This is a genomic window from Nonomuraea sp. NPDC049421, assembly GCF_040677005.1.
In the GTDB taxonomy this organism is placed as follows: domain Bacteria; phylum Actinomycetota; class Actinomycetes; order Streptosporangiales; family Streptosporangiaceae; genus Nonomuraea; species Nonomuraea salmonea.
Genome location: NZ_JBFAQA010000001.1, coordinates 1 through 57,671 on the forward strand (window position 1 = coordinate 1; position 57,671 = coordinate 57,671).

Genomic DNA, 57,671 nt, shown 5'->3' on the forward strand with positions numbered 1-57,671 from the left:
CCGGCCTCGGCCGGCGCGGGGCGCGGGTCAGGAGGGGCGCGGGGCGCGGAGGTCCACTGCGGTGGCCATGGCGCGGTGGCCGGCTGTGCTGGGGTGGAGGTGGTCGCCGCTGTCATAGGCCGGCAGGAGGCGAGTCGGGCAGGCGGGGTCGCGGAGCACGGCGTCGAAGTCGGCCAACCGGTCGAACGGAGCACCCCGGCGCCCAAACGCGTCGCTCTGGCACCGCCCAGCAGAGTGCGACGTCTCGGGCGTGTCGCCCTGGCATCGCTCAGCAGAGTGCGACGTCTCGGACATGTCGCCCTGGCACCGTCCAGCATAGGGCGGCGTCTCGGACGCGTCGCGCTGGCGGTGAAGCATGGCGCCCTGGCGATGAAAGGCGGTTGCCTCCTCGCGGTCGATTGTGACGTCTTGGCGGGCGGGCGTGGTGCTCCGATGCTCGGAGGTGGCCCCCTGGGGGCCGGGCGTAGTGCACCGGAGGTCGGGTGCGGCGTCCCGGTGGTGGGGGGTGGCGCTTCGGCGGAGGAAGGAGTTCACCTTTTGGCGGGTGCGCTCTCTCTCCGTCGTCCAGTACTCCGCGCCCTCGAACGGAGTCAGTGTGCCGACGATCAGGCGCACGCCGGCGGCGTGGGCTTTTACCGCCATTCGCTCATACGCGGCGATCAGGTCTTCTGCCTGCGCGCCCGCGCCTACGTCGTTGATGCCGGCCTGGACGATCACCGTGGTGATGCCTGGCTTGGAGAGCACTTCCGTGGTCAGGCGGGTTTCGGCGGAGTGCCCTGGTCCTGCGGTCAGGAGCTTTCCGCCTGAGATGCCGTCGTTCGCGACAGGGAGCCGCAGGAAGTCGGGCCAGCCCTGGCCCGATTCCGAGCCGACGCCTGTCGTGATCGAGTCGCCCAGCACCGCCACCACCTGCACCGGCGCCGGAGGGACGACGGTCAGAGAGTCCAGCCAGTGCCAGACTGTCGCCTCCTCGACGAACGGGGCGCCGCTTTCGTCCGCGGCGTGGTCGCCGGGCAGGGACCGGTAGGCGGGCATCCCGGGACGTTCGGAAGGCAGGGACGGGGAGGTGGCGCGGTTGCGGCCGGTCAAAGTGCCGCTTGGGCCGCGTAGGTACAGGGTGATGGCGAGTCGTCGGCCGGCCGCCACCAAGCCCGGTAGCGGGTCGCTGAGTGCCGTCGTGCCCGGGGCCAGGGTGATCTCGGGATCGTCGGCGAAGGTCAGCAGGCGGTTCGAGCCCGCTTCCAGGGCTGGTCCGCTGCTTGGCACGCCGACGTAGACGTGGCCGACGTGCAGCGGGCGGTCGCCGTAAGCGTTGGTGAGGCGGACCCGCAGGTCCGTCCCGCCGACGGCGGGGCGGATGATGTTGCGGACCGTCACGTCGCACAGGCTCCCGCCCAGGACCTCGGCGGCGGCCGACCACGCAGTCACGGGCCCGCTCACGTGCCCGCTCACGTGCCCGGTCGCTGGCCCGGTCGCTGGCCCGGTCACCGCCCCCGTCAGCGGCCCGGTCGCCGGCCCAGTCACCAGGTCCACTCCGTGGTGGGTCGGTTCAGGTCGTACGTACGGCGTGGGGTGGTCGGGTGGACCTTGCGGGCGCTGTACATCGGGCGGGCCGTGCCCTCCGGGCTGATGCCGGTCACGTCGTCGCCCCGCCACCGCACCTGGTACTCGCGCCCCGCCGCCACCTCCGTGCTGGTCCGCTCGGGGACGGGGAACGTGACGGTGACGCGTTCGCCCCGGCGCGGGGCGGGGATCGACAGGTAGCCGTCGGGGGCCCAGGCCCCGGTGCGGATGCCGTCGAAGCCGCCGGAGGGGCGCGTGACGCGGACCTTGGCGTAGCCGGCCCAGCCGGGGATGCGGACGCGCAGCTCGCGCAGGTCCTCGTGCACGTCCAGGTCCACCCGGCCCTCGTGGGGGAGGTGGCTGAGCACGGTGACCTGGCGGGTGGCCCGGTTGAGCAGCAGGTTGACGCGGGTGACCCGGTCTTCGGCGGCGACGACGTTGTTCCAGCCCCAGAACAGGCCGCGCACACCGGAGCCCACGCAGCACGCCTGTACGTCGGCGGTGTGCCCGCGGCCCAGCTCGACGTCGCAGACGAAGTCGTTGGGCGCGCCGTACCCGGCGAAGGCGCCGAGGACGCGCTCGCCCACCCGTACGTGCGTCGTCCAGCCGGGCTCGTCACCCGAGGTGTCGGGCGCGGACTCGACCCAGCTCAGATCCAGCAGCTGCGACTCCACCAGGTGGTTGCGCAGGAACCGCTCGACGACGCCCCAATAAGAGGTGTGCCCGGCGCGGGCCAGCGTGGCGCCGAGGCCGATGAGGTCGACCAGGGAGCAGCTCTCGTGCTCGTAGCGCTGGTCGGCCAGGTCGCCGGGCGTCCAGCCGAACGCGGTGGCCTGCCCGAGCGCCCAGTCGTACGAGCGGCGCACGAACGCGGTCAGCTCGTGGTCGGAGGTGTGCAGGGCGTACCGGGCGAGTCCTTCGAGGGTGCCGAGCCGGGTGTGGAAGTGCCCGCTGCGGTAGGCGCGGGCCGGGTTGAAGCTGCCGTCCTCGTGGTAGACGCCGCTCTTCTCGACGATCAGCCGGGCGAACCACCCGCACAGCTCAAGGGCGTCCTCGTTGCCGGTGGCCTGGTGGTAGCGCAGCAGCGGCATGATGAGCCGGCCGCTGAACGAGGCGGGGTCGGGCGCGAGGTGCAGCGCGATCGCGTTGGGCGAGGGCCAGCCGTCCGGCGTGTACTCCGAGGCCGGGTAGAACCAGACGTCGCGCTCCTTGACGGCGATGCGCTTGAGCGCGGCCACGTGCCCGTCGGCCAGCCTCCTGACCTCGGGGTCGCCGTCGGACAGGTAGGACGTGGTCAGTGAGAGCAGCACGGCCCGCTGGTCGATGAGGTTGGCGTGGGCGGGCCAGCCGGCCTCGGGGCGGGCCCGGCGGTAGCTGAGCCCGTCGGGGCCGAAGAAGCCGGCCAGCCGCCGCCGGTAGCCGTCCTCGACCTCCCGCCACGTGTCCTTGCCCGTCATGTGCCTGGCCAGCACGCACGCGTCGAGCAGCCGCCCGTGGCTGGAGCCCCAGTCCCAGTCGCCGTGCCGCAGCACCGCGGGGCGGGCCAGCAGATCGGCGCTGAAGTACGGGATGCCGTCCATGCCGGCGTCGGGCAGCCCGGCCACGGCGTTCATCGCCAGCTCGGCCCGCTCTTCGAGCACGACCGTGTCGGGTATCTCAGCCATCGTTCCCCTTATAAATATTCACTATCGCATAAAACCTGCCCTCCAGCCTCCGCCGCCTCTCCTGTGGCGTCAAGGTGAGCATAGATATTCGTATCTTGTTGGATATATAAACTGTGAGGCAGGATGTCCGCATGAGCGATGATTCGGTGGTACGACCCCGCCCGGAAGCCGCCGTGACCCTGCGACCCGCGCCCGGCATGCGGATCGAAGGCGGCTTCTGGGCAGCACGGCAGCGGGTCAACCGCGAGGTCACCATTCCCCTGGGCGGCGTGCGCATCCGCGAATCCGGCGCCTTCGCCAACCTCGAACAGGCCGCACGCGGCGGCGGGCGGCATCACGGCAAGGTCTTCGCCGACTCCGACGTCTACAAGTGGCTCGAAGCCCTCGCCTGGGAGCGCGGCAGGGCCGAGTCGGCCGAGCTGGCGGGCGCGTACGAGGAGGCGTCCGCGCTCGTCGCCGCCGCCCAGGCCCCCGACGGCTACCTGCACACCCACACCCAGCTCACCGGCCGCCCGCGCTACAGCGACATGGCCTCCAGCCACGAGCTCTACTGCGCGGGCCACCTCATGCAGGCCGCCGTCGCCGGCCGCCGCGCCATCGGCGACGAGCGTCTGCTCGGGGTCGCGGGCCGGTTCGCCGACCACCTCGTCAAGGACCTGCCGCCCGACGCGCTCGACGGGCATCCGCAGATCGAGACCGCGCTGGCCGAGCTCTACCGCGAGACCGGCGTGCGCGCGTACCTCGACCTGGCCGCCCGCATGATCGACGGCAGGGGGCACGAGACGCTGCCGCTCAAGGGGCACCACGGGCCCGGCATCCGGCAGGACCGCGTCCCGCTGCGCGCCGCCACCACCGTCGAGGGGCACGCCGTCCGGGCGATGTACCTCGCCGCGGGCGCCGCCGACGTCGCGGCCGAGACCGGCGACCGCGAGCTGCTCGCCGCGCTCGCGACGCAGTGGCGCGACATGGTGGCGACCAAGACGTACCTGACCGGCGGGCTCGGCTCCGTCTGGTACGGCGAGCAGTTCGGCGGCCCCCACGAGCTGGCCCCGGAGACCGCGTACTGCGAGACGTGCGCCGCCGTCGGCAGCGTCCAGTGGGCGTACCGGATGCTCCTCGCGACCGGCGAGTCCGCCTACGCCGACCTCATGGAACGCACCCTCTACAACGCCGTGCTCCCCGGCGTCTCGCTCTCCGGCGACCGCTTCTTCTACGTCAACGCGCTGCGCGTGCGCGCGGGGGCGAACCCCGACGACCGCCGCGCCGCCGCCCGCGGCCGCCAGGACTGGTACGGCACCGCCTGCTGCCCGCCCAACGTCATGCGCCTGCTGTCCTCGCTCGACCGCTACCTCGCCACCCGCGACGACGGCGGCGTCCAAATCCACTTGTACGCCCCGGGCACGCTCAGAGTCGGTGACGTGGTGCTGCGGATCGAGACCGGCTACCCGTGGGACGGCCGGGTGGAGATCACCGTGGCCGAGGCCCCGGACACCCCGTGGACGCTCGCCGCCCGCATCCCGTCGTGGGCCGACGGCGCCAGCGTGGACGGCCTGTCGGGCACCGGACTCCCCGCGCGGCCCGGCTCGTACTACCGCGCCCGCCGCGTCTGGCGGCCGGGCGACCGCATCGTGCTCGACTTCGCCATCAGCCCCCGCCTGACCGCCGCCGTGCCCCGGCTCGACGTGGCCCGCGGCCAGGTCGCCGTGGAACGCGGGCCGCTCGTCTACTGCCTGGAGCAGGCCGACCACCCGGGCGCCGGCGTGGACGACCTGTGCCTGGAGGGCGGGCCGGCCGACGGGGGCCCGATCGCCGGCCTGCCCGCCGAGGTGGTGCCGGTCCACGCGCGCGGCCGGGCCCACGTGCACAGGAAGGAGGACGGCGGCTACCCCTACCGCACCGCCGCCGCGCCTCTTGAGCCCGAGCACGTGGGCCCGGTCGACCTGACGTTCATCCCGTACTACGCCTGGGCCAGCCGCACCCCGGGCGCCATGACGGTCTGGACGCCGATGCACTGACCACCGGGCGAGACCCTCTAGGGGGTCTCGCCCACGGTCACTCCGGTCACCGACAGCCCCTCGACGTCGCTCACCACGTCCGCCCGCAACACCCGCGCGAACGAGCTGTCCCTGATCGTGATGTCGCGCAGCGGCTGCTCGGGATAGCCGCGCAGCAGGTACGCGCTGCGCGTCCTGTCGCTGCGCAGCCCCGACACCCGCACGTTGCGGATCGGGGGCGGGTCGTCGCCGTTGTGGCCGTCGCCGTGGTAGAGGTCGATGGAGACGGCCTCCTTGGTCAGCTCGCTGATCGTGACGTCCTTGACGAAGACGTTCTGCACGAAGCCGCCGCGCACCGAGTTCGTCTTGACGTACAGGCCGAAGTACAGCCCGGGGCCGCCCCAGCGGCAGCGGCGCACGAACACGTTGCGGATCCCGCCGGTCGTGTCGGTGCCGATGGCGACCGAGCCGTACCGGTAGCGCATGTCGCAGTCCTCGATCAGCACGTTCTCGCACGGCACCCCGACCCGGCGCCCGTCCGGGCCTCGGCCCGCCTTGATGGCGACGCAGTCGTCGCCGACGTCGAACACGCAGCCCGAGATGACGACGTCGCGGCACGACTCGGGGTCGCAGCCGTCGTTGTTGGGGCCGCGCGAATGGACCGTCACGTTCCTGACCAGCACGTTCTCGCAGCGCACCGGGTGGATCTCCCACATGGGGGAGCGCACAATGCGCACGCCCTCGACGAGCACGTTGCGGCACAGGTACGGCTGGATCATGTTCGGCCGCAAGTGGTGCCCGGCTCCGAAGACCCGCTCCTCGACCGGCACGCCCTCGGCCGCCATGCGCTGCAGCGCCGTCCAGTCCGCGCTCTCCTCCGGCGTGCCGGGCCGCCAGCCGAACTCCGGCGTGCCCACCCACGGCCACCAGTGCTCGGGCCCCGCCGAGCCGTCGAGCGTGCCGCGGCCGGTGATCGCGATGTTCTCCTGGCCGTAGGCGTAGACGAAGGGGGAGTAGTTGTAGCACTCGATGGCCGAGAAGCGGGTGTACACGGCCGGCAGGTAGTCGGCGGGATCGGTGGAGAAAAGGATCACCGCCCCCTCCTCGACATGCAGGTCCACGTTGCTGAGCAGGTGGATGGCGCCCGTCGGGTACGTCCCGGGCGGCACCCGCACGTGGCCGCCGCCCGCCTCGTGGCAGGCGCGGATCGCCGCGCGGAACGCCTCCGTCCAGGTCTCACCGCTCCGGTACGCGGTCACGTCGAACCACCGGTCGGGGAACTCCGGCGGGCGCACCCGCTCGCGCAGCTCGTCGGCGTACCGCCAGGCGTCCGCCTCGCTCAGGAACTCGCTCATGCCACCTTCCTCATGCGCAGCGCGTGATAGAGCGGCAGCGCGATCACCCAGGACGGGTTCCACGTGTTCGCCTCGCCCGTACGCTGCCAGTTGGTCTGGAAGAACCCCTCACCCTGCTCGCCCGGCGTCGCGAACCCCCAGTCGCCCGGCTCCCTGCAGACGCCCTGGCCCATGGCGTGCAGGATCCGCACCGCCCGCTCGGCGTAGCGCGGCCGGCCGGTCGTCCTGCCGAACTCCAGCAGCTCCGACGTCGGGAAGAACACGTCGAGGTGGTGGTTCTGCACGCTCACCGCGGGCCAGCCGGCCGCCTTGAAGGCGCGCCTGGCGAACGTGCTGTCCGCGGCGAACTCGGGCGACCACGCGTAGACGAACGTCAGCAGCCAGTCGGCCGCCGCCTCCGCCCACTCCGCGAAGCGCTCGTCGCCGGTGAGCCGGTGCAGCTCGTACGCGGCCAGGAAGAAGTACATCCCGGCCTCCTTGTCCTCACCGGAGGCGTCGAGGGTGGCGTGCGCGAACGGCCGCTCGTACGTCGCCGCGTGCACCCGGTGGTAGCAGGCCAGCACCTCCTCGGCGCGCAGCAGCCACACCCGTTCCCCGCTCAGCCGGTACGCCCCCAGCATCGCCGGCACGCACGCCACCCCCGCCGCGCTGACCAGGCCGGAGACCGGGGTGCCGAGCGGGCTCCAGCCGACCGGGACGACCCCTTCGGACAGCCTGGTGTGCCAGAACACCGCGGCGGCGTCCGTCACCGTCTCCACCCACGACCGCGGCACCTCCAGTCCGGCCTCCTCGAACAGCAGCGCCAGCGCGGCCAGGTCGGTGATCGTCTCGCCGTGGGCCCGGCTGGAGACGAACTCGCCCCAGCCGTCCCTGGCGAACATCTCCCACCGGCCCTCGTCCACCAGGTAGCGGGCGGCGTGCAGGCCGCGTACCGGCGTCCTGCTGCCGTCCACGTAGAAGCCGGCGGCGCGGCGGGCCCGCTCGACGCGCTCGGGCTCGCCGTCCTCGATGCCGAGCATGGCGTCGCACAGGGCCAGCTTCATGCACTGGCCGGTCCAGCCGTACAGGTAGGAGCGCGGGCGGCCGTGGCGCACGCCCTCGTAGGCGAGGTAGCCGTCGCCGTTCCAGCGGGCGTCCATCGCGTTCGCCTTGAGCCGGACGATGTCGGACGCGGTCAGCGGGGCGGCGCCCTCGTCCCGGTAGAGGGGGGTGTGCACGAGCGTCCTGAAGCCGAAGCCGCGCGGCTCGACCTCGCCCCAGCCGAGGCTGTGCCGGGTGGTGATCGCCGCACCGGGGGCGAGGTCGCGGTAGCCGAGCGGGCGCTCCTCCGTCGTGGCCTTGCTGACGTAGCAGACGTCAGGACGGCCGTTGAACGCGATCACGCCCGTCAGCGCCGTCACCGCCGGGCCCGGCGCGCGGACCACGCCGAGCGAGCCGTACGCGACCGTGCCGTCCCTTTCGTCCCTGACCGGGTCGGGGTGGGCGAACAGGCTGACGTAGCGGCCGTCCCATGCGGCGTTGACGGCCGGGATGGGCAGGCGGTGCTCCTCGCACACGAAGCCGACGTGCGGGACCTCGCGGCTCGGGTCCGACGACGGGTTGTCGTTGTAGAGCACGCCCGGCATGGTCAGGTGGACGTCCTCGGCCGGCAGCGGGAGCAGCAGGCCGGCCGCCACGTCGGTGAGCCGGCGGCCGGTCTCGTTGTGCCATGCGGTGCGCAGCTCCAGCAGGCCCTCGCGGCCGAAGCCCAGCTCGAGCCGGACGCTCAGCTCCCCGGCCCGCGCCGTCACCACGATCCCGCCCCCGGGCTCGGGTGGCCGGACCCGAACGGAGGCCGGGTCGGCGGCCTGGAACCGCCAGGGCCGCCCGACCGAGGCGGTGAACAGGACGTGCAGCGGCACCTGGAGATGCGGCTCCATGACGCCATGCCGTCCGAACCGCACCTCGGCCCCATCCACCTCCACCGCCTTTCCTCCAGGTCCGGTGAGGGCGGCGGTCATGGGACGTGGCGCAGGCGGATGGCCTGGCCGACCGTGCCGGGCAGCGGCACCGTGACCACCGGCCCCTTCATGATGCCGAGCGGCGTCACCGTCATCTCCCACGTGTCGATCACCTCGGCCTCGTACCGCCCGTCCGGCACGTCGAACGACCGCTCGGGGAACCGGTGCTCGCCGCAGAACTCCAGGTAGAACTCCCCGGTCAGCTCCAGCATCGGCGCGTCCCTGTCGTGGTAGGCGGCCTCGTCGGGGACGGCGGCGAGCACCTGGCGCAGCAGCGCGAGCCTGGGCACCGCGGCCCCGGCCAGCGTCCCGCCGTCCTGCGACCAGGTCAGCCCGTCGTCCCCGGCGTACGCCTCGCCGTGCGTGACGGGCCGCCGCCGTACGACGCCGTCCCACGCCTGGGCCACCACCTCCTCGGGGGTGAGGCTGAGCCACGGGTCGCCGGCGTCGCCCTCGTACCCGCACATGTCCATCCGCACCGGCTTGTGGTGGTGGCGGGTGGCCACCCAGGCGTCGCGCGGGCTGCGCGCCCGTACGCTGCCGTGCGTCCAGATCCGCCGCCACAGCAGCGGCGAGCCGGCCTCGGCCGTGATGGACAGCGGATGGTGCAGCGGGTCCTGCTCGGCGACGAGGTTGCCCAGCGCCACCCAGTCGTGCTCGTCGAAGGCGGGGAACGCGGCCGGGTCGTCGGTGAGTGACCACCACACGTTCCGGTGCGCGGCCAGCCGGGGCACCACCTCGCTCAGGTAGCGGGCGGCGGCCTCCGCGTCCTCCACCCCCTCGCCCGGCCGCAGCAGCACCAGCTCGGCCGTCACGCCGATCGCGGCCAGCTCCTCCACCCGCTCCTCCAGCGCGTCGAGCGAGCAGCGGGAGGCCAGGGCCGCCATCCGCACCCGGTCGAACGGCGACGACCGCAGCGCCGCCAGCGTCCGCGCGCGCCGCCGCTCGTCGTGCAGGTGCCAGCCGAGCGCGGTCGTCGCCAACCCCTTGTCGATCATGAACTCACCCTCGTCATCCGCAGCGCCAGGTACGGCCGGCCCGGCAGCGCGACCCGCGCCCGCCCCTTGTGCTCCCCGTCCACCGGGGTGATCGTCATGGCCCAGGTGTCGATCAGCTCCACCCGGTACGCGCAGTCGTCCGGCAGCTCGACCGTCACGTGCGCCTGCTGCCGCCGCCCCAGGTAGCGCAGGAACGACCCGGCGGCGCCGTCCTCCACGACGCGCCGCAGGAACGCGATCCGCTCCGGGCTCTCGCCGAACAGGCCGCCGCCGTTGCTGATCCACGCGCGCGGCTGGTGGCCCATCAGCGACTCGCCGTGCCCGACGTACCCGCCCCGCGCCACGCCCTCCCAGAAGCGGTCCATCAGCTCCTGCGCGGTCACGTTGCCCCAGCGCTTGCCCAGGTCGCCCTCGTAGGAGATCTCGTCGATCACCACCGGCTTGGGGCAGGCGCGCAGCCAGGCGTCCGTGGGGGTGGCGTCCCAGTGCTGGATGCTCTGGTGCGTCACCCACGGCTTGGTGAAGTCGTAGAGGGAGGCGACCTCGTACATGCGGGTGCCGTTGTGGATCGAGCGCAGATGCTCGTACGGGTCGAGCCGTGCGATGGTGCGCAGGATGTCGTCCCAGTCCTCGACGGTCTTGGCCTTGTTGAAGTCGTACTCGTTGGCCGCCGACCACCACACGTTGCGGAAGGCCGCCAGGCGGGCGATGACGTAGCGCAGGTAGGCGTGGTCGGCCTCGCGGCCCATGTCCTCGATGCCGCGCACGCCCCCGTCGTACGGGTGGAACAGGATGACGTCGGCCTCGACGCCGAGGTCCCGCAGGTCCCGTACGCGGGACTCCAGGTGGCGGAAGAAGGCGGGGTCGTAGCGCGTGAAGTCGAGCCCGTCCGGGTCGGTGCCGGCGAACGGCACCAGCGGCGGCCGCATCGGCCCGGTCGGCAGCACGCACATGCGCAGCTTGTTGAACGGCGAGCCGGCCAGCGTCCGCAGCGTGCGCTGCTCGCGCTCCTCATCCAGGTCGTGCGTCCAGTGGTAGGCGGTGGTGCCGAACGGCAGGTACGGCGTGCCGTCGGCGTACACGAAGCCGGTGCCGGCGGCCCGCACCGGGCCATGGTTGCCCTCGGACGCGGGCGACACCTCGAAGGCGCCCCCATGGCCGTCCAGCTCGGTCACGTTACTGACGGTGGTGTAGCTCCACGAGCCCGCCGCGTCCGGCATGAACCGGACGCGGTAGACGCCGTCACCGTCGTAGAAGCCGTCGGCTTCGACGACGCGGTGACGGAAGCTGAACCGGGCCGACAGGCGAACCTCCGTGAAGGGGTTGCCGCCGGACGGCCCGGACAGCTCGATCTCGTGGACGCCCCAGCGTTCCACGGTGGGGGACAGTGTTACCAGTCCTTCCCTGCTTCGCTCTGCGCCTTGATGTAGGTGGGGATGTCCTGCTGCTGGGTCAGGGCCAGCGCCTGGTCGGGCGTGCCGCCGTCACGCAGGATGTGCTGGCGGTAGACCGACCACAGCGGCAGGTCCCAGAACTCGGTGTTCTGGTAGTTCGAGATCGTCGCGTTCTCGCCCCAGTAGACGGCCGAGGTGTCGATCTTCGCCAGCTCGGGGATCGCCGTGCCGAAGCTCCGCACGACCTTGTCGGTCTCCAGGACCGCCTTGAGTCCGTGGCTGGACAGCTCGGTCTGGCCCTCCTCGGAGACCAGCCACTTCACGATCCGCAGCGCCTGGTCCTTCTTCTGCGAGGACGGCGGGATGAACGCGGCCCGCGTGTTCGGCTGGTAGGTCGTCCTGTCGCCCTTCTTCAGCACCGGGATCGCGCTGACGCCGATGTCGACGTTCTTGCCCTGCTCGGCGAAGGACTCCTCGTCCCCGTCCTCGATGAACAGCTCGCTGCCCGCGTACATGGTGAGCCGGGACAGCGTGTCGACCGCCATGGCCAGGTGGCCCGGCTGGCTCATGTCGCCCTTGAAGAAGTCGGTGACGGTGGTGAACTCGTTGCGCGGGATCTCCAGGAAGCGGTACAGGTTGTCGACGTACTGCTTCCAGGCGTCGCTGCTGACGTCGACCTTGACGTCCTCGGGCGCGGGCTCCTCGCCCGACGTCGGCAGGAACGGGTAGAGACCGGCCTGGTTGAAGTCCAGATACTGGTCGGGGTGCTGCATGTAGCCCTTGTAGTGATCAAGGCCGTCGTCCTTGGTCAGCTGCTTGGCCTTCTTGTACGCCTCGTCGTACGTCATGCCGGGCTTGGGATGCTTCACCCGGAACTTGTCGAAGATCTTCTTGTTGTAGAGCAGCACGTGCTCGTCGATGAACAGCGGCACCCCGTAGACGCCGCCGTCGGAGCGCGACCTGGTCAGCTCCACCGTGGCCGGGTTCAGCGTGCTCAGGTCGATGCCGGCCTGCTCGAGGTCGGCGGTGAGGTCGCCGACCCAGCCCATGGGCTCGAGGTCGCGGTCGATGCGGTTCTTCGGGTCCTCGATGATGATGTCGGGTGTGACCCCGGCGTTCTTGAGGTCCTCGTAGCGGATGGGCAGGTCCCACGTCGCGTACTTGATCTTGACGTCGGGGAACGCGGCCCGCAGCCTGTCACCGATGATCTCGTCGAAGACGCGGGTGCCCTGCCGCGACTCGTCCACGGTCGACTCGAACGGCTTGTAGTTGGCCGCGAAGATGAACAGCTCGTCGTCGCAGACCTGGAACGGCTGGTCGTACTTGTTCGGCACGTCCTTGCAGGCGGCGGCCGACACGGACGCCTGGGCGGGGACGGCGGTGACGCTCAGCGCGAGCGCGAGCAGGGCGATGCCACGGACCTGGTTCCTCATGAGTTCCCCTTCGCGGGCGCGTAACCACATTGGCGCACGACGTTCCGCCGGACACCGTTCCTGAATTCGGTGATGGTGTGCTCGGGCCAGTTCGACAGCAGGCCCACGGCGTCACGCAGGTATTCCTCGTTGAAGACGACGTGCCGGATGTTGTTGCGGTTGTAGGAGTAGACGAGGTGGATGAAGCCGTCGGCGCTCTGCGTCAGCACCGGGTAGGTGAACTGCGGGCCCGACTGCGCCTCGACGTCCACCGTGTGCTCCCACGTACGGCCCTTGTCGGGTGAGAGCGACAGCCGCATGGGGGAGCGGTGCTCGACCCACGGGTTGTAGGCCAGCACCAGCTTGGCGTTCGCCAGCTTGAGCGCGGCCACCCGCGAGTTCGGGTTGCCGATCGGCTCGGCCACCGGCGCGCTCCACGTGCGGGCGAAGTCGGTGGACTGGCTGGTGTAGATCGTGCCGTCGCCGGTCCGCAGGTACGCCACCAGCCGTCCCGGCTCCACCTCGACCACGGTCGGCTGGATCGAGCCCTCAGGCGTGCGGATCCAGCTCCCGGTGTCCTCCGGGTACGCCTTCCACGTGCTCATGTCCTCGCTGAACACGTAGAACCCGGACGTGGAGTCCGACTCGTCGTAGAGGGGCAGCAGCACCTCGCCGTTCGACATGCGGATCGGGTTGGTGCCGACCATCCACCCCCACTCCTCGCGGATGGTGACCGGCTCGCTCCAGGTGTGACCGCCGTCGTCGGAGGTGATCAGCCGGATCGGCGCCTGCTCCCAGCCGTGCCCCTCGATCGTGACGAAGAACAGGTAGAGGCGCTTGCCGTCCGACCACAGCACCGGGTTGCCGTCGGCCTTGCCCGGCTCGTCGAACACCACCTCGGGCTTGGACCAGGTGTGCTTGCCGGCCGCCAGCCGCGACAGGTAGAGGGCCTGGTCCGGCGCTCCTTCCGTGGTGCCGCCGTAGTAGACGGTGAGGATGTCGCCCTGCGGGGCCTGCGCCACGGCCGCCGCGTGCACCTTGGGCACGTCGGGGTCGGGCGGCGCCACGTCCTGGCGGCAGGCGTACGCGCCGGTCGGCTGGACCCGTACGGTGTCGTCGCCTCCGCCGCGATCGCCCGCCGCGTACGACGGCACCGCGACCGCCACCGCCAGAGCGCCGTATAAAAGGCTCTGCCGAACTTTCATCACACGCCAATCTCTAGATACTTGATGGTCTTGCGCAGGTAGGAGAAGGCGACGTGCACCCGCCCGCCGCCGCCGTCGATCACGCTCGGATACGAGTAGCCGAGCTCGTTCTGCCAGTACTCGGAGTCGGATTCCTGCAGGACCTGCCGATCGGGCCAGGTCAGGCCGCCGTCTTCGGACAGGGCGAGCACGAGCGGGGTGCGCAGCGCCTTCTTGCGCCGCCGCCCGTTCTTGGTCACCCACCTGAACTGGTCGCGCTCCAGGCTCGCGTCGTTGTGGACGAGCGCGAGCCGGCCGTCGCCGAGCCTCGTGAGCTGGACGGAGGAGTCGTTGTTCGGCAGCTCGGTCCGCTCGGGTGCGGACCAGGTGCGGCCGTCGGCCGAGACCGAGGCGTGGATGCGCCCGGCCCGCCGGTCACGGAACAACGCCAGCAGCCCGCCGGGCCGCGGCGCGATCGTCATCTGCACCACGCCCGCGCTGTCCGGCACGTCGTGCGCGGTCCAGGTGCCGCCGCCGTCGGTGCTGACGTGCACGACGCTGCGGTCGCCCGCGGCGGCGCAGTGGTAGGCGGGCAGCAGCCACGTGCCGTCGTCCAGGACGATCGGCGGGTGCCTGACCCAGCTTCCCGGCTCGGGGAGCAGGACGCGCGGCGCGCTCCACGTACGGCCGCCGTCGCCCGAGGTGCGGGCCACCACGTGCGCGGTGGTCTGGTCGTGCGGCTCGCCCGAGGTGTTCAGCAGCCACACCTGGCCGCCCGCCTCGAACAGCACCGGGTTCTGCTCGGTGCGCTCCGGGTCGGCGGCCACCAGCGCGGGCCGCTCCCAGCGCCCGCCGGCCAGCCGCGACACCACCACGTTCGTGCCCGGATCGCCCTCCCGCGGGCCGCTGAACCAGGTGCACAGCAGCTCGCCCGATGAGGTGAGCAGCAGGTTGGCGGCGTGGTTGTCGACGCCGTGCGGGGCGGGCAACAGAGACTCGCGCGCGCCCTCCAGCGTCGCGGACGGCCGTACGACGCCGTCGAAGCGGGGGTCGCTCATGCCGTCACCTCCCGCACGCCGGGGTCCGACACGCCGCGCAGCTCCAGCTCGCCGGCGAAGTGGCAGGCCACCCGCCGCCCGCCGACCTCGCGCAGCGGCGGTCTGTCCACCCGGCACTCCTCCTTGGCGTACACGCAGCGGGGATGGAACGGGCAGCCGGGCGGCACGTTCGCCGGGTCCGCGATGTCTCCGAGCAGCTTGATCCGCTCCCGCTGCCGCCTGGCCGCCGGGTCGGGGTCGGGCACCGCCGACAGCAGCGCCTCGGTGTAGGGGTGCAGCGGCCGCCGGTACAGCTCCTCCGTCGGCGCCTCCTCGACCACCCGGCCGAGGTACATCACCGCCACCACGTCCGCGACGTGCTCGATGATGCCGAGGTCGTGGCTGACGAACAGGAAGCCCAGCTCCGACTCCTCCTGCAGGTCCATCAGCAGGTTGAGGATCTGCGCGCGGACCGACACGTCCAGCGCGCTGACCGCCTCGTCGGCCACCACCAGCCGGGGCGAGAGCGCCAGGGCTCGCGCGATGCCGACCCGCTGCCGCTGGCCGCCGCTGAAGGCGTGGGGGTAGCGGTCGGCGTACTCGCGGCGCAGGCCCACCCGTTCCAGCAGCTCGCCGACGCGCTCGGCGATCTCGTCGGACGAGCCGTACCCGTGCACCCGCATCGGCTCGCCGATGATCTCGCGCAGCGTCTTGCGCGGGTTGAGCGACGAGTGCGGGTCCTGGAAGATCATCCGCACCTCCGCCCGGTACGGCTTGAGCTCCTTCTCCTTCAGCCCCGCCACGTCGATCACCGAGCCGTCGGCCCGCCGGTAGAGCATGCGCCCGCCCGTCGGGTCGTGCGCCCGCACGATGCACCGGCCGAGCGTCGTCTTGCCGCAGCCCGACTCGCCGACCAGGCCGAGCGTGCTGCCCGGCGCGATGCTCAGATCGACCTCGTCCACCGCGCGCACCGCGCCCACCTGCCGGCCCAGCAGGCCGCTGCGGACGGGGAAGTGTTTGCTCAGCCCCTCGATTTCGAGCAGCGGCTCCGTGCTCACGCCGTCTCCCTCTCGTCCTGGTCCGGGCCGTCCTGGTCCGGTTCGTCCTGGTAGAGCAGGCAGGCCACTTCCCGATCACCGATGTCCGCCAGCGGCGGTGACACCACGTCGCACCGGCCCGCCATCACGTGGTCGCAGCGCGGGTGGAAGAAGCAGCCGTCAGGACGCGCGTACGGCGGCGGCACCGTGCCCCTGATCGCCGTCAGCCGCCGCTGCCTGGCCTGCCCCAGCCGGGGCATCGAGCGCAGCAACGCCTGCGCGTACGGGTGGCGCGGCTGCGACAGCACCTGCTCGGCGGAGCCGTACTCGACGACCCGGCCCAGGTACATCACCGCCATGCGCTCGGCCACCTGCGCCGCCACGCCCAGGTCGTGGGTGATCAGCATGATCGCCATGCCCAGCTCGTCCTGGAGGTCGCGCAGCAGCTCCAGGATCTGCGCCTGCGTGGTCACGTCGAGCGCGGTGGTCGGCTCGTCGGCGATGAGCAGGCTCGGCCGGCACGACAGCGCCATCGCGATCATCGCCCGCTGCCGCATGCCGCCGCTCAGCTCGAATGGGTAGGAGTCCACCCGCCGCTGCGGCATCGGGATGCCGACCCGGTCGAGCAGGTCGATCGCGCGCCTGCGGGCCTCGGCCTTGCCGACGTTCTCGTGCAGCCGCACCGCCTCGACGATCTGCGCGCCGATCGTGTGCACCAGGCTCAGCGAGGCCATCGGCTCCTGGAACACCATCGCGATGTCGTTCCACCTGACCTGCCGCAGCAGCCGCCGGCCGGCGCCGACCAGCTCGACGGGCCCGCCGGGGCGGTGCAGGGTGACCTTGCCGCCCTCGATGCGGCCGGGCGGATCCACCAGGTGCAGGATCGAGCGGGCCATGACGCTCTTGCCGCAGCCGGACTCGCCGACGATGGCCAGCGTCTCGCCCTTGCGCACCCGCAGGTCCACGCCGTCCACGGCGCTCACGACGCCGTCGTCCAGGTGGAAGTGCGTACGCAGGTCCTCGATCTCAAGCAGCACGTCGCCTGCGGCCACGCCTGCCCACCCCCTTGTTGTTGCGTGTCGAATGGTCGCGCTCACTGTCGCCCTACGCGGTTACGCCTGAACGGCTTTCTTCTCCGGGCTCCGCTCGCCGCTCCGTACGGATCGGCGGCGTCGCGTAGCCCGTCGCCGAAGAAGTTCATGGCGACCACCACGACCACCACCGCGACGCCCGGCGCCAGCAGCCACGGGGCGTCGGCGACGACGCGCACGTTCTGGGCGCCCTCCAGCAGCACCCCCCAGCTCACGGCCGGCGCCTGCAGGCCCAGGCCGAGGAAGCTCAGGCTGGTCTCGCCGAGGATCATCCCGGGGATGGCCAGCGACAACGAGGCGATGATGTGGCTGGCGAACGACGGGATCATGTGCCGGAAGATGATCGACAGGCGGCCCACGCCGTCCAGCCGGGCCGCGGTGACGAAGTCCTCCTCGCGCAGCGACAGGAACCGGCCGCGCACGTCCCTGGCCAGCCCGGTCCACCCGATCAGCGACAGCAGCACCGTGATGGCGAAATATCGGGTCAGCGGCCCCCAGTCCGTGGGCAGCGCCGCCGACAGCGCCATCCACAGCGGCAGCGTCGGGATCGCCATGAGGAACTCGATGGCCCGCTGCACGACGTTGTCCACCGCGCCGCCGAAATAGCCTGAGACGCCGCCGATGAGCATGCCGAGCAGGAAGCTCGCCAGCACGCCCACCAGCCCGATCGACAACGACACCCGCGCGCCGTGGATGAGCCGCGACAGCAGGTCACGGCCGTTCTGGTCGGAGCCGAGCAGGAAGAACGGATCTCCCTTGTGCACGGGCCCGATCAGGTGGATGTCGGACGGGATCACCCCGAGCAGCTTGTACGGATCCCCGTGCACGAACAGCCCGACCTCGGTCACCCGGGACGGATCCTCGGTGTAGGTCTGCGCGAACGTGTCGGGGTCGCGCTCGCTGGTGTACCCGTACACGTGCAGCCCGTGCTCGCCGGAGACGCGCAGCACCTGCGGAGGCGCGTACGTCATCGTCGTGTCCGCCGTCGAGCTGGACATCGGCGCGAAGAACTCCGCGAAGATCGCCACGAAGTAGATCGGGATGAGGATCGCCGCGCCCGCCATCGCGAGCCGGTGCCGGCGGAACTGCCGCCACATCAGCCGCCACTGCGGCAGCGTCCCTGCTTCCCTCGCCGTCGGTCGCCTGAGGAACATCTGGCGCTACTCTCTCTTGTACCTTTTGCGGATTCGCGGGTCCCACCACGCCAGTGCCAGGTCGCTGATCACGGTGCCGATCACGGTCAGCGTGCTGAGGATCAGCACGAAGCTGCCGACGAGATACATGTCCTGGTTCATCACGCCGCTGAGCAGCAGCGGGCCGCCGGTCGGCAGGCTCATGACCACCGAGACGATCGTCTCGCCGCCGATCAGGCCGGGCAGCAGCCAGCCCACGGTGCTGAAGAACGGGCTGAGCGACATCCGCACCGGATACCGCAGCAGCAGCTTCCACTCCGGCAGGCCCTTGGCCCTGGCGGTGACGACGTACGGGCGGTAGAGCTCGTCCAGCAGGTTCGCCCTGGTCACCCGGATCATGCCGGCGGTGCCCGACACCCCGATGACGACGATCGGCACCCACAGGTGGCTCGCCAGGTCGAGCACCTTGCCGAGGTTCCATGCCGCGTCCTGGAACTCCGGCGAGAACAGGCCGCCCACGCTCTGCCCGAAGAAGCGGAACCCGATGTACATCAGGACCAGCGCGAGCATGAACTCCGGCACCGCCATCCCGATGAAGCCGAGGAAGGAGAAGCCGTAGTCGCCCCAGGAGTACTGGCGGACCGCGCTGTAGATGCCGATGGGGAACGCGATCGCCCAGACCATGAGCAGCGAGCTGAGCGACAGGATCGCCGACAGCGCGATGCGCTCGCCGATGAGCGTGGACACCGGCTGGTTCCAGGCAAACGATTGACCGAAGTCACCGTGCAGGACGATGGCGGAGATCCACCGCCAGTACTGCACGAGCAGGGGGTCGTCGAGGCCGTACCGCTGCCGCAGGTTGGCGATCTCCGCCGGAGTGATGCCCTCGCCGCCCGCCTGCGCGTTGGCCACGAGGGTCGAGACGTAGTCGCCCGGCGGCAGGTTGATGATGACGAACGTGACGATCGAGATCGCCCACAGCGTCACCACCACGTAGACCAGGCGGCGCCCGAAGTAACCCAGCACGCCGGCCCCTCAGAGGGAGTACTGCTCGGGCTGGGTCGGCCCGGGATTCACGGCCGTGTTCGCCATCGCGTCGGGCACGTTCTTGAACGCGGTGCCGACGATGCCGTACTCGTTCGGGTACGAGCTGACGCCGATCGCGTAGAACTGTTCCTTGGCCACCCGCACCACCTCCTTGGCGTGCTCCAGCGCCTTGGTGAAGTCGGGCTCCGTGCGCATCTCGGTGAACTTCTCCAGCTGCGCGCGCACCTCGGCCGGCGGCTCGTCGCCGCTCTTGCCCTTGCTGCCGTACCACTGCGCCCAGCGGATGGCGTAACGCGCGCTGCCGGAGTTGCTCGGCACGTAGTAGTGGTCGCCGCCGGTGCCGGTGATCACGTCGAAGTCGCTGCACGTGTACGTCGAGCACTGCGGCTGGTTGCCCATCGAGCGCTCGGAGAAGAGCGTGGCCGCGACCGGATCGACGCGCAGCCCGACGCCGACCGCCTCCCAGCCCTTCTTGACGAACTCCAGCGCCTCGACGTGGTGCGGGAACTCCGTGGAGGCCATGACGGTGACGATCAGCGGCTTGCCGCCGGGGCCGAGCCTGCGGCCGTCGGCGTCCTTCTCGGTCAGGCCGGCCTTGTCCAGGTGCTCGTTGGCCTTGGCGACGTCGTACTCGGTGTACTGCTTGGCGAAGCCGGCGTCATAGAGCGCGTTGTTCTTCGACGGCGCGCCCTGCCACGGCTCGCCCTGGCCGGCGTACACGCCGTCGATGATCTCCTGCCGGTTGATCGCGTAAGAGAGCCCGATCCTGAAGTCCTTCTTCCTGAACAGCTCGCGCAGGCCGTCGTCCTTGATCGTCTGGTTGAACTGCAGGATCATCGTGTTGCTCAGCCGGCTCGGCACGTCGAACAGCCGGTACTTCCCCTTGGCCGCGTTCTGGGCGACCAGCGGCTTGTTCTCCGGCGTGTTGAAGTTGTACAGCTGCAGGCCGAGCTCACCGTTCATGATCTTCAGCAGCTCGACCTCGACGTCGCCGAGCACCTCCGCCCTGAACCGGTCGATGTACGGGAGCTGCCGCCCCTGCTCGTCGACCTTCCAGTAGTACGGGTTCCGCTCCGCCACGACCGCCGTGCCGCGCCCCACCGGGTTCGTGATCTTCCACGGGTGCAGGGTCGGCATGTCGGCGTTGTGCGCGACGTCGTTCTTGTTCATGAACAGCTGGGTCCAGTCCTCCAGCTGCTCCTCCTCGGCCAGCTGGTCGGCGTCCGGGTTGTACTTCTTGTGGAACCGCTTCAGGTAGTGCTTGGGCAGCAGGAACCCGGCCGCGCCACCGCGCTCGAACGTCGAGACCGCGATCTGGAACAGCAGGCCCGCCTTCGGCTCCTTGTAGGTGTAGGTGACCGTCCGCTCGTCCACCTTCTCCACCTTGACCAGCTCGTCCGTGGTGCCGTTCTCCAGGTAGAGGTCGTAGACGCCGGTCGTGTGCAGGTCCTTGTAGACGGCCACGTCCTCGAAGGCGAACAGCAGGTCGTCGGCCGTGCACGGCTCGCCGTCCGACCACTTCAGGCCCTCGCGCAGCGTGAAGACGTACACCCGGCCGTCGTCCTTCACCTCGAACTCGGCCACGTTCGGGATGATGTCGTCCGGGCCCTTCTGGCCGTTGGTGCCGGCCTTGAGCCTGACCAGGGGCTCGTAGCCGAGCGAGTAGTACAGCCAGTCGAAGTCGTCCTCGCCGACGATCGCCGAGGTCCAGGTGCCGCCGTACGCGCCGGCCTCCTTCAGCGGGGTGACCACCATCGGGTTCTTCGGCAGGCGCTGCTCCAGCGGGGGCAGCTTGCCGGCCTTGACCAGCTCGGCCAGCGCCGGCGCCTCCTTGGCCGCCGGGTCGGCGGCCGCCACGGGTCCCGCGCCGCCCGTGTCGGGGCTGGTGTCGAAGAAGCCGCAGCCACCGGCCGTGGCCAGCAGCAGCAGCCCGCCGCCGCCGCGGAGCAGGCTCCTCCGCGTGAACACGTGCTCTGTCATCGGTGCTCCGTTCCGGGGGTCTAACGATTGACCTTGACCTGGCTGAAGGTCGCGGTGATGTAGGGGTGGACGCCGTTGGCCTCCTGGTTGCCGTCCACGGCGAGGCCGACGTAGAAGCGGCTGGTGCGCATCACGATGCGCTCGTAGCCGATGCGGTCCCAGTTGAGCGAGTTGTCCGACAGGAACGCCTCGAACTCCAGGTCGGAGCCCGTCGGCAGGCTCCGGCAGACCAGGCGCAGCCAGTACGGCTTCTCGCTCAGTGAGTCGGTCCACAGGCCGACGCTCGGCTGACGGCCGTGCGAGGCGACCCTGATCGCCTTGGCGCGCCGCCCAGAGCCGTCCTCGCCGCTGGCCGAGTAGCCGATGCCGGCCATCATGAACGGCGAGTTCGGCTCCAGGTCCTGCCTGACCATGATCCCGGCCACCGCGTCCACGTGGTTCTTGCTGACGCCGTCGACGCGGGCGGTGATCTCCAGCACCTCGCCGCGCCTGCTGAAGCCGACCGCCTTGTAGGCGAAGTGGAAGGAGTCGTTCCAGCCGGCGATCCTGCCGGAGCCCTTCATCGTGAACACGCCGTCCTTGAGCGCCGTGTTGCCGGGGATGGGCACCTGGCCGACGTCCCTGACCTGCCAGCCGGTGTGCGTCCTGGTGCGGTTGACGTGGATCGGCACCAGTGAGGAGGTGGTCGCCGTGCCGGTGCTGTCGGTGGCCCTGGCGGTCAGGCAGTAGCTGCCGTCCTTCACGCCGTCCCACGTCACCCGGTACGGCGCGGCCGTGGCCTCGCCGATCTTCGTGGCGCCGTGGAAGAACTCGACCTTCGCGACGGAGGCCCCGTCGAGTGCCGTGGCGTCGGCGGTGATCGTGACGCTCTGCTCGTCCTTGGCCGCGGCGAACACCTCGTCGATCGCGGGAGAGGTGATGGCCACCTCGGGGTTGCGGGCGCCGGCCCGCTCGATGGAGTTGAGGTAGCGCTCCAGGTTCGTGTACCCGTCGGGGCCGATCGCCTGCGCGTCGGCGGGGTCGGCCGGGTCGAGGCCGTGCGCGCTCTCCCACGCGTCCGGGATGCCGTCGTGGTCGCCGTCGGCCGGCGCGGGCACCTCGCTCGGTAAGGGGAGGAAGCCGCCGACGTCCTTCTGCGAGTTGATGTGCCGTCCCGTGCCGGTGCGCGCCTCATCGACCAGCCGGGCGTCGATGGCGTCCCGGCGCGGCAGGGTGGCGCCGGCCTGCTCCAGGACGCTCGCGAACGCCTGCTGCGCGCTCTGCTCGGTGATCCCCTCGGCGAACTCCACCGGCCTCGGCAGCAGCGTGACGCCGCCGATCGGGAACGTGACGCCCTTGGCGTTGTCGGCCGTGACGTCGGCGTGCCCCTCGATCACATTGCCGCTGACGTGCCACTGGCCGAACCGCCCGGGGGCGACGATCTCCCTGGCGATCGCGGGCAGCGTGTTGGGGCCCGGCTTGTAGTAGTTGCCCACCAGGTTGATGCCGTTGGACCACTCGCCGCCGTAGCAGGACGTGATACCGGGGTTGTAGATCACGTTGTTGCGGTGGTCCACCAGCAGCGCCATGCCCTCTTCGAAGCTGAAGCGCGGGTTGCGGGCGTTCTGGTGGATGAGCAGGTTGTGGTGGTACGTGATCGTGTCGCCGCCCCACAGGCCGCCCATGCCGTGCCGGCCCTTGTCGTGCACCGAGTTCGTCAGGCCCTCGGAGATGATGCACCACTGCACGGTCACGTTGGTGTTGCCGTAGACGGAGCAGCACTCGTCCACGCCCCAGCTGAACGAGCAGTGGTCGATGATGAGGTCGCGCACGCCCCTGGCGCCGAACGTGTCGATCGGGGTGCCCAGCTCGTCGCCGCCGCGGAAGCGCAGGTGGCGCAGGATGATGTTGTCGCCCTTGATCTGCGTCTCGTTGCCGGTGACGGTGACGCCGTGGCCCGGTGCGGTCTGGCCGGCGATCGTCAGGTTCGATCCGGTGACGTCGAGGCCGCCCTTGAGCTTGATGGTGCCGGCCACCCGGAACACGATCGTGCCGTCCGACTTGGCGACCGCCTCGCGCAGCGAGCCGGGCCCGTCGTCGTCCAGGGTGGTCACCTCGTACACCGCGCCGCCCCGGCCGCCGGTCACGTACCTGCCCGCGCCCTCCGCCCCCGGGAAGGCGGGCACCTTCTTCGCGAGCGCGTCATCGGCGGAGGCCGTCGCCGGCGGGCTGGGCGTCGGCGTCGGGGTGGGGGCCGCCGCGGCCTGTTCCGCTGTCGTCCCCCACGCCACGGCGGGCGTGGCGAGGGCCGCCGAGCGCATGAATGCGCGGCGGCCGAATCCTGATCTCAGGGGATCGAAGCCAAGGGCCTCGGTCATCGAAACGCTCTCTTTCCGCCCTGGGAAATAGGCAGGGCCGTGCCGCTGAATCGGCACACTCCGGACCACGCTGCAGTGCGTGAGAATTTTTATTCAGCCATGAATGGAGTGGATTCATCACATCGTGAACGACGCCGATGTGACTGTCAAGAGTCGTTTCCCTACTGGTCAACTTTCGCGTTCGCCCCGGGGAAGGCGACAAAGGCCGCCGCGCATGGCGCGACGGCCCGTCGAGGGGAAAGGGGCACAGGGCCTGAGCGGATCGCGGCCGCCGCCAGCGGCGGCGCCAGGCTCCGGCGGCCCGGTCCTCGTGCGGGGCGGGGGTCAGCCGTCGAGGAGCTCCTCGGCGACGCCGACGTCCGTGATGAGGGTGTTGACCCAGCCGCCCTTCAGCGCGGCCCTGATCGCGGCCGTCTTGCGCCGGCCGCCCGCGATCGCTATGCGGCGCGGCACCCGGCGCAGGTCGGCGGCCGGGATGCCGAGGATGCGCTCCTCCAGCGGCGAGTCGATCAGCCGGCCCTCCGCGTCGAAGAAGCGCAGGCACACGTCGCCCACCGCGCCGAGCCCGCGCAGCGCCTCCAGCTCGTCCTCGGAGATCGCGTTGCCGCTCTCCTGCAGCAGCGGCGACGGGTTGAGGCTGCCGATGCCCACCAGCACCGTGGTCAGCCGCGACCACGCCTCGACCACCTGGCGCACCACGTCGTCGTCCGACAGCGCCTGCCGCGCCACCGGCGAGCCCACCAGCCCTGGAGCGGGCAGGAAGACCGGCTCGGCGCCCGTCAGGTCGGCGAGGTGGGCGGCCAGCCGGGTCGCCTGCACCTGCGCGGAGCCCTTGCCGACGCCGCCGATGAGCTGCACGACCTCCTCGGCCACCCGCACGGGACGGCGCTGCATCGCCTCGACCGTGGCCAGCAGGCTCGCACTCCAGGAGGAGATGCCGAGGTGCTCGCCGCCGATCAGCGTGGCGTCGAGGTAGGTCGCCCCCGCCGAGCCCAGCGCGGCCACCACGTCGTGGTTCTCGCCCGCCGCGTCGACGACGATGATCTGCTCCACGCCGTATTTGCGCTCGAGATCCTCCTCCAGCAGCGCGTGCACCCCGGACGGCACCACGACCACCGTGCGCACGATGCCGATCTCCGCCGCCTCCTTGAGCAGCCGCGACACCCGGGGCTGCGAGATGCGCAGCTGGGCGGCGATCTGCGGCTGGCGTACCCCGTGCTCGTGGTACAGGCGGGCGACGCGGACGAGCAGCCGCATGCGCTCGGACTCCGCGCCGAGCCGCCGGCCGCCGAACCTCACCTCGCCCGCGCGGCCCTTGTCGAACCCACTGTCAGCTCCCACGATCGCTGGCCTCCGCTTCGGCTCCGCCGCTCCTGCTGGTCCGGTGGCGAGCCCGGGCCACTGCCGAGTGCCATTGTGCTAGCCCGCGGCGCCGTCCGCACACCGTCAGCACGGGCGCGTGCCGCCGGTGCTCATCGGGTCTCCGCGAAGGCGCGGATCTTGGCGAAGAAGTCCTCGTGGATGAACCGGGCGTCGATGCTGTCGTACGTGCGGATCGGCCGGTTGGCGGCCGAGAAGTCGTGGCCGCCGTCGTAGCGGAAGGCCGGCGCCGGCCGCTCGACCCAGGTGCCGCAGTCGGGGTGCAGCATCAGGCCGACCGCGGGGGAGTCGCCGAGCACCCGGAACTCGATGGAGCCGCCGTGCTCGCGCTCGTTCCACTCGACGAGCTGGCGTACGAGGTAGTCGCCGATCTCCCCGTACGGCGCGACCTTGGCGTCCAGCTCGGCGTAGCTCACGGCGGTCATCCGGTACGTCGGCGCGGGCACCTGCCAGACCCGCAGCGCCGAGGAGAACACCACGTTGGCCGCCGCGATGTCGTTGGACAGGTTGAACTCGGGCCGTCCGTCCTGGGGGCCGCGCCCGTCGTAACCGCCGCCGCCGATCCAGACGACGGTGAGGTCCCGCTCGGCGATGCGCGGCTCCATGAGCAGGGCGGACGCCATGTCGGTGAGCGGGCCGAGGAAGGCGACGTAGAGGGGCTCCGCCACGTCGCGCATGGCCTCCTCGACGATCAGCTCGGCCCCTGGCGAGGGCACGGGGGTGCGGGCGTCGGGCAGCGCGTACGGCGCCCCGTCCGCCACCCGCACCTGCCCGTCGAGCTTCATCAGCCGCAGCAGCAGCTCGATCTCCGCGCGGCTCTCCTCCAGGCTGTGCCGGGTGCGCCGGTTGCCGAAATGCGCGGGAATCAGGCCCCTGACGTCGAAGCTCGGGGAGAGCAGGGCGTGCACGATGGCGAATTGGTCGTCCGCCTCGTTCTTCGCATCGGTGTCGATGATGACGCGGCGCCGGTGGGAAAAAGTCCTGCCCGCCATGCGGCCCTCCAGAATGGCCGTGGTGAATATCAATTCAAATGTGTATCTATATTCCGATATTAGGTTGTGACCTTTGCCCTGTCAAGATCCCAGAGGATGACGGAAAGCGCGTACGGCGAGATCGTGTGATCGCCGTGGCTGCCGTCCTCCAGCAGATCCCAGCGGCCCCGATCCGGCCTGCCGCCCGCCAGCAGCCGCACCCGGTCGCGCACCGGCGCCTGGTAGACCCGGTGGCTGACCCCGTTGAAGCAGCAGTCGTCGAACCTGTTGAGAATCTGCAGCTGGCCCCGGTCCTCGCCGACGGACGCCAGCACGTACATCTGCAGATAGTCGTCCGCCGTGCCCGCCGTGATCGAGGAGTAGAAGCCGGGGAACGACGCCTTCGTCTGCTCCCAGTCGCCCACCGTCGGGCTGGGCTTGGGAGAGGCGGGGCGCAGGAAGAACGGCAGCGAGCCGGCCACCGGGTAACTGTGCTTCACGCGGGGGTCGAGCGCGGCGTACACGGTGGTCGTCCAGCCGCCGCCCGACAGGCCCAGCATCTCGACCGAGGCGGGCCGGTAGGTCGCCGCCGCGTGGTTGAGCGTGACGACCAGCGGCTCCAGGAAGAACGTCAGCGTCGAGAACGCCTCGCTCTCCCACGGCACCAGCTCCCGGTGCGACGGCGGCGGCAGCATCGTGCCCGGGTTCGCCGGGTCCTCGATCTGCTGGCCGCCGTTCCAGTGGTGGAAGGGCATCGCGTACGCCATCACCCGGTAGCCCCGGTCCAGCAGGGCCTGCACGGTGCGGAGCATCGTGTCGAGCGGCTCGCCGTGGCCGTTGTGGTAGAGCGCCAGGCGGCGGTTCCAGGGCTTGCGGGGCTGCAGGTCGTACACCTTGGCGTTGATGCCGTAGCGCAGCGGGACGGTCAGCAGGTCGATCCTGCGGACGCCGGTGAGCGGGGCGAAGTCGGGGGCGCTCACGCCCTTCTCCACCTCCGGCCGCCCCTGCGGCAGGCCGGCGCCCTTCCAGATGAAGTCGATCATCTGCCGGCGCCTGGCCTCGATGTCCTCCTGCCCTGTGATGCCGATGAGCGGCTCGATGTCCACGCCCGCCGCGGCGGTGGGCAGCGTCTTGTACTCGGGGCCGAACCGGGCGGCCACCTCCTCGTTCACCGGCGCCACGGGCCGCGCCTCGGCAGGCCGCGCCGGCGCGGCCTGACCCGCCGCCGCTGGTCCAGCCGCGGCCGCCGGGCCGGCTCCCGCGCCGCCTCCCGCGCGGGCCGCCGCCGCGGCCGGGCCCGCCGCGGCCAGCGCCAGGCCGATCCCGCCGAGCGCGCCGCCCAGGAGCCCGCGCCGGGTCGCGCGGCCATCAGATCGCGCGTCGTGCCTTTCGCTCGTCATCGGGTCGCTCCCTTCGCCTGGGGGTCCCAGCCGTCCAGGACGAACGCCGGGTCGCGCCACTGCTCCGCCTCCTCGGGCGTGAGCTGCCGGGAGCAGGCCAGCCGCTGCGAGGTGGCGATGGGGTTGCCGGCCAGGTCGGTGCTGCCGTACTCCCACATGCTGGCCGTCTGGGCCTGCGCGCAGTCGTCCGGGTCGATCTGCCAGCCGACCGGCGCCACGTGGGCGTCCATCTTCGTGTCGATGAACACGGCCTGGCTGTGCGTGAAGCGCCACACGGCGGTGCGGCCGAGCACCACCGACGCGTCCGGCACGCCGGGCGCCCTGGTCAGCTTCGTCCGCACGAAGACGTAGCCGGGCCGCGTCTCGTCGCTGCGGCTCTGCGAGATGTAGCCGCGGTCGGTCGACTCCAGCACCGAGTCCTGGATGAACACCGTGCCCGTGCCCCACACGAAGTCGGTGTCGCCGCTGATCCTGCTGTCGGTGACGAAGCCCTTGCCCTGCAGCCGCAGCGTGTCCTGGAAGCTGGCCAGGTGCACCCGGTCCAGCACGATCCTGTCGTTGTTGCCGCGGAACGCCTCGGCCTGCGAGCCGCCGTCCGGTGTGGTGTTGTGCACGGTGAGCCCGGTCAGCCGGAAGTCGGCCGCGTCCACGCCGAACGTCTGCCGCCAGCAGTTGTGCAGGTCGGAGGTGTCGAGCACGCGGCGCGGGCACACGTCGGCGGGGCCGCCGTCGCTCAGCGCCTTGTCGCCGTTGCGCAGGTCGTTGTTGGGGTACCGGATCACCGTGCGGCCGGGGCCCGCGCCCTTGACGGTGAGGTGCGGGCGGTCCTCGCGGACGTAGACGATCTCGGTGTAGACGCCGGGCCTGACGTCGATGGTCACCGGCCGGTCGTTGCCGAGCGGCACCGCGTCGATGGCGCCCTGCACGGTGCAGAAGTCGCCGTTCCCCTTGGCGGAGACGGTCAGTCTGCGCTGGTCGTGCGGCCGGCGCTCGGCGGTGGTGAAGCGCCGGCGCGCGGCGTCGTGGCCGGGGAAGACGCCGGCGTCGACGGTGACGGTGTACGTCCTGCCGTGGTCGAGGCGGTGGTGCGGGTAGACGGTGGCGGTGTTCCCGTCCACCATGATCGACTCGTACGAGAAGTCGTGCGGCAGCCCCGTGTCAGAGACCGCCTGGCCGACGTTCTTCCTGTCGTCCTTCGCCTTGGCCGCCTCGATGCGGTCGGCGAGCGTGCCGTCCGCCGCGCGGATCTCGATCGCCCCCGACGTGCCCAGCTCGACGGGCCCGGGGAACGTGAGGGTCAGTGGTGCGTCCACGCAGGTCGCGCCCGCCCGGCCGGGCACCGAGAAGCGGGGCCCCGCCTCGGCCGCCGTGGCGGGGGCGGTGCCTAAGACGAGTGCGGTGACGGTGGCGAGAACCGGGATCGATGCCTTCACATTCGGCCCTTCTATGCGCGAATGGATAGTTGGCTGTGAATATATATGTAGACCGCCTAACGCCCAGGGTCAAGGTCTGTGAGGTCTTGTCCGTTTCCGCGCGCCCGTGGCACGATGGCGGCCATCGTGTCGAGTGACACGTGTAGACTCGGTGAACGTCCTGGTCAGAAGGAGTAGCCCCGATGAAAGGACGCCTGATTGCCGCCTGCCTGCTGGCGGTGCTCACAGCAGGCTGCGGGCTGCGCGCGGGAGCCGACTCGGCCAACACCCTCCACTTCGTCGGCCCCGAGGACCCCAAGACCTTCCAGCCCGTCATCGACGGCTTCCAGGCCCGGCACCCCGGAGTCAAGGTCGACTACAGCCAGATCCCGTTCGACACCCTCAACAGCACCCTGCAGCAGCGGCTCGCGGCCGGCGACGACGGCATCGACGTCTACACCGTGGACCAGCCGCGCGTCTCCGCGCTGGCCGCGCGCGGCTTCCTCGCCGACCTCAGCGCCTGGAAGGACCGCGTCAAGCAGGCCGCGCTGCCCGCGCAGTACGAGGTCAACGAGCACCGCGGCAAGCTCTGGTCCGTCCCCATCTGGACCTCCGACCAGTTCCTCTTCTACAACAAGACCCTGCTGAAGAAGGCCGGCGTCGAGCCGCCCTCCAGCGACCCGGCGAAACGCTGGACCTGGGAGCAGACGGCCGAGGCCGGCAGAAAAACGCAGGAGCTCGGCGGCGCTCAATGGGCGCTCATCCCCGAGCAGATCGAGCAGTACTACCAGCTCCAGAGCCTGCCCGAGTCGCTCGGCGGCGGCTCCGGCGTCACCGGCCCCGACATGCTCACCCCCGCCCTCACCACCGACGGCTGGATCAAGGCCATGACGTGGTACCGCGACCTGTTCACCCAGGGGCTCGCGCCGCGCGGCGTCGGCTCGTTCCAGACCTCGCCGCTGTTCGCCGAGGGCAAGGTCGCCTTCCTCGCCGGCGGCCCGTGGAACGTCGGCACGCTCGCCGGGAGCAAGGACGTCGACTGGGGCGTCGCCCCCTACCCCTACTTCGCCGGCGGCAGGCAGGTCACCCCCACCGGCTCCTGGTCCTGGGGCATCAACCCGGCCTCCAAGAAGCAGCGGCTCGCCCGCGCATTCCTCGAGTACGCCGCACTCGACCCGGAAGGCAACCTGCTCACCACCAAGGCCACCACCGTCATCCCGGCCAACCGGGCCGCCTTCGAGCGCTACCTGCCCACCCTCGAAGCGCTCGGCGGCGACAACAGCGCGGGCGTCAGCACGATCATGACGTACGACGCCGACCACACCGCGGTCGCCCGCCCCAGGTCCGTCGGGTACATCCAGTTCGAGGACATCATGACCAAGACGTTCGCCGACATCCGCAACGGCGCCGACCCCAGAGCCCGGCTCACCCAGGCCACCCAGCAGGTCACCACGGCCTGGGACCGCCTGCGATGACCGGCACCACCACGCGCCCCACCACCGGAAGCCCCGCCGCCACCGGCACCCCTCGCAGGAGGGTCGGCCGCCCGGTGCTGGTGTCGCTGGCGTTCCTCGCGCCCGCCCTCGTCGCGCTCCTCGTCCTGCGCCTGCTGCCGGCCGGGATGGCCGTCGTCAGCAGCCTCTACCACACCAGCCTGCTCACCGGCCGCACCTCGTTCGTCGGCCTGGAGAACTACGCCGCGCTCTTCGCCGACCCGACGTTCTGGCAGAGCGTCCGCGTCACGCTGCTGTTCAGCGTCGTCGTCAACCCGCTGCAGATCGCCGCCGCGCTCGCCCTCGCCGTGCTGTTCACCCGGCGCTTCGGCGGCGTGCGCTTCCTGCGCGCCCTCGTCATCCTGCCGATCGCGGTGCCGCCCGCCGTCTCGGCGGCCGTGTGGAGCGTCGCCTACCGCCCCGACGGCCTGCTCAACTCCGTGCTCAGGGTGCTCGGCGTGCCGGAGCAGCCGTTCCTCACCTCACCGGGCCAGGCCCTGTGGTCGCTGATCGTGCTGCTGTCATGGATCGGCGTCGGTTACTGGATGATGTTCCTCATCGCCGGCCTCCAGGACATCCCCGCCACGCTGTACGAGGCCGCCGCCATCGACGGCGCGTCGGCCTGGCACCGCTTCTGGCACGTCACGCTGCCGCTGCTGCGCAGGCCGCTGGCGTTCGTGCTGGTGGCCGACACGGTCTCCAACTTCCTCGTCTTCGCACCCGTACAGATGCTGACCAACGGCGGCCCGGAAGGCTCCACCAACCTCACCATGTACGACATCTTCACCCGCGCCTACACCGTGGGCGATCTCGGCCTCGCGCAGGCCGAGGTGATGCTGCTGGTGCTGCTCGTGCTGGCCGTGGTGGTCGTGCAGTTCCGCCTCCTGCGCGGAAAGGACTGACCCCCTCGTGTCCCGACTGTCCCGGCGCCTCTACGCCCTGCTCGCCGCCGTCATCGGCGTGGCGTTCGCGCTGCCCCTGCTGTGGGCGCTGTCCAGCTCGCTGCGCGGCGGCTCCGAGATCTTCCAGCACATCTCCCGGCTGTCGTGGGAGACGCTGATCCCGTCCAGCCCCACCGTCGCCAACTACGCCGCCCTCGCCTCCGGCGACTTCGGCGTGGCGATCGTCAACTCCCTCATCGTCGCGCTCGTCACCGTGGCGGGCGGCCTGCTGATCTCGGCCGCCGCCGCCTTCGGCCTGTCCGCGCTGCGCTTCAAAGGGCAGGGCGCGCTGTTCGCGATCGTCGTGCTGAGCTTCCTCATCCCGTTCGACGCCATCGCGATCCCGCTCGCCACGCTCTTCCGCGACCTCGACCTCACCAACACCTACGCCGGGCTCATCCTGCCGGGGCTCGGCCACGGCCTGGCCATCTTCCTGCTGCGGCAGTTCTTCCTCGCCATCCCCGGCGACCTCGTCGAAGCCGCCCGCATCGACGGGCTCGGGTGGTGGGGGGTGTTCGCCCGCATCTACCTGCCGCTCTCGCGGCCCGCCCTGGTGAGCGCCGGGCTGACGCTGTTCATCTTCCAGTGGCAGTCGTACGTCTGGCCGCTGCTCATCGGCACCGACGCCGCCCACCAGCTCGGCCCGATCGCGCTGGCCAACCTGCGCGGCCAGTTCACCATCGACTACGGCCAGCTCTTCGCCGGCTCCATCGTCCTGACCGTCATCCCGCTGCTGATCATCCTGCGGTTCCAGCGGCACTTCACGCAGTCCATCGCCACCACCGGGCTCAAGTAGCCCTCGAGAAAGGTCACCATGGCACCCTCGTCCAGGAGCGTCATCTTCGACACCGACATCGGCAGCGACGTGGACGACGCGCTCGCCCTCGCCGTGCTGCTCGGCTCGCCCGAGGTGGACCTGATCGGCTGCACCACCGTTTACGGCGACACACTCGTGCGGGCGCGCCTCGCCAAGCGGCTGGCCGGCCTGGCCGGTCGCGCCTTGCCCGTGGTGGCCGGCGCCGCCGAGACGCTGAGCGGGCGGCCCGTGTGGTGGGCGGGGCACGAAGGGCGGCTGTTCCCCGACCTCGGCACCGAGCAGGTGGACGAGGGGGACGCGGTGGCGTACCTCGTGGACCGGGTCACCGCCGCGCCCGGCCAGGTGGACGTCGTGGCGGTCGGCCCGCTCACCGACATCGCCCACGCCGTCACCGCGTCGCCCGCCTTCGCCCGCGACGTCCGCCACCTGTGGATCATGGGCGGCCGCTTCGACGGCCCCGAGCCCGAGCACAACTTCACATGCGACCCCGACGCCGCGGCCGTCGTCTTCGGCTCTGGGGCGCCCATCACCGTCACCGGCCTCGAAATCACCACGACCGTCCGCATGGACGCCGCCGACGTGGCCGCCATCGCCGGCGCCGGGCCGCTGGGGGAGGCGCTCAAGGCGGAGATCGAGCAGTGGTGGCGGTTCTGGAACGAGGAGTGGAACTGCCCGCACGACCCGATCACCGTCCTGACGATGCTGGTGCCCGACCTGTTCGGCTTCAGCCCGGAAGGCCACGTCACCATCGGCCCCGACGGCTCCAGCACCTTCACCCCGGGCGACGGCCGCACCCGCATCACCACCTCGGCCCCACCGGACCGCGTCGCCCAGGAAATCGTCCGGCGCATCGTGGCAGCCGCGATGTGACGGCGGGGCCGCGTGACGGCGGCCGGCGGCGCGTGACGGCCGGGGCCGGATCCGGCCCCGGCCGTCAGCGGATGAGGTGGGGCTCCGGGCAGCCGCAGGAGCCGCGAGTCACCAGGCTCGCCGAGAAGATCTTGGTGACCGGCTCGGCGGCCTCCTCGATCGCGCCGACCAGGGTCTCGGTGGCGTGCCGTGCCATCTCGTCTATCGGCTGGCTGATCGTGGTCAGCCCCGGCACCGTGTACGCCGCCTCCCGCGCCCCGTCGAACCCGGCCACCGCGACGTCGTCCGGCACCCGCAGCCCGAGATCGGCCGCGGCCCGCATGGCCCCGATGGCCTGGTCGTCGGTGGACGCGAACAACGCCGTCGGCCGCTCGGGCCGGGACAGCAGCCGCAGCGCCGTGTCGTACCCGCCCTCCAGGCTCAGCTCCCCCTCGGCGACGAGCGCACCGAGATCGGCGTCCGCCTGGGCGCCGGCCTCGTGGAGGGCGCGGCGCCACCCGTCGGCCCGCAGCCCGACGGGAGTGACGTCGAGCGGCCCGGCGACGTACCCGATGCGACGGTGGCCGTGCGCGATGAGATGCCGGGTGGCCTGGTAGCCGCCCTCCTCGTCGTCCACCGCGAGCCGGGAGAAATGCGCCGGCGCCTCATGGTCGATCGTCACCACGGGCACGCCCCGCAACTCGGCGGCCCGTTCGGCCGAGACGGGCACCCGCATGAGCACCAGCCCGTCGACCCGCCGCTCCATGAACCGCCGCACGTACCCCTCGGCCCGCTCCGGATCCTCGGCCGAGTTGCCCAGCAGCACGGAGTACCCCCGCTGCCAGGCCACCTCCTCGCAGGCCCGGGTGAACTGCCCGAAGAACGGACTCTTGCCCCCGGTGCTGTCGGACGCGATCAGCCCGATGGTCCACGTCCGCCGCGACCGCAACGACCTGGCCACCGCGTTGGGCCGGTATCCGAGCTGCTCGACCGCCGCGAGCACCCGCTTCCTCGCCGCCTCGGAGACGGGCTTGGGCCCGTTGTTGATCACGTACGAGACCACGGCCGGCGAGGTCCCCGCCAGACGCGCCACGTCATTGCGCGTCACCATGCGCGTCCCACCTCGGCTCTCACGCCCCCAGCTTACGATCCGAGCCCGCACCCGGCCCGCGCCGGCGAGAGGGGGAGGGCCTCAGGAGTAGAGGCGTTCGGGGGAGACCAGCAGGAGCTCACCGCCCTCCGCCGCGCGCAGATCGGGGGCGAACCCGGCGGCGCTGCAGCAGACCGGCCGCGTCGATCGAGTGTTGTAGCCGCGCTGGGCCAGCAGGTCGCGGACCCGCCGGAGCCGTTCGACGTGGCCTTGGCCGGGCGCATCACGGCGTGGTGGAAGGTGATCAACGGCTCGGTGATCCGGGAGAGCGGCCGTGCCGCCCTGATCATGTCGGGGGACTTCGCCAGCAGGCCGGCGTCCTCCAGGACGGCGAGCGGGTGGCTGATCTCGGTGGACTTGCGGCCGATTCAGCCGGCGAAGGGGAGCGGAGGTCCGCAGGTCGAGGATCGCCCCGATGACCTCGCGCCACGACGGGAAGCGCAGGGGAGCGGGGCTGCCGAGCTGGGCGGCCAACTGTTCGCGACCGATGTAGAAGTCCGGTTTTTATCAGTCCACTTCTATATCCGTTTCTCGCCGTACGGCACCAGCCGGACCGGGCCCAGCAGGCCGTATGCCTGGGGTGTGAGGGAGCCGTATACCGTTGGGTCGGCTTGGCGGAGGCGGTTGCCCAGAGGGGTGGCGACCTCCACCTCGATGGTGTTCTCTCCGCGTTGGAGGTGCGGGCCCACGTCGATGACCGGGTGGAGGAGGTCCACCGGGTCGAGGAGGCGGCCGTTGACGCGGACCCGGCAGGTGTCGGTGACCTCGCCCAGCTCCAGGTACGCGGGGCCGTTCACGTGCACCGTGGTCGTGTACGTGCCGACGCCCGAGACGTCCGCCAGGCCCGGGAGGTCGCGCCAGGGGGCGAGCCGGTCGAGGTCGAGGGTGATGGTGTGGTCGCCGTCCGGGCGGCGGTCGCGGACCCTGAGGTGCCAGGTTCGCAGGTCGATGGGCTGGGGGAGCGGGTCGATGGTGGTGGTGACCGTGCGGCCCGTCGAGAGGGTCGTCGTGTGGCGGCCGGGCTCGGTGGCGCGGACCATAAGCTGGCCGTTGACGTAGCGGACCAGGTCGGCGGAGGTTGCGGTGGCGTGCGGGCCGGTGCCCGTACGGTCGCCGAAGAGGCCCGGGCGGCCGATGGCGATCATGCGGGCCTGGCCGGGGTGCAGGGCGACGCGCAGGTGGATGCCGCCGGCGTCCTCGGTGTAGCGGGCGATGCGCTCGGCCCGGCCGGTCCACGGGTCCAGCAGGTACGGGACGCCGTTCCTGTCCGTACGCGACAGCGTGACCTCGTGGTCGATGGCGGTGACCGGGGGCTTGGCGTTCTCCTGGTGCTTGCCGTTGCACAGGTAGTAGTAGTCCACCCGGCCGGCCACCCGGCGCATGGTGAGCAGTGTGGACGGGGTCGCGTACCGGACGTCGGGGCGGACCCCGAGGGCTTCGAGCGCGCCTGGCACCTCGTCGACCGTGGTGATGCGGCGGACGGAGGGCTGGGCCAGGAGGTCGGAGACGAGGGCGCGCAGGCGTTCGTCGTCGCCGTCGCGGGGTACGCCGGGCACCGACGCCGACTCCCAGGCGCCGAGCAGCACGATGGGCAGCCCGTCCCTGGCGTACGCGAGCAGCCGTTCGGCCACCCGCAGCGTCATCGTGCATTCGTTGCCCCCGAAGCGGTCACCCTCCACGAACAGCGCCTTGTACGCGGGCCGCCCCAGCCGCCCGTCCCTGACGCGGGCGCCGGGCAGGTCGAGCAGCGGGCCGCTGACGAACTGGTGGGTCCAGCCGGTCGGTACGCCGTTCGCGGTGAACCAGGTGGCGCCGATGCCGGTCTTGGTGGAGCCGGTCTGCCGGAACACCGCCACGTCCACCCGAGGTGTCCCTTGCCGCATGATCAGGTGGATTCTTGCGAAATATCGGGAAATGTCGGTGATGTGGTCCCAGGTGGGCTGGCGCGGACCCCACGACTCCGCGTACCCCACCGAACCCCCGTACGGCGTGAACGCCGCGAACCCCGGCCATCCCGCGCCCGGCGCGCTCGCGTACGAGAAGCCGTGCAGCACCGTCTGGTTGAGCCCCGCCGCGTACGCGCCGCCCATCGTCAGCAGCAGCTTGCGCCACGTCGTCGTGTAGGCCCCGCCCTGGTACGCCCCCGCCTCGCAGGACAGCACTTCGCGCCCCGCCATGTCCCGGCCGCCGGCCAGGCAGCGGTAGTCGTCGAGGTTCTTGAAGCCCAGCGACTCGCCCTCGGGCACGTCGAGGATGGCCGCCGCCTCGATGGCGTCGGTCTGCAGCCCGTACGGCTGCGCCCGCAACCGCAGCCCCAGCGAGTGCGCCCAGTCGCGCAGCGCGGTGAAGTGGTGCTCGTTGAACAGCTCGGACACCGTCTCCCAGTAGTCCTTGCGGGCGTGCCTGGTCAGCACCGGGCCGAACGCGAACACCGGGTCCTCGTCGGCCAGCACGACCACCGGCAGCACGTCCGTCAGCGGGTAGCCGCGCCGCCGCTCGAACTCGGCGGGCAGCTCCGGCGTCCACGGCAGGGCGTCGCTCTCGATCTCGATCGAGTCCTCGAACAGCGCTCCGCCCGATCGTTTCAGCAGCTTCCTGATGCTGGGGGTGAGCAGCCGCCGCTCCCAGAAGTCGATCACCGCCTTGGTGCCGGTGCGGCTGAAGTGGTCCACCACGTACGCCTCGGGCGCGGTGTGCGGGCCCGACTCGGGGCGCTGGCCCGAGCCGCGCTGCCAGTAGGAGATGAGCAGCCAATCGCCGTCGCCTGGGGCCGTCCAGGTGATCGTGTCGCCGTCCACCGGGACGGTCCGTACGGAGGCGGGGTCGAGGCCGGTCTCGTCGCGGGTCGAGTGGGCGGGCTCGATTTTGGCCGCCTGGACCAGCAGCAACGTACGCTCGCTCCGCCCTTCGACGGCGGGCGGCGGCACCGGACCCCGGTACGTGCTCCCGCCGGTCACCTGCACCGAGCCGTGGGCCAGTTCCTTGCAGGCGGCCTCGCTCTCGGGGGTGATGGTGGGGACGGCGGCCGGCCAGGAGGGGCCGATGGTCAGGTCGATCGTGATGCTCCGCCGGGCCGCCTGGTCCAGCGCCGCCTCGACGGCCGCGTTCCAGGCGGGCGTGCCCCAGCCGTACTTGGCGGGATCGAGTACGGATTTATCCGAGATGCTGTGATGAACAGCCGCGATCTCCGCCCCACCGAACCCCGCATCGGCCAGCTGATCGACCTCCCGCCGAATCTCGCTGGGCGTGACCTGCGCATCCGGCCACCACCACCGCACCATCGGCCGCACCCCAGCCTCAGGCCGCTGAAACCACCCGGCTCCGGGCGCGGGGGCAGCGGCAGCGGGGGAAGGAAAGGGTTGCCCGGCCAGCGCAACGGAAGCCGTGGCCACCCCACCCAGCACGAGAAACCCCCGCCGCGTCACAGAAGCGGTAGGGGAGGGCGGGAAGGTGGGAGGAGCGCCGGGCAGGGGGCGAGCGGCCGAGGCGGGTCCGGAAGCCGGCGGACAGCCCGGCACGGGGCGAGCGGCCGGAGCGGGTCCTGAGGCCGGATCGGGCGCTGGGGGAGCGGCGGAGGGGTGAGCAGGAGTACGGCCGTGGGGGGTGGAATCGGACACGGGTCCTCCAGGAGACAAGGTCCTGCGGGGGTGGATGGGGCGCCGGGCCACCGGGCCCGACGCCCCGGTCAAAGAGACCGGCCTGAACGCGCCCGCCCGAGGCCACCGGTGGGCCGACCGGGCTGGGTGACCGGTCGAGCCTGCCGGTTGCCCGGGCTGCCGGCTTGCGCCGCCTGGCGGGACGCGACCGGCGCTTGGCGGTCGGCCGGCCCCGCCGGTTGGCGTGCGGTTGGTGGTCGGCGCCTGGACAGGGCCGGGCACCGACCTCAACTGCCTGATCGGGGCCGGGCAGCGACCTCAACCGTTCGGACGTCCCCGGGCACCGGCCTCAAGCGCCGGCTGGATGGTCAGGTGGTCAGGACGGGAGGGGGTAGGGGAAGGTGTTCGTGACGCCGATCTTGTCGTATTCCATCTTCGAGGGGTCGAAGTCGTCCTGCCAGTTGGCGTTCGTGACCTCGTTGCACTGGTACGACTGGTACTTGTCGTCGCTCACCTCGCCCACCTCGACGTTCGAGATGGAGAAGCCGCAGCCGCCGGCGTCCATGTGCACGCCGCGCGTTCCCGAGTCGGGCATCTGGCCGGCGGGGTCGTTGATGACGTCCCCGATGACCATCTGCGTCACGTGGTTGTCGATGGCGTGCGGTTCGACGTTGTGCACACCGTAGGTGTAGAAGGCGCCCATGTCGCCGCTGTCCAAACCGGTCTCCTCAAGGCGGATGTAGGAGAAGCGGTTGCCTCTGGCGTAGTTGTCGGCGTTGGCGATCTCGGGGCGGACCTCCAGGCTGATGCCGTAGCGGGCGCTGTGCTTGACGACCACGTTGCTGACCTCGTTGTGGCCGGTGCTCATCAGCTCGATGCCGGAGGCGTCGCCGGGGACGAGCTCGCCGACGTGGTCGATGTAGGTGTTGCTGATGGTGTGGTGGCCGGAGATGTCACCTTCGCCGGGGTAGCCGCCTTCGACCTTGATGCCGTCGCCGCCGAGGTTGGCGAGCAGGCTGTCGGCGATCTTGACCCGTTCGTTCGCGAAGAGCAGGAAGATGCCGGTGAAGCCGGTGTCGGAGATGTGCAGCCTGGTCAGGCCGATGTCGCGGGTGTTCTCCAGGGTGAGCATGCCGAACCGGTTGCGCGGCATCTCGATCTGCCGGTCGTAGATCGGGTACTTGTGCTCGTAGCCGGAGTCGCCGGAGGAGTTCCAGCCGTAGCGGTACCAGTTGACGAAGTCGGAGTACTGCAGGGCGAGCCCGTCGAAGTTCAGCCGCTCGACCCGCTTGTCGGGCGACGACCCGGCCAGCGAGATGATCGTCTTCACGGTCGGCGCCATGACCTTGTCGATGGAGGTCTTCGGCCAGTAGTAGACCTCGCTGTTGGCGAAGTCGAAGTAGTACTCACCGGGCTGGTCGAGGAAGCGCAGCGTGTTCTGCACGAAGTAGCGGGAGCCGCTGCGGCTGTTGACCAGGGCGAAGCGGCTGTCGTGGTTGAGGGTGAAGAAGTTCTTGCGGAAGTCGGCGCCGCCGAGTGGCACGTGGTCGGTGAACCAGCTCCACGACCCGCCCGACCAGACCACCATCTGGGCGTTCTTGTCGAAGTCGGCGTCCCACTCCTGCGGAATGTCCTTGGGGTCGAAGAACAGCCAGTTGTGCACGGCCTGGTATTCGGCCTCGGGCGTCACCGAGAACAGGTAGGGCGACCAGAGGTCGTCGGCGGTCCTGTTGGGGTAGCGGGCAGTGGTGGCGCGGGCGCCGTCCTCGAAGAGCGTGTAGAAGGTCCGGTCGACCTTCGTCTTGTAGATGTTGTCCTTGTACTTCTCCCACCCGGTGACCGGCCGGGCGCCGACCAGGCGGGCCTTGCCGGGGCCGTCGGCGCTGCGGTAGGTGATGGTGTGGCCGTCGCGGCCCGAGTCGGCGTCGGTGAACTCGATGGTCTTGTCGACGACGTAGTCACCGGCCTTGACGTTGACCACGATGTCGCAGTTCTTCTGGTACTTCGGGTTCCTGAGCTGGTCGCGGGCCTGCTCGATGGTCTTCCACGGGTTCCTGGCGCTGCCGTCGCCGCGCTCGCTGCCTGTGGTGGCCACGTAGTAGTCGCACGTCCTGGCGGTGGTGGCGGCGGACGTGGTCGCCGGGGTGGTCAGGCCGCCCAGGAGTAACGCGACGGCGCCGATGGACCTGAGGATCACTGGCTCTCCTTAACCTCCCGCCACCGTTCGTACTCGGCGCGGGTCTCGGGGGTGAGGGGGTAGTAGTCGGACAGTGCGCCGCCCTCCTCGATGCGGGCCCTGCTGTAGCGCTCCCACTGCTCGTGGTCGGCGGCGGCCTCCAGCACCTGGCCGGCCCGGCGCAGCGGCACCACCACGGCGCCGTCGTCGTCGGCCACGCACAGGTCGCCGGGCAGCGCGAGCGCCCCGCCCACGGCCACCGGCACGTCGTACGCCCAAGGGAACAGCTCGGCCTGCGAGGCGTAGTGCGGGGTGGCGCCGGTGCACCAGATCGGCAGGCCGACGCCGCTGACGCGGGGCAGGTCCCTGATCCTGCCGTCCACGACGATGCCCGCGCCGCCCCTGCGCTTGAAGTAGCGGACCAGCATGTCGCCGAAGCAGCCGGTGTAGGCGCTCCCGTACGCCTGCACCACGAGCACGTCTCCCGGCCTGATGTCCTCGAGCACGTGCCACAGGGCCGTGTGCCGCTCGACGTACTCCTGCCCGAGCCCCGAGGCGATGTCCTCGCGCTGCGGCATGAACTGCAGCGTGCGGACCCGTCCGGCGATCTTCTGGCCTTGGGCGATGGGGCGCGGGCCTTCGACGAAGGTCCGCCGGATGCCCTGGGCGTGCAGCTTGGCGCAGGCGGTGGCCGAGCTGATCCGGGACAGCCCCGCGATGAGCGCGGGATCGGGGTCCGCGGGCAGCGACCCGCGAACGGGGAGATCCCAGATGGCCTCGTCCATGTGACTCCTCAGTAGTGCTGGTGTGACGGCGTGCGGACGCGCGCGGTCGTGTGCAGGTCGAGCCGGATGCGGCGGCCGGGCGGCAGCTCCACGAGCAGCCGCGGGCCGTGCACCGGCACCTCCTGCTCGCTCTCGTGGATGGGGGGCGCGGTGTAGGCGCGGGGGTCGCCCGGGTAGCCGTCACCGGCGAAGCTGGTGATGGTGACGTGGTCGATGTCGTGCTCGCCGAACTGGCCGGCCTGCACCACGACCCGGCGGGTGCTGCTGAGGCCGAGGTTGACCAGCTCCAGTACGGCGCCGTCCGCGCGGACCGCGCTGACCAGGGCGGCCACGTCCGGCGGCAGGCCGGGGCGGTGGCGGTCGGCGTCGAAGTAGGCCAGGCGGGTGGGCAGCAGGCCGCCGTTGTAGAGCACCTGAGGGGTGCCGGTGACGAGCTGCAGCAGCGCCTCGGTGAGCACGGGGTTGAGCCGCTGCCAGTGGTGCACGTGGATGGTGGCGAGGTCGGCGTCGTCGGCCTCGATGAGCGCCATGCGGCGCTGCACCTGGCCGAGCGCGGTGGTGAGCATCAGCTCGGGGTAGGCCGGGTTGGCGCCGCGCAGGTACTCCAGCCAGGGCGCCTCGTGCCCCGCCTCCTCCTTGTTGCGGAACGGCCGCACGGTCGTCCAGTCGTAGCCGGACGCGCGGCGCAGCCGCTCCAGCCGGTCGGCGTCCGCGCCGCCGAGCGAGCGGTGCCAGAGCCAGACGGGCAGGCCGAGCTGCGGCGGCTGGAAGTCGAACCAGCCGGAGTCGTCGTGCCGGTTGGGCACCAGCATGGTGGGCTTGCCCGCCTCGTCGCCCAGCTCGGCCAGCCAGCGGTCGCTGATGCTCATCTCGGTCTGGGTGACGGCGCCCTGGGTGGCGCGCTCGTACACCGCCTCCAAGGGGTCGCGGCCGATCGCGAGCGCGGCGTCGTCGCCGGTCAGCAGGTGGGCGTTGACGGCGGCGATCGCGGCGGCGGCGCCCACGCTGTAGAGGCCGTGCGGCCACTGCCAGCCGTAGTTGCCGCCGTACCAGCGGCCGTCGTGCAGCTCGCCGACGATGCCGGACGGGCCTACGTTGTCGGGGATGATCCCGTCGTTGGCCTCGGCCCTGCGCTGCCAGGCGCCGATGTAGCGCAGCGCCCAGTCGCGGTAGCGGTCGTCGCCGTCGTACAGCCAGGCGTTGACGGCCAGGCTGGTCGCGGCGAGGTTGACGGCGACGTCACCGCGGCCGATGCGCTCGCTCATCGCGGCGCCCATGCGGGCGGCGTTGCACGGGTCGCCGAGGTCCTCCCAGCGGGTGATGCCGGGCAGGTCGCGCAGCGGCAGGCCGAACGGCCGCATGCTGACCAGGTCGGTGTGGTAGGAGGCCCACTCCCACTGCAGGCCGTAGCGGGGGCCGACGGCGCCGTTGTGCGGGGCGCGGATGATGTCGTGCTCGGCGTCGTAGTTGGCCGAGCCCGGCAGGTACAGCTCGGCGAAGCGGCGGGCCCGCCCGGCGAAGCGCTCGTCGCGCGGGTCGGCGGCGCAGATGCCGTAGAACAGCAGCATCGACTCGCCCTGGTGGAACCAGTCGTAGCCGCGCTCGTACTCCTCCACCAGGTAGCCCAGCTCGGTGAGCTGGGCGGTGACGCCCTCCCAGTGCTGCTTGGCCGCGCCGAGCAGGTCGTCGGCGCCGCCGAGCTGGTAGAGGGTCGGCCAGTTGAAGAACGCCTCGTAGAAGTCGTCGGCCCCGTCGCGGTCGGCGGCCGGGCCGTGGTAGATCAGCCGCCCGTCGGGTCCGCAGTAGCGGCCGGCGAAGGCCCGCCAGGCCTCGTCGAGGGCGTCGAACAGCCGGCGTTCCAGCACCGCCCAGGCCGGGGGCGCGCCGAGCGGTACGGTCGCTCTGATCTCGCGCATGGTCACCCTTTCGTAGCTCCTGCCGTGAGGCCGCTGATGATGTGCCGTTGCATGAAGACGAAGAAGACGAGCAGGGGAGCGATGGCCAGCAGCAGCGTCGGGAAGACCACTGAGTAGTCGGTGGAGTACTGGCTGACCGCCGCGTAGACCCCGGTGGTGACGGTGTAGAGGCCGCTGCCGGGGCCGAGGATGATCTGCGGGTTCACGAAGTCGTTCCACACCGAGAAGGTGTTCAGGATGATCATCGTGGCGACCGCGGGCTTCATCAGCGGGAAGACGATCTGCCAGAACGTCCGCAGTCTGCCCGCTCCGTCCACCGCCGCCGCCTGGTCGAGCACGGCGGGAATGGTCGCGATGTAGCCGGCGTACAGGAAGATCGAGAACGGCAGCGTGAGCGTGGTCTCGAACAGCACGAACCCGCGGATGGTGCCCATCAGGCCGAGGGTCTTGAGCACGTACACGACGGGGATGACCAGCACCTGGCCGGGGATGAAGGTGCCGGCCAGGAAGAACAGCATGAGGACGCGGAAGCGGCGCTTGGGGCTGCGGGCGATCACGTACGCGGCGGGCGCGGCCAGCCCCACCGACAGCACGTTGACCGCCACCACGAACAGCAGCGTGATCGCGTAGCCCTTGGCCACGTCGAAGTTGGGGTTGGTCAGCGCCCTGCCGAGCGGTTCGAGGGTCAGGCCGCCCAGGCCGAACGGGTTGGCCAGGATGTCCTGCTGGCCCTTGAAGGCGTTGACGGTCAGCACGTAGAGGGGGATGAGCATGAAGGCGGCGGCCGCCCAGAGGAACGTCTTTCTCATTGGTGCACCGCCAGCTCGCCGCGCCTGCGCAGCTTGGTCACCACGAACGCCAGCGCCGCCGTGACCACCATGAGGATCACCGACTGCGCCGAGCCGAAGCCGAGGCGGGCGTCGTGGAAGGAGTTCCAGAGGATGAGGTAGGCGACGGTCTGCGTCTGCCCGGCCGGGCCGCCCGCCGTCAGCGAGACGACCAGGTCGTACGTCTTCAGCAGCGTCACCAGCGACAGCACGACGTTCACCGTCACCGAAGGCCCGAGCGCGGGCAGCGTGACGTTCCTGAACACCTGCCACCGCGTGGCCCCGTCGATGCGGGCCGCCTCGATCAGCGAGTGCGGCACCGCCTGCAGCCCGGCCAGGTAGAGCACCACGTTGACGCCGAACCCGGCCCACACCAGCACCGCGATCATGGTGACGGTGGCCCACGCCGGGTCGGACAGGAACGGCAGCACCTCGCCGCCCCACGTGGTGATGAGGTTGTTGACCGCGCCGGTGGTGCCGAGGATGGCCGACCAGAGGAAGCCGACGACCAGGGCGCTGAGCACGTGCGGGTAGAACAGCACGATCCGGAAGAACGTGTTGAGCCGGGAGGCGCCGTTCACCAGGAGCGCGAAGCCGAGCCCGCACAGGTTGAGCCCGGCGGTGCCGGCCGCGGCGACGAGCAGGGTGACCAGCGCCGCGCGGCGCAGCTCGGGGTCGTCGAGCAGGTCGACGTAGTTGGCGGCGCCGACGAAGGCCGGGTCCGCGCTGAAGCCGTCCCAGTCGGTCAGGCTCAGGTAGAGGGCCAGGCCGACCGGGACGATCAGCATGACCACGTAGAGCACGGTCGCCGGCGCCACCATCAGCGTGGTCGCCAGGCCCTCGGTGCGGCGCCTGGAGCGCTCGCCCACGAGGGGCCGTCGCACGGTCGGGGGTGCCTCCCGGGTGAGCGTCATGACTTGGCGGCCACCCAGCGGTCCACGCCCTCGGCGACCTCCTTGGGCGACTTGCCCACGTACAGGCCCTGGACCTCGGTGTTCCACGCGGCGTTGAAGCCCTTGGGCAGGGTGGCGTCGCCGTAGCCCTCACCCTGCGGCACGCCCTGCGGCGCCTTGTCCAGGATCTCCTGGACCTGCTTCTCCAGCGGGGTGAAGTCGCGCTCGACGCCGGTGCGGAAGTTGCCGTCCTGGGCGAGCTGGCTCTTGACCGCCCCGGGGTCGGTGACGAGCCACTGGACGAGCTTGAGCGCGGCGTCCTTGTTGGGGGTGGACTTGAGGATCATGTACGGGGCCGCCGGCGTCGCGCCCTGCGGACCCGGGTAGGTCTGGCCCTTGTCGACCGGAGCGGGGAAGACGCCGACCTCGAAGTCCTTCTTCGCCTTGGCCTCGGTGGCGGTGAACCAGCTCCCCATGACGTACATGCCGGATTTGCCGGACAGGAAGTTCGTCTCGGCGTCGGCGTACTTCATGCCGAGCGCGTTCTTGTCGACGTACCCCTTGTCGATCCAGGTGCGGTAGCGCTCCAGGTAGGGCAGCAGCGACTCGCCCGCCTTGATCTTGCCCGCCTTGACGTCCTGCTGCCAGGTTGGGTGAAGCTGGGCCCTGCTGGGGTTGGACAGCTGCAGCAGCTGCAGCCCGGTGAGGAAGTCGCCGCCGGTCTGCAGCGGCAGGTAGCCCGCGTCCTTGAGCCGGCCCATCGCGGCGTCGAACTCGTCGAACGTGGTCGGCGGCTCCTTGATGCCCGCCTTGTCGAACGCGGTCTTGTTGTAGAAGACCAGCGACTGGGCCTGCACGCCGACGCCGACGGTGTAGATCCTGCCGCCCAGCCTGGCCTGCTCGGCGAGCGGCGTGTCCTTGGCCCACGGCTGGTCGGTCAGGTCGAGGAGCTGCTGGGCCAGCGTCTCGTCGGCCATCAGCGTCTCGACCACGTCGGGTGCGTTGCCCGCGGCGAGCTGCTGCGGCAGCGTGTCGGCCACGCCCTTGCCGGTCGGCGCCTCGATCTTGACGTCGATGCCGGGATTGGCCTGCTCGAACGGCTTGACCAGGCCCTCCCAGTACGTCTGGGTGAGGTTCGGGCTGATGTTCACCAGCATCCGGACGGTGACCTGGCCGTCCTCGTTCTGCTGCGCCTGGGAGTCGCCGGCGAAGCCGCCCCCGCCGCAGCCGGTCAGGACGAGCAGGCAGCCGAGGGCCGATAGGGCGAGGGACGGTCGGGGGGAACGCATCGCACCTCCAAGGGGGCGAGATCTGCGACGCCTTTTAATGGGTCGGTACTCGATTAGCGATTATTTAATACGTTGGTCACATGGGGTCGTCAAGGGGATGTGTGACGCTACAAAAACGTTTCTAGCGGCTCACTGAGTCATAAGTACGTTAAAGTGGGCCCGTGAACGCACCCGATGACGACAAGCGGCTGGTGGTGGGCGACGAGGAGCTCGCCACGCTGCGAGAGTGGGCCGCGCGCGAGCCGGCCAAGGGGACGGCGCTGCGCAGCCGCATCGTCCTGGCCTGTGCCGAGGGGCTGCCCCGCAAGGAGATCGCGAGCAGGCTCGGCGTGAGCCCCGCCACGGTCGCCAAGTGGCGGGCCCGCTTCGTCGAGCGCGGCATCGACGGGCTCGACGACGCGCCGAGGCCGGGCCGCCCGCGCAGCCCCGAGCGGCAGGAGGCCGAGCGGGTCATCGCCGCCGCGGCCGACGGCGCCGCCGTGCCGTCCACCAGGACGATGGCCGCCCAGCTCGGCCTCTCGCAGTCCACGGTGGCGCGCATCTGGCAGGAGCAGCAGATCGCGCCGCCCGCCGCCCGCCTGCTGCCCAGAGAGCTGCTGTCCGACCGCGTCTACGCGCTGCTGCGCGGCTGGATCGTCTCGGGCGAGCTGACGGCCGGGCAGCGCCTGGTGGAAGCCGAGATCGCCCGCCGGGTCGGCACCAGCCAGGCACCGGCACGTGAGGCGATCAAGCGGCTGGCGCACGAGGGCCTGGTCATCTCCTATCCGAACCGGGGCAGCTACGTCGCCGAGATCTCGGACGAGCAGGCCCGGGAGGTTCGCGACATCAGGGTGTTGCTGGAGGAGTATGCCGCACGAGGCGCGGCCGCCCGCATCCAGCCCGAGACGCTGCGCCAGCTCTCGGCCGACGTGCTGGCCATGCGCAAGGCGGCGCGCGACGGCGACATCGGCGCCTTCCGCGACGCCGACCTCGCCTTCCACCGCCGGGTCTGCGCGGCCTGCGGAAACTCCTTCCTGCTGCGGCTGTGGCGGACGATCGAGTCGAACCTGTGGAGCCTGCACGTCGTGGGCAACCCGCTCTACGACGGCGACTGGGGCGCGATGGCCGGTCACCACGACGACCTGGTCGCGGCGCTGGCGGCGGGCGACCCCGAGGAGGCCGCCCGGCTCTTCGCCGCGCACGCCCGCGGCGAGGCCTCCCGCACCCGCCCCAAGAACGTGGCGAGCACGGAAGACACCGTCATGGTTCAGGCGGACGGGGTGACCTCGTAGGTGGCGCCGCGGCGGGTGTCCAGCACGATCACGCCCGGTTCCGGCCGCTCGGCCTTGACCGGCCGGCCGTGCTCGGTGACCGTCACAGGGCCCGCCGTGCGCAGCGTCAGCCGCCGCCCGAGGTCCGACCTGATCCGGCCGCGCCGCAGCGCGCCGGAGGCCCACTCCACGTCCACCTCGAACCCGCCACGGGCCCGCAGCCCCCGGTAGGACCCGGCCGGCCAGGCGGCGGGCAGGGCGGGCAGCAGGTGCACCTGGCCGGCGTGGCTCTGCAGCAGCATCTCGGTGATGCCCGAGGTGCCGCCGAAGTTCCCGTCGATCTGGAACGGCGGGTGCAGGTCGAACATGTTGGGCGCGGTCCGCGCGGGCACCAGCAGGTTGGACAGCCGCTTGTACGCCTCGACGGAGTCCAGCAGCCGCGCCCAGAAGTTGATCTTCCAGGCCAGCGACCACCCGGCGCCGGCCTCGCCGCGCAACTCCAGCGTCCGCCGCGCGGCCTGGGCCAGCTCCGGCGAGAGCCTGGGGTCGATCTGGTGCGCGGGGAACAGCCCCCACAGGTGGGAGATGTGCCGGCTGCGCGACAGCGCCGCGTCGCCCCGGTAGTCCTCCTGCCACTCCTGGATCTGCCCGAGGTGCCCGATCTGGTTGGGGACGAGCCGCCCGCGCGCCTCCGACGCCTTGGCCGCCAGCTCAGGCTCGGCCCCGAGCACCTCCGACGCCTCGGCGAAGGCCCCGAACAGCTCGCGCAGGATCTGCATGTCCATGGTCGGGCCCGCGCAGATGCTGACGTTCTCGTCGTCGTCCTCGTGGTGGCCGACCTCGGGGGAGTGCGACGGGTTCGTCACCAGGTAGCCGGACCTGGGGTCGGTCTGCAGCGTGTCGAGGAAGAACTCCACCGAGCCCTTGATCAGCGGGAAGTGCTCGCGCAGCCGCCGCTCGTCACCGGTGTAGAGGTAGTGCTCCCACAGGGTCAGGCAGAGCCAGGCGCCGCCGGTCGGCCAGACGCCGTAGAAGGCGAAGTCCACCGGGGCGGTGCCGCGCCAGCCGTCGGTGTTGTGGTGCGCGACCCAGCCCTCGGCGCCGTACTGCGTCTTCGCGGTCTTCGCGCCCGTCTCCGACAGGTCCTTGATGAGGTCGAAGAGCGGGTCCATGCACTCGATGAGGTTGCCGGGCGCGGCCGGCCAGTAGTTCATCTCCAGGTTGATGTTGATCGTGTACTTCGACTCCCACGCGGGGGTCAGCGAGTCGTTCCAGACGCCCTGGAGGTTCGCCGCGTGGCCGGGGGAGCGGGAGGAGGAGATGAGCAGGTAACGGCCGTACTGGAAGTAGAGCGCGGCGAGCTGCGGGTCGGTGTCGAGCTGCCGGCGGGCGATGCGCTCGTCGGTCGGCAGCGCGGCCGCGTCGGACGTGCCGAGGTCGATCGACACCCGGCCGAACAGCTCCTGGTAGTCGCGTACGTGCTTGAGCCGCAGCACCTCGTACGGCTGCCCGCTCGCCCGCTTGAGATACCGCCCGGCCACCTCGGCGGGGTCGCCGCCGACGTCCCGGTAGCTGCGGTAGCTGGAGCCCATGGAGATGAGCAGCGTGACCTCGTCGGCGCCCTCGACCGACAGCGTGCCGCCCTCGGTGCGCACGGTGCCGCGCCTGGCCTCCGCCTTGGCCAGGGCGCGGAAGCGTACCTCGCCCTTCAGTCCCTGGGTGTCGCCGCTGACGCCGTCGAGCGCGATCGTGTCGCGCCCGGCCGCCGACGAGGTGACGTTCTGCGGGCTGGAGAAGGCGGCCTGGAACGTCACCGAGCCCGGCTGGTCGGCGCTGAGCCGGACCACGATGACCTGGTCGGGGTTGCTGGCGAAGACCTCGCGGGTGTGCCGCACGCCGTCGCGCACGAAGCTCACGGAGGTGACGGCGGTGGTCAGGTCCAGCTCGCGGCGGTAGCCGGTGAACTCTTCTGAGCCGGGGAAGGTCAGCGTCAGGTCGCCGAGCACCTGGTACGGCGCCTGCTCGCTGGGCTGCCCGAGGAACTTCTGGTCGGCCAGGTTCTGGGCCGCCTTCCACTTGTCCTCCCACACCCACTGCCGGATCTGGGGGAGCGCGGCCAGCGCCTCGGGGTTGTCATAGGTGTGCGGGCCGCCGGCCCAGATGCTGTCCTCGTTGAGCTGGAGCCGTTCTGTGGCCACGCCGCCGAAGACCATCGCGCCCAGCCGGCCGCAGCCGACGGGCAGCGCCTCCAGCCACTCGGCGGCCGGGCGGGTGTACCAGAGGGTCAGGGCGTCGTCGCCGGCGGCGGCCCAGGCGGGGCCGGCCGCGACGCCGTTCACGAGCAGGGATCCGGCGGCGGCCGTCAGACCGGTCGCGAGCACGCCTCGGCGCGTGTAGCCGTCGTTGGTCACGGTTGCTCCTGTTCGGTGGGTGGGGGATGGAAGCTCGCCCGGGGGCGACGAGCCGGCTGCGCGGGGTCAGGGCCGGGTGCGCACTGCCGTGAGCACGGGCCAAGGGCGAGAATCGCCCTATACATGGGATGTATCTTTACGTCACACTGCCGATATCTGTCCAGACCCGGCGTAGTTTCGTTGAAACATCGGAGGAAAGCCGTGAGCCGTATCGACGCACACCACCACGTCTGGGACCTGGCGGCCCGGCCGCACGCCTGGCTCGACCCCGAGCCGATGGCGCCGGTGCGGCGCACGTACACGCTGGACGACCTCGCCGGGCACGCCGCGGCGGCCGGCGTGACGCGCACGGTGCTCGTGCAGGTGCTGCCCGACCTCGACGAAACCCGCGAGTTCCTCGCGCTCGCAGCCGCGTCCGAGCTGGTCGCCGGCGTGGTCGGATGGATCGACCTCACCGCGCCGGGCGTCGCCGACACGCTGGCCGCGCTGCCGCCGGGGCTCGTGGGCGTGCGCCACGGCGTGCAGTCCGAGCCCGACCCGGCCTGGCTCGACCGGCCGGGCGTGCGCCGCGGGCTGGCCGGCGTGGCCGCCGCCGGGCTCGCGTACGACCTGCTCACGCTGCCGCACCAGCTCCCTTCCGCGATCAGGACGGTGGCCGCGCTGCCCCAGCTGACGTTCGTGCTCGACCACCTGTCCAAGCCGCCGATCGCGAGCGGCGAGCTGGAGCCGTGGCGCGGCCACATCAGGGAGCTGGCCGCGTACCCGAACGTCTACTGCAAGCTGTCCGGCATGGTGACCGAGGCTGACCGCGCGTCCTGGCGGGTGTCCGACCTGCGGCCCTACGCCGAGACCGTGCTGGAGGCGTTCGGGCCCGAGCGGGTGATGTTCGGCTCCGACTGGCCGGTCTGCCTGCTCGCCGCCCGCTACGACCAGGTCGTGGCGGCCGCCGGCGAGCTGTGCGCCGGCCTGTCGGAGGACGAGCGGGCCGCCGTCTTCGCCGGGACCGCCCGCCGCGCGTACCGGATCTAGGCGGCCTCCACCCTGAACGTCGTGTGGTAGCTGCGTGACTCCTGCGGGCCCAGCCAGATCATGCTGCCGTCCTGGCGGGCCGCGGCGTCGCCCGCCACGTGGTGGGTGGAGGGCTCAAGCCCGACCGCGTAGTTGCCCGAGCGCAGGTTCAGCCACTCGAAGAAGTACGGGAACTCCGCCGCCCGCCACTCGACGGCCACCCGCATGCCGATCCGGTCGTTGACCACTGCCACCCGGTGCAGCCCGTCGGGTCTCGGGACGAGCGCGTGCTCGTACACCTGCTCCACGAACCCCGGGGCCGGCCCGGGGAAGACGACGTGGTCGGCCTTCTGCTCGGCGACGCTGTCGCTCTGCCACAGCGTCTCGCGGACGTCGGCCTCCAGCCTGGCCCCCTCGTCGAGCAGCGGCCAGCCCAGATTGATGTGGTACAGGTACATGTGCGGCGTCGGCTCGAACCCGGCGTTCGTCACCGTGTCGGTCAGCCGGATCTCGTCGCCGCCCAGGTCGGCCTCGATCCGGCGGACCAGCCGCAGGTTCTCGGCGAAGACCGCCGCCTGCCGCATCTCGCCCTCCGCCCACAGCACGCAGCGCTCGCCGTCCCACCGCTCGCCGTAGCCGGTCAGCCGCGCGGGCAGGTTCCCGGCCCGGCCGTGCAGCCCGTGCCGCACGGACGCGCGCGGCGGATACCGGTAGCCCTCGGCCGGCACGTCGCCGCCGAACAGCGTGTGGTCGAGCCCGGCCGTCACGATCAGCCCCGAGAACGAGCGCAGCCACGACAGCCCGTCCTCGTCGTTGTTCTCGTGCAGCCCCGGATGCCGGAAGCCGGTGGGGGAGCGCCAGCCGAAGGCGCGCCCGGCGTGCTCGGCGTGCCCGATGTCCATGCACCGGTCCACCAGCACGTCGAACGCCAGCCCAGAACCGGTGCGGAACTCCAGCGTCCTGATGCCGCGCTCGACGCCGTCGCCCAGCGTCACCAGCCGGACCCCGCCGGCCGCGCTCGGATCGCCCGTCAGTTCGGCCAGCCGGCCGCGGTTCGGCATCATGCCATCACCCACCCTCCGTTGACTTCGATGGTCTGGCCCGTGACGAAGGAGGCGTCGGGGCCGGTCAGGAACGACACCACGGCGGCCAGCTCGTCCGGCGTGCCGCGCCGCTGCAGCGCCTGCCGCTCCAGCACCATGCGGTTGTACGCCTCCAGGTCCTCGTGGATCTCCTCGGCCGCCGTCGGGAACGCGCCGGGCGAGACGCAGTTGACCCTGATCTCGCGCGGGCCCAGCTCGCGGGCCAGCGCCCGGGTGAGCGCCGCCGCCGCGCCCTTGGTCGAGACGTACGCGGCGAGGTCGGACCAGCCGCCGTGCATGGTGATCGAGGCGACGTTGACGATCGCGCCGCCGCCGAGATCGAGCATCTGCCGGGCGGCGTGCTGCGCGCAGAGCCAGTAGGCGCGCTGGTTGACCGCCACCACCTCGTCGTACTCGGCGGGCGGCACCTCCAGGAACGGCCTGGCCGGGTAGACGGCGGCGTTGTTGACGAGGATGCCGACCGGGCCGAGCCGCTCGGCCGTCTCGGCGAACGCGGCCTCGATCGCGACCGGGTCGCGCAGATCGGTCTTCAGGTTGAGCGCGCCGGTCAGGCCGCCCGCGTCGACGTCGAGTGCCGCCACCCGGTGGCCGTCGGCGGTCAGGCGGCGCACGATCGCGCCGCCGAGCGCGCCGGCGGCTCCCGTGACGAGCGCCGTGGTCATGTCGTCCTCCATTGCTCGTGCAGGTCTTTGAGCAGGCGCCGGGGCGGTGTCCCGGCCAGCAGCCCGTCGCGGACGATCGCGGACGAGCGCCGCTGCCGCTCGATGTAGCCGGGGAAGCGCGGCCTGATCCAGGCGGCCTCCAAGGTCGCGCGGGTGTCGCGGTAGAAGCCGTCGCCGTTCTCCCAGACGGAGTGCGCGGCCGGCTGCCCGCCGGTGGCGGGGAACAGCCCGGCCTGCACCGGCTCCGACGTCAGCCGCAGCAGATGAGTCCGCACCGACTCCCGCTCGTCCAGGGCACGGCGCGAGACCGCGAGGCCGGTGCCGCCCAGCACGCTGCAGGGCGGACCGCCGGGCCAGACGGGCGCGTCGGAGAAGGCCAGCGGGTACGTGACGTAGCCGTACAGCAGGGGACACCAGTCGATCCGGCCCGCCGTGATCGCGTCCAGCACGCCGATCGGGTTGAGCAGCGACACCTCGCGGTCCGCGTGCGCAAGCAGCTCGGCCATCAGCTCCAGCGCCCGCTCGCCGGTCTCCTCGTCCAGGAAGTCGCCGCAGGTCAGCGCGCAGAACATGAGGAACGCGTGCGGCCCGCCGAGACACAGCGCCATGCGAGCACCCCGCGCCCGCGCGGTCACCTCGGGCCAGGTGCCCGGCACCCGCAGGCCCGGCCGGGCGGCGGCCACCTGGGCGGCGGCGTCCAGCGGCAGCGCCCACTGGCGGCCGTCCAGCCGGTAGCTCTCCCAGGACCGGCCCGCGAACCGCAGCCCGGCCAGCTCCTCAGCGGCGAACAGCTCCTCCATCGGCACCAGCGCGTCCACCGCCGCGCCCAGCCCTGGATGGTCGATCACCAGCACGTCGTACGTCTCGGCCAGCGTCGCGATCGGCTCCGACTCGAACCCCTCCAGGGGTTGCCTGTCCCACCTGATCGGCTCGGGCACCCGCCCGTACGGGTGCTCGCCCGCCTGGTCGAGCCGGGTCAGCCGCTCCAGCGGCGCGTACCCGCGCGGATGGTCCCAGGTCAGTCCTCGCATGCCAGCACGCCCTCCGCCACCAGCTCGGCGGTGCGCTCGGCCGGGTAGCCGAGCTCCGCGAGCAGCTCCCTGGTGTGCTCGCCCACCAGCGGCGCGCCCCTGCGCACCTCCGGAGGGGCGGCGCTGAGGCCGTAGGGGAAGCCGGGCGTGGTGACCGTGCCCTCCGTGCGGTGCTCGTAGGTGACGAACGAGCCGTTGTGCTCGACCTGCGGGTCGGCGACCAGGTCGGCGTAGCCGTACACCGGACCCGCCCACAGGTCGTGGCGGGCGAAGATCTCCAGCCACTCCGCCGTCGTGCGCTCGGGCAGCCGGGAGGCCACCAGCGCGGTGATCTCGTCGCGCCTGGTGTGGCCGTCGGCGTCGCCGTCCATCGCGGCCAGCTCGGGCAGGCCGAGCGCCACGGCCACGCCGTCCAGCCTTGGCATGCCGAGCGCGACGTGGCCGTCCTTCGTGGCGAAGACGCCGTACGGGGCCCTGATGTAGGTGTGGCCGTGCGGCTCGCGGCCGCGCCGCTGCGGCACCTTGCCGACCGTGAAGATCGACAGCTCCTGCATCTGCACGGCGACCGCCGCGTCCAGCATGTTCACGCTCACCAGCTGGCCCTCGCCGGTCCGCTCGCGGTGCAGCAGCGCGGCCAGCGCGCCCTCGAAGGCGCTGTAGGCGGTGATGGCGTCGATCGCGTACGAGCCCGCGGGCGCCGGCGGGTCGCCCTGCCTGCCCGTGCTCAGCATGGCCCCGCTCATGGCCTGCAGCAGCAGGTCCTGGCCCGGGCGGGCGGCATAGGGCCCGGTCTCGCCGTAGCCGGACATGGAGACGTACACGATGGACGGGTTGAGCCCGCTGATCGTGTCGTGGTCCATGCCGAGCCGCTCGGCCACGCCCGGCCGGTAGTTCTGCAGGAACACGTCGGCCGTCGCCGCCAGCCGGTGCACGATCTCGCGGCCCGCCTCGGACTTGAGGTTCACCGCGAGGCTGCGCTTGTTGCGGTTGAGCGACAGGAACGAGGCGTTGACCTTGTTGCCGGTCGCGCCGCCCGCCGGGGCATGACGTTGCCACTCGCCCGTGACCGGCTCCACCTTGACCACGTCGGCGCCGAGGTCGCCGAGCCGCATCGCGGCCAGCGGCCCCGCCATCGCGATGGACAGGTCGATCACCCGGTAGCCGTCGAGCACGCCCATGTCAGCGTCCCTCGAAGACGGGTTCGCGGCGGGCGGCGAACGCGGCCCTGCCCTCGGCGGCGTCGGCCGTGGCGAAGCAGACGGTCTGCAGGTCGCGCTCGTACCTGATGGCCTGGTCGAGCGGCATCGAGTAGGCGGCGCCCAGGTTGGCCTTGGCGGTCTGCGCGGCGATCGGCGGACGCCTGGCGATGGTGGCGGCCAGCTCCTTGGCCGCCGTCATCAGCTTGTCCTGCGGGTGCACATCGGTGACCAGGCCCCACGACAGCGCGCGGGCGGCGTCGATCGGGTCGCCGGTCAGCAGCATCATGGCCGCGTTGCTCGGCCCCACCGCGTGCGCGAGCAGCGCCGACTGGCCGCTGCCGCCGATCCAGCCCAGCTTGATCTCCGGCGCGGCGAACGTCGCCGTCTCGGACGCCAGCCGGATGTCGCAGGCCAGCGCCAGCTCCAGGCCGCCGCCGTAGGCGTACCCGTTGACCGCCGCGATGATCGGCTTGCGCAGCGCGCGGACGGCGTCGCCGTAGTCGCCGCGGTTGCGGAACTCCCACGGCGTCGCGTACTCGTCCAGCTCGCGGATGTCGCTGCCGACGCAGAACGAGCGCTCGCCCGCGCCCGTCAGGACGGCCACCCTGATCTGCGGGTCGGCGTCCACCCTGGTCAGGCAGGCGCGCAGCGCGGCGGCCATGTCGGGGGTGATGGCGTTGAGCTTGGCGGGTCGGTTGAGGGTGACGACGGCCACCGGGCCGTCGACGTCGATGAGGACGTCCAAGGGGAGGCTCATTTCTAGCAGCAGAGACGTACGTGCTGTTCGGCGTCGGCGCGGGCCACCTCGACCACCGTGCGCATGGCCTCCTCGGCCTTGCGGTGGTGGCGGCGCCTGATGGCCTGGGCCACGCGCTCGTGGTTCGGCAGCGTTTCCTTGTTGTGCGCCACCGAGCGGGTGTGCACCTGGCGCACGGACCGCAGGGCGATGCTGATCATGTCGTAGAGGTAGAGCAGCAGGTCGTTGTCGGCGGCGGCGAACACCGCCTGGTGGAAGGCCAGGTCGGCCTCGATGAACGGCTCGGGGTCGTCGGCCGTGGCGTACAGCGCGGCCAGGGCCTCGTCGATGCGGCGCAGGGCCGCCGCGTCGGCCCGCTCGGCCGCCACCCTCGCGGCGCCGGGCTCCAGCGCGACCCGCAGGTCGGCCAGCACCCGGATGTCCTCGGGGCGCGGCTCGGGCTCGAAGCGCCAGCTCAGCACGTCGGCGTCGAGCAGGCTCCACGACTCGCGGGGCCGCACGATCGTGCCCGCGCTCCTCCTGGTCTCCAGCAGACCCTTGCCGGCCAGCACCTTCACGCCCTCGCGCACCGCCGAGCGGCCCACGCCCAGCTCGCCGACCAGCTCCTCCTCGATGGGGATGGAGGTGCCCGGCGTCAGCTCGCCGTTGACGATGCGGGCGCCGAGCGCGCGTACGACCTGGACGTGCCGGGCCGCGTCACTGCGGGGATCAGTAGCCACGGACCCGCACGCTATCCCGAGCCCGGCCGAATTCCTAGACCCTTCATCAGATGAAGTTCGAGTTTCATCTGATGAAGTCTTCACAGAGTCGCGGTCCGGTAGTAGCTTGCCGTGAGGCTGGCAGCATGCTGTGAGGCTGGTAGCCCGCCGTAAGGCGCTGACCGACATATCCCCCACATATCTCGACATCTGCCGACCTCGACCCACCTCCACCCCCCGTTCGCGAGGGAGCGGCCATGACGACCCTGGGACTCATCCACACCTCGGCCACGCTCGTGCCGGTCTTCGCCGGCCTGTGCGCGCGGCACCTGCCGGGCGTCGAGACGTTCAACATCGTCGACGACAGCCTGATCAAGAACACCGTCACCGCCGGGCGCCTCACCCCTGACACCGCGCGCCGCGTCGCCGGGCACATCGCCTCCGCCGAGTCGGCGGGCGCCGACCGCATCCTGGTCACCTGCTCGTCCATCGGCGCCGCCGTCGAGGCCGCCGAGCCGCTGACCGGCGTACCCGTCACCCGCGTGGACCGGCCCATGGCCGACCGCGCCGTCGCCATCGGGCGCAGGATCGGTGTCATCGCCACCCTCGCCACCACCCTCGACCCCACCGCCGACCTCGTACGCCGCCGCGCCGAAGCGGCAGGAGCCGGCGTCACGCTCACCGCCCGGCTGTGCGAGGGCGCGTTCGAGGCGCTGATGAGCGGCGACGCCGCCACCCACGACGCCCGCGTCGCCGCCGCCCTCACCGAGCTGGCCGGGGAGGTGGACGTCATCGTGCTCGCCCAGGCGTCCATGGCCAGGGTCGCGGACGCCGTCGTCTCGCCCGTGCCCATCCTGGCCAGCCCGCCCCTGGCCATGGAGCACCTCGCGAAGGAGCTGCATGCGTGAGCTGACCGTCGCCACGTACCAGGTCGTCACCCGGCTGCCGCTCGACCAGGCGGTCGGGGCGATCGCCGGGGAGCAGAGCACCGGGACGTTCGTCAGCGTCGCCGGCGAGACCGACGAGCTACGCGCCCGGCACGGCGCCGTCGTGCTGGACATCACCGAGGTCCCGCCGCCGATCTCCGAGCCGCTGCCGGGGGCGCGCGGTGACGGGCCCCTGCGGGCGGCGCTCGTCCGCATCGGGTTTCCCCTGGAGAACACCGGGCCTTCGCTGACGAACCTGCTGCCCGTCGTCGCCGGCAACCTCTACGAGCTGCGCGAGGCGGCCGGGCTCAAGCTCGTCGACCTGGAGCTGCCCGCCGCGTTCGGGGCGGCTTACCTGCCGGCCGCGTACGCCGTCGAAGGCACCAGGCGGCTCGTCGGGCGGCCTGACGGGGTGCTCATCGGCACCATCGTCAAGCCCAACGTCGGGCTGCGGCCCGCCGACTATGTGCCGCTCGTGCGCGAGCTGGGGCTGGCCGGGGCCGACTTCATCAAGGACGACGAGGTCAACGCCGACTGCCCGCCCGCGCCGCTCGCCCAGCGGGTCAAGGCGGTCACCGGGGCGCTCGACGAGGTCGAACGGCGTACCGGGCGGCGGCCCATGTACGCCTTCAACATCAGCGACGAGCCCGACCGCATGCTGCGCAACCACGACCTGGTGGTGGCCGCGGGCGGGACCTGCGTGATGGTCAACCTCAACGTCGTCGGCCTCCCGGCCGTCGCCATGCTGCGGCGCCACGCCCGCGTCCCCATCCACGCCCACGTCACCGGCATCGGGGCCCTCACCCGGCACCCGGGGCTGGGGATCGGGTACGTGGCGTACCAGAAGCTGGCCCGCCTGGCCGGCGTGGACCACCTCCACTGCGGCGGCTTCCACAGCAAGTTCTACGTCACCGACGACGAGGTGGCCTCGACGGTCACCGCCGTCCGCACCCCGCTGCTCGGCGGCTTCCCCTGCCTGCCCGTCCTCTCCTCCGCCCAATGGGCCGGCACCGCCCCCGTCACCTTCGCCCGCACAGGCACAGACGACCTGCTGGTCTTGGCCGGCGGCGGCATCCTCGGCCACCCCGACGGCCCCGCAGCCGGGGTCACCAGCATCCGCCAAGCCTGGACGGCAACGACCTCCGGCACCCCCCTGGACAAGACAGACACCCCTGAACTAACCCGCGCCCTGACCCACTTCGGCGAAGCAGTCCCCCGATGACCCGCCCGTCCGAGCCGGCCACCCTCCCACCCCACCCCACCCCTTCAGAAGCGTCCGCTCAGGGGTGGTGTGGTGACGCTTTTCGGGTTTGTTGCTGATGACTTCACCGGGGCTACGGACGCCTTGTGGCAGTTCAGGCGCTTTGGGCTGAGCGGGTCGCTGGTCACCGATGTGCGGCGGTTGCACGATCGCACCGACGTCATCGGGGTCGCCACCACGGCGAGGGCCGCGGAGGATCCGGTGGCGGTCGCGCTGCCGGCGCT

44 protein-coding genes (1 of these 44 running past the window's edge) are annotated in these 57,671 nt (G+C 71.4%); 10 read left to right on the forward strand and 34 right to left on the reverse strand.

Translation table 11 applies throughout. The features are described 5' to 3' along the window. Positions 1-27: 27 nt before the first annotated feature. On the reverse strand, positions 28-1,377 hold the full coding sequence (locus tag AB0K18_RS00005; protein WP_364907528.1) for a GDSL-type esterase/lipase family protein: 1,350 nt from the start codon (positions 1,375-1,377) through the stop codon (positions 28-30). Positions 1,378-1,520: 143 nt separating this feature from the next. Continuing rightward, positions 1,521-3,227, reverse strand: a complete 1,707-nt coding sequence (locus tag AB0K18_RS00010) for a hypothetical protein (protein ID WP_364907531.1) — start codon at positions 3,225-3,227, stop codon at positions 1,521-1,523. 131 nt (positions 3,228-3,358) lie between these two features. Here AB0K18_RS00010 and AB0K18_RS00015 point away from each other — a divergent pair, with 131 nt between their 5' ends. Next, the gene (locus AB0K18_RS00015) at positions 3,359-5,242 is read left to right on the forward strand and encodes a beta-L-arabinofuranosidase domain-containing protein (protein ID WP_364907533.1); all 1,884 of its coding nucleotides are present in this window, start codon (positions 3,359-3,361) and stop codon (positions 5,240-5,242) included. Positions 5,243-5,259: 17 nt separating this feature from the next. On the opposite strand, the gene AB0K18_RS00020 is transcribed toward AB0K18_RS00015, so the two are convergent. From AB0K18_RS00020 to AB0K18_RS00100, 17 genes are all read right to left on the reverse strand, one after another. Further along, on the reverse strand, positions 5,260-6,576 hold the full coding sequence (locus tag AB0K18_RS00020) for a glycoside hydrolase family 28 protein (RefSeq protein WP_364907535.1): 1,317 nt from the start codon (positions 6,574-6,576) through the stop codon (positions 5,260-5,262). After that, positions 6,573-8,540, reverse strand: coding sequence for a hypothetical protein (locus AB0K18_RS00025; protein ID WP_364907537.1), 1,968 nt, complete (start codon positions 8,538-8,540; stop codon positions 6,573-6,575). The genes AB0K18_RS00020 and AB0K18_RS00025 overlap by 4 nt, the downstream gene beginning before the upstream one ends. A 32-nt stretch (positions 8,541-8,572) precedes the next feature. Then, complete coding sequence (locus AB0K18_RS00030) at positions 8,573-9,574, reverse strand: DUF5605 domain-containing protein (RefSeq protein ID WP_364907540.1); 1,002 nt, start codon at positions 9,572-9,574, stop codon at positions 8,573-8,575. Then, positions 9,571-10,950: a DUF5060 domain-containing protein gene (locus AB0K18_RS00035; protein WP_364907542.1), complete on the reverse strand. Its 1,380-nt coding sequence runs from the start codon at positions 10,948-10,950 to the stop codon at positions 9,571-9,573. The genes AB0K18_RS00030 and AB0K18_RS00035 overlap by 4 nt, the downstream gene beginning before the upstream one ends. A 14-nt stretch (positions 10,951-10,964) precedes the next feature. Beyond that, positions 10,965-12,401: an extracellular solute-binding protein gene (locus tag AB0K18_RS00040; protein ID WP_364907545.1), complete on the reverse strand. Its 1,437-nt coding sequence runs from the start codon at positions 12,399-12,401 to the stop codon at positions 10,965-10,967. Then, positions 12,398-13,585: a sialidase family protein gene (locus tag AB0K18_RS00045; protein WP_364907548.1), complete on the reverse strand. Its 1,188-nt coding sequence runs from the start codon at positions 13,583-13,585 to the stop codon at positions 12,398-12,400. Before AB0K18_RS00045 ends, AB0K18_RS00040 begins: the two co-directional genes overlap by 4 nt. Beyond that, positions 13,585-14,622: a sialidase family protein gene (locus AB0K18_RS00050; protein ID WP_364907551.1), complete on the reverse strand. Its 1,038-nt coding sequence runs from the start codon at positions 14,620-14,622 to the stop codon at positions 13,585-13,587. The genes AB0K18_RS00045 and AB0K18_RS00050 overlap by 1 nt, the downstream gene beginning before the upstream one ends. Next, positions 14,619-15,659, reverse strand: a complete 1,041-nt coding sequence (locus AB0K18_RS00055; protein ID WP_364907554.1) for an oligopeptide/dipeptide ABC transporter ATP-binding protein — start codon at positions 15,657-15,659, stop codon at positions 14,619-14,621. The genes AB0K18_RS00050 and AB0K18_RS00055 overlap by 4 nt, the downstream gene beginning before the upstream one ends. Beyond that, the gene (locus AB0K18_RS00060) at positions 15,656-16,690 is read right to left on the reverse strand and encodes an ABC transporter ATP-binding protein (protein WP_364907557.1); all 1,035 of its coding nucleotides are present in this window, start codon (positions 16,688-16,690) and stop codon (positions 15,656-15,658) included. Before AB0K18_RS00060 ends, AB0K18_RS00055 begins: the two co-directional genes overlap by 4 nt. 41 nt (positions 16,691-16,731) lie before the next feature. Then, complete coding sequence (locus tag AB0K18_RS00065; protein ID WP_364907560.1) at positions 16,732-17,883, reverse strand: ABC transporter permease; 1,152 nt, start codon at positions 17,881-17,883, stop codon at positions 16,732-16,734. A gap of 6 nt (positions 17,884-17,889) precedes the next feature. Next, on the reverse strand, positions 17,890-18,888 hold the full coding sequence (locus AB0K18_RS00070) for an ABC transporter permease (RefSeq protein ID WP_364907563.1): 999 nt from the start codon (positions 18,886-18,888) through the stop codon (positions 17,890-17,892). A gap of 9 nt (positions 18,889-18,897) precedes the next feature. Beyond that, a complete protein-coding gene (locus AB0K18_RS00075) occupies positions 18,898-20,889 on the reverse strand; it encodes an ABC transporter substrate-binding protein (protein WP_364907566.1) in 1,992 nt (663 codons plus the stop codon). A gap of 20 nt (positions 20,890-20,909) precedes the next feature. Continuing rightward, positions 20,910-23,246, reverse strand: coding sequence for an Ig-like domain-containing protein (locus AB0K18_RS00080; protein WP_364907569.1), 2,337 nt, complete (start codon positions 23,244-23,246; stop codon positions 20,910-20,912). Positions 23,247-23,570: 324 nt separating this feature from the next. Further along, a complete protein-coding gene (locus tag AB0K18_RS00085) occupies positions 23,571-24,587 on the reverse strand; it encodes a sugar-binding transcriptional regulator (RefSeq protein WP_364907570.1) in 1,017 nt (338 codons plus the stop codon). A 131-nt stretch (positions 24,588-24,718) separates the two neighbouring features. Beyond that, positions 24,719-25,651, reverse strand: a complete 933-nt coding sequence (locus AB0K18_RS00090) for a nucleoside hydrolase (protein WP_364907573.1) — start codon at positions 25,649-25,651, stop codon at positions 24,719-24,721. A 26-nt stretch (positions 25,652-25,677) separates the two neighbouring features. Continuing rightward, entirely contained in the window at positions 25,678-26,997 is a 1,320-nt protein-coding gene (locus tag AB0K18_RS00095) for a hypothetical protein (protein ID WP_364907576.1), read from the reverse strand. Further along, the gene (locus AB0K18_RS00100; protein WP_364907578.1) at positions 26,994-28,430 is read right to left on the reverse strand and encodes a pectinesterase family protein; all 1,437 of its coding nucleotides are present in this window, start codon (positions 28,428-28,430) and stop codon (positions 26,994-26,996) included. Before AB0K18_RS00100 ends, AB0K18_RS00095 begins: the two co-directional genes overlap by 4 nt. A 182-nt stretch (positions 28,431-28,612) precedes the next feature. Here AB0K18_RS00100 and AB0K18_RS00105 point away from each other — a divergent pair, with 182 nt between their 5' ends. The 4 genes from AB0K18_RS00105 to AB0K18_RS00120 are packed head-to-tail and all read left to right on the forward strand — an operon-like array spanning position 28,613 to position 32,530. Continuing rightward, a complete protein-coding gene (locus AB0K18_RS00105) occupies positions 28,613-29,884 on the forward strand; it encodes a sugar ABC transporter substrate-binding protein (protein ID WP_364907579.1) in 1,272 nt (423 codons plus the stop codon). Further along, a complete protein-coding gene (locus AB0K18_RS00110) occupies positions 29,881-30,804 on the forward strand; it encodes a sugar ABC transporter permease (RefSeq protein ID WP_364907581.1) in 924 nt (307 codons plus the stop codon). The genes AB0K18_RS00105 and AB0K18_RS00110 overlap by 4 nt, the downstream gene beginning before the upstream one ends. Positions 30,805-30,811: 7 nt before the next feature. Beyond that, a complete protein-coding gene (locus AB0K18_RS00115; RefSeq protein WP_364907583.1) occupies positions 30,812-31,639 on the forward strand; it encodes a carbohydrate ABC transporter permease in 828 nt (275 codons plus the stop codon). 18 nt (positions 31,640-31,657) lie between these two features. Next, positions 31,658-32,530 (forward strand): nucleoside hydrolase, encoded by an 873-nt coding sequence (locus AB0K18_RS00120; RefSeq protein WP_364907585.1) that lies wholly within the window; start codon positions 31,658-31,660, stop codon positions 32,528-32,530. 64 nt (positions 32,531-32,594) lie between these two features. On the opposite strand, the gene AB0K18_RS00125 is transcribed toward AB0K18_RS00120, so the two are convergent. The 8 genes from AB0K18_RS00125 to AB0K18_RS00160 all read right to left on the reverse strand — a co-directional run bounded on the left by AB0K18_RS00125 (position 32,595) and on the right by AB0K18_RS00160 (position 45,141). Further along, the gene (locus tag AB0K18_RS00125; RefSeq protein WP_364907587.1) at positions 32,595-33,620 is read right to left on the reverse strand and encodes a LacI family DNA-binding transcriptional regulator; all 1,026 of its coding nucleotides are present in this window, start codon (positions 33,618-33,620) and stop codon (positions 32,595-32,597) included. A gap of 557 nt (positions 33,621-34,177) precedes the next feature. Further along, positions 34,178-37,537 (reverse strand): glycosyl hydrolase, encoded by a 3,360-nt coding sequence (locus AB0K18_RS00130; protein WP_364907590.1) that lies wholly within the window; start codon positions 37,535-37,537, stop codon positions 34,178-34,180. Positions 37,538-37,631: 94 nt separating this feature from the next. After that, a complete protein-coding gene (locus AB0K18_RS00135) occupies positions 37,632-39,452 on the reverse strand; it encodes a right-handed parallel beta-helix repeat-containing protein (RefSeq protein ID WP_364907592.1) in 1,821 nt (606 codons plus the stop codon). Further along, positions 39,449-40,216 carry a hypothetical protein gene (locus AB0K18_RS00140; protein ID WP_364907595.1) on the reverse strand — a complete coding sequence of 256 codons (768 nt, stop codon included), beginning with the start codon at positions 40,214-40,216 and terminating at the stop codon, positions 39,449-39,451. Before AB0K18_RS00140 ends, AB0K18_RS00135 begins: the two co-directional genes overlap by 4 nt. Before the next feature lie 8 nt (positions 40,217-40,224). Next, positions 40,225-42,132 (reverse strand): hypothetical protein, encoded by a 1,908-nt coding sequence (locus AB0K18_RS00145; protein WP_364907598.1) that lies wholly within the window; start codon positions 42,130-42,132, stop codon positions 40,225-40,227. 2 nt (positions 42,133-42,134) lie between these two features. Then, a complete protein-coding gene (locus tag AB0K18_RS00150) occupies positions 42,135-42,941 on the reverse strand; it encodes a carbohydrate ABC transporter permease (RefSeq protein ID WP_364907601.1) in 807 nt (268 codons plus the stop codon). After that, complete coding sequence (locus AB0K18_RS00155) at positions 42,938-43,843, reverse strand: sugar ABC transporter permease (protein ID WP_364907604.1); 906 nt, start codon at positions 43,841-43,843, stop codon at positions 42,938-42,940. Before AB0K18_RS00155 ends, AB0K18_RS00150 begins: the two co-directional genes overlap by 4 nt. A 26-nt stretch (positions 43,844-43,869) precedes the next feature. Continuing rightward, a complete protein-coding gene (locus AB0K18_RS00160) occupies positions 43,870-45,141 on the reverse strand; it encodes an extracellular solute-binding protein (protein ID WP_364907605.1) in 1,272 nt (423 codons plus the stop codon). Positions 45,142-45,302: 161 nt separating this feature from the next. Between AB0K18_RS00160 and AB0K18_RS00165 the strand changes: the two genes are divergently transcribed. Beyond that, positions 45,303-46,412 carry an FCD domain-containing protein gene (locus tag AB0K18_RS00165; RefSeq protein ID WP_364907608.1) on the forward strand — a complete coding sequence of 370 codons (1,110 nt, stop codon included), beginning with the start codon at positions 45,303-45,305 and terminating at the stop codon, positions 46,410-46,412. On the opposite strand, the gene AB0K18_RS00170 is transcribed toward AB0K18_RS00165, so the two are convergent. Beyond that, positions 46,388-48,802: a glycoside hydrolase family 95 protein gene (locus AB0K18_RS00170; protein ID WP_364907611.1), complete on the reverse strand. Its 2,415-nt coding sequence runs from the start codon at positions 48,800-48,802 to the stop codon at positions 46,388-46,390. The two genes, AB0K18_RS00165 and AB0K18_RS00170, sit on opposite strands and share 25 nt — an antisense overlap. A gap of 201 nt (positions 48,803-49,003) precedes the next feature. Here AB0K18_RS00170 and AB0K18_RS00175 point away from each other — a divergent pair, with 201 nt between their 5' ends. Then, positions 49,004-49,831, forward strand: a complete 828-nt coding sequence (locus tag AB0K18_RS00175; protein WP_364907614.1) for an amidohydrolase family protein — start codon at positions 49,004-49,006, stop codon at positions 49,829-49,831. On the opposite strand, the gene AB0K18_RS00180 is transcribed toward AB0K18_RS00175, so the two are convergent. From AB0K18_RS00180 to AB0K18_RS00205, 6 genes are read right to left on the reverse strand one after another with little or no spacing between them, the layout of a single operon-like run. Further along, positions 49,828-50,874 carry an aldose 1-epimerase family protein gene (locus AB0K18_RS00180; RefSeq protein WP_364907617.1) on the reverse strand — a complete coding sequence of 349 codons (1,047 nt, stop codon included), beginning with the start codon at positions 50,872-50,874 and terminating at the stop codon, positions 49,828-49,830. The two genes, AB0K18_RS00175 and AB0K18_RS00180, sit on opposite strands and share 4 nt — an antisense overlap. Then, the gene (locus AB0K18_RS00185) at positions 50,871-51,575 is read right to left on the reverse strand and encodes an SDR family oxidoreductase (RefSeq protein ID WP_364907619.1); all 705 of its coding nucleotides are present in this window, start codon (positions 51,573-51,575) and stop codon (positions 50,871-50,873) included. Before AB0K18_RS00185 ends, AB0K18_RS00180 begins: the two co-directional genes overlap by 4 nt. Beyond that, positions 51,572-52,606 (reverse strand): hypothetical protein, encoded by a 1,035-nt coding sequence (locus AB0K18_RS00190; RefSeq protein WP_364907621.1) that lies wholly within the window; start codon positions 52,604-52,606, stop codon positions 51,572-51,574. Before AB0K18_RS00190 ends, AB0K18_RS00185 begins: the two co-directional genes overlap by 4 nt. Continuing rightward, a complete protein-coding gene (locus AB0K18_RS00195) occupies positions 52,594-53,784 on the reverse strand; it encodes a CoA transferase (RefSeq protein ID WP_364907623.1) in 1,191 nt (396 codons plus the stop codon). The genes AB0K18_RS00190 and AB0K18_RS00195 overlap by 13 nt, the downstream gene beginning before the upstream one ends. A gap of 1 nt (position 53,785) precedes the next feature. Then, positions 53,786-54,562 (reverse strand): enoyl-CoA hydratase/isomerase family protein, encoded by a 777-nt coding sequence (locus AB0K18_RS00200; protein WP_364907626.1) that lies wholly within the window; start codon positions 54,560-54,562, stop codon positions 53,786-53,788. A gap of 2 nt (positions 54,563-54,564) precedes the next feature. Beyond that, the gene (locus AB0K18_RS00205) at positions 54,565-55,281 is read right to left on the reverse strand and encodes a FadR/GntR family transcriptional regulator (protein WP_364907628.1); all 717 of its coding nucleotides are present in this window, start codon (positions 55,279-55,281) and stop codon (positions 54,565-54,567) included. Between the two features lie 236 nt (positions 55,282-55,517). Between AB0K18_RS00205 and AB0K18_RS00210 the strand changes: the two genes are divergently transcribed. The 3 genes from AB0K18_RS00210 to AB0K18_RS00220 form a co-directional block, all read left to right on the forward strand. Continuing rightward, positions 55,518-56,168, forward strand: a complete 651-nt coding sequence (locus AB0K18_RS00210) for an aspartate/glutamate racemase family protein (protein ID WP_364907630.1) — start codon at positions 55,518-55,520, stop codon at positions 56,166-56,168. Further along, a complete protein-coding gene (locus tag AB0K18_RS00215) occupies positions 56,161-57,408 on the forward strand; it encodes a RuBisCO large subunit C-terminal-like domain-containing protein (protein ID WP_364907633.1) in 1,248 nt (415 codons plus the stop codon). Before AB0K18_RS00210 ends, AB0K18_RS00215 begins: the two co-directional genes overlap by 8 nt. 72 nt (positions 57,409-57,480) lie before the next feature. Beyond that, positions 57,481-57,671: the 5' end (the start) of a four-carbon acid sugar kinase family protein gene (locus tag AB0K18_RS00220; RefSeq protein ID WP_364907636.1), read on the forward strand. Its footprint extends 1,171 nt past the window's final position; the window shows 191 of its 1,362 coding nt (coding positions 1-191); it begins with the start codon at positions 57,481-57,483; its stop codon lies beyond the right edge, outside the window.

Excerpts from the sequence above, each read along its gene's own strand:
- AB0K18_RS00020 (WP_364907535.1), bottom strand. The coding sequence starts at position 6,576 with ATGAGCGAGTTCCTGAGCGAGGCGGACGCCTGGCGGTACGCCGACGAG.
- AB0K18_RS00080 (WP_364907569.1), bottom strand. The coding sequence starts at position 23,246 with ATGACCGAGGCCCTTGGCTTCGATCCCCTGAGATCAGGATTCGGCCGC.
- AB0K18_RS00110 (WP_364907581.1), top strand. The coding sequence starts at position 29,881 with ATGACCGGCACCACCACGCGCCCCACCACCGGAAGCCCCGCCGCCACC.
- AB0K18_RS00160 (WP_364907605.1), bottom strand. The coding sequence starts at position 45,141 with ATGCGTTCCCCCCGACCGTCCCTCGCCCTATCGGCCCTCGGCTGCCTG.
- AB0K18_RS00065 (WP_364907560.1), bottom strand. The coding sequence starts at position 17,883 with ATGTTCCTCAGGCGACCGACGGCGAGGGAAGCAGGGACGCTGCCGCAG.
- AB0K18_RS00075 (WP_364907566.1), bottom strand. The coding sequence starts at position 20,889 with ATGACAGAGCACGTGTTCACGCGGAGGAGCCTGCTCCGCGGCGGCGGC.
- AB0K18_RS00120 (WP_364907585.1), top strand. The coding sequence starts at position 31,658 with ATGGCACCCTCGTCCAGGAGCGTCATCTTCGACACCGACATCGGCAGC.
- AB0K18_RS00185 (WP_364907619.1), bottom strand. The coding sequence starts at position 51,575 with ATGACCACGGCGCTCGTCACGGGAGCCGCCGGCGCGCTCGGCGGCGCG.
- AB0K18_RS00030 (WP_364907540.1), bottom strand. The coding sequence starts at position 9,574 with ATGATCGACAAGGGGTTGGCGACGACCGCGCTCGGCTGGCACCTGCAC.
- AB0K18_RS00145 (WP_364907598.1), bottom strand. The coding sequence starts at position 42,132 with ATGCGCGAGATCAGAGCGACCGTACCGCTCGGCGCGCCCCCGGCCTGG.
- AB0K18_RS00140 (WP_364907595.1), bottom strand. The coding sequence starts at position 40,216 with ATGGACGAGGCCATCTGGGATCTCCCCGTTCGCGGGTCGCTGCCCGCG.
- AB0K18_RS00150 (WP_364907601.1), bottom strand. The coding sequence starts at position 42,941 with ATGAGAAAGACGTTCCTCTGGGCGGCCGCCGCCTTCATGCTCATCCCC.
- AB0K18_RS00195 (WP_364907623.1), bottom strand. The coding sequence starts at position 53,784 with ATGGGCGTGCTCGACGGCTACCGGGTGATCGACCTGTCCATCGCGATG.
- AB0K18_RS00105 (WP_364907579.1), top strand. The coding sequence starts at position 28,613 with ATGAAAGGACGCCTGATTGCCGCCTGCCTGCTGGCGGTGCTCACAGCA.
- AB0K18_RS00095 (WP_364907576.1), bottom strand. The coding sequence starts at position 26,997 with ATGACGAGCGAAAGGCACGACGCGCGATCTGATGGCCGCGCGACCCGG.
- AB0K18_RS00190 (WP_364907621.1), bottom strand. The coding sequence starts at position 52,606 with ATGCGAGGACTGACCTGGGACCATCCGCGCGGGTACGCGCCGCTGGAG.
- AB0K18_RS00015 (WP_364907533.1), top strand. The coding sequence starts at position 3,359 with ATGAGCGATGATTCGGTGGTACGACCCCGCCCGGAAGCCGCCGTGACC.
- AB0K18_RS00210 (WP_364907630.1), top strand. The coding sequence starts at position 55,518 with ATGACGACCCTGGGACTCATCCACACCTCGGCCACGCTCGTGCCGGTC.
- AB0K18_RS00180 (WP_364907617.1), bottom strand. The coding sequence starts at position 50,874 with ATGATGCCGAACCGCGGCCGGCTGGCCGAACTGACGGGCGATCCGAGC.
- AB0K18_RS00200 (WP_364907626.1), bottom strand. The coding sequence starts at position 54,562 with ATGAGCCTCCCCTTGGACGTCCTCATCGACGTCGACGGCCCGGTGGCC.
- AB0K18_RS00045 (WP_364907548.1), bottom strand. The coding sequence starts at position 13,585 with ATGAAAGTTCGGCAGAGCCTTTTATACGGCGCTCTGGCGGTGGCGGTC.
- AB0K18_RS00050 (WP_364907551.1), bottom strand. The coding sequence starts at position 14,622 with ATGAGCGACCCCCGCTTCGACGGCGTCGTACGGCCGTCCGCGACGCTG.
- AB0K18_RS00125 (WP_364907587.1), bottom strand. The coding sequence starts at position 33,620 with ATGGTGACGCGCAATGACGTGGCGCGTCTGGCGGGGACCTCGCCGGCC.
- AB0K18_RS00040 (WP_364907545.1), bottom strand. The coding sequence starts at position 12,401 with ATGAGGAACCAGGTCCGTGGCATCGCCCTGCTCGCGCTCGCGCTGAGC.
- AB0K18_RS00215 (WP_364907633.1), top strand. The coding sequence starts at position 56,161 with ATGCGTGAGCTGACCGTCGCCACGTACCAGGTCGTCACCCGGCTGCCG.
- AB0K18_RS00010 (WP_364907531.1), bottom strand. The coding sequence starts at position 3,227 with ATGGCTGAGATACCCGACACGGTCGTGCTCGAAGAGCGGGCCGAGCTG.